At 34.2% G+C, this 57,671-nt stretch carries 44 protein-coding genes, 2 tRNA genes, 1 other RNA gene and 3 pseudogenes (1 of these 50 cut by a window edge); 21 read left to right on the plus strand and 29 right to left on the minus strand.

Annotated features, from left to right (window positions below):
• Positions 1-32: 32 nt before the first annotated feature.
• Positions 33-1,304, minus strand: a complete 1,272-nt coding sequence (gene purD / locus BBB02_RS01325) for a phosphoribosylamine--glycine ligase (protein ID WP_127464286.1) — start codon at positions 1,302-1,304, stop codon at positions 33-35.
• A gap of 33 nt (positions 1,305-1,337) precedes the next feature.
• Positions 1,338-2,618 (minus strand): serine--tRNA ligase, encoded by a 1,281-nt coding sequence (gene serS, locus BBB02_RS01330; RefSeq protein WP_063630664.1) that lies wholly within the window; start codon positions 2,616-2,618, stop codon positions 1,338-1,340.
• A 136-nt stretch (positions 2,619-2,754) separates the two neighbouring features.
• On the opposite strand from serS, the gene BBB02_RS01335 reads away from it, so the two are divergent.
• Together BBB02_RS01335 and dusB are read left to right on the plus strand one after the other, a co-directional pair.
• Positions 2,755-4,116: a hypothetical protein gene (locus BBB02_RS01335; protein WP_179948510.1), complete on the plus strand. Its 1,362-nt coding sequence runs from the start codon at positions 2,755-2,757 to the stop codon at positions 4,114-4,116.
• Positions 4,117-4,123: 7 nt separating this feature from the next.
• Positions 4,124-5,074 carry a tRNA dihydrouridine synthase DusB gene (gene dusB / locus BBB02_RS01340; protein WP_127463713.1) on the plus strand — a complete coding sequence of 317 codons (951 nt, stop codon included), beginning with the start codon at positions 4,124-4,126 and terminating at the stop codon, positions 5,072-5,074.
• 34 nt (positions 5,075-5,108) lie between these two features.
• Here dusB and BBB02_RS01345 read toward each other — a convergent pair whose 3' ends face one another.
• The 12 genes from BBB02_RS01345 to rpsL form a co-directional block, all read right to left on the minus strand.
• Positions 5,109-13,628 carry a DNA-directed RNA polymerase subunit beta/beta' gene (locus BBB02_RS01345; protein ID WP_127463714.1) on the minus strand — a complete coding sequence of 2,840 codons (8,520 nt, stop codon included), beginning with the start codon at positions 13,626-13,628 and terminating at the stop codon, positions 5,109-5,111.
• A gap of 58 nt (positions 13,629-13,686) precedes the next feature.
• Positions 13,687-14,088, minus strand: a complete 402-nt coding sequence (gene rplL, locus BBB02_RS01350) for a 50S ribosomal protein L7/L12 (RefSeq protein WP_127463715.1) — start codon at positions 14,086-14,088, stop codon at positions 13,687-13,689.
• 26 nt (positions 14,089-14,114) lie between these two features.
• Entirely contained in the window at positions 14,115-14,633 is a 519-nt protein-coding gene (gene rplJ / locus BBB02_RS01355) for a 50S ribosomal protein L10 (RefSeq protein WP_127463716.1), read from the minus strand.
• A 12-nt stretch (positions 14,634-14,645) separates the two neighbouring features.
• Positions 14,646-15,299: a 50S ribosomal protein L1 gene (gene rplA / locus BBB02_RS01360; RefSeq protein ID WP_127463717.1), complete on the minus strand. Its 654-nt coding sequence runs from the start codon at positions 15,297-15,299 to the stop codon at positions 14,646-14,648.
• Between the two features lie 4 nt (positions 15,300-15,303).
• A complete protein-coding gene (locus BBB02_RS01365) occupies positions 15,304-15,744 on the minus strand; it encodes a 50S ribosomal protein L11 (RefSeq protein ID WP_127463718.1) in 441 nt (146 codons plus the stop codon).
• Between the two features lie 2 nt (positions 15,745-15,746).
• Positions 15,747-16,583, minus strand: a complete 837-nt coding sequence (nusG, locus tag BBB02_RS01370; protein ID WP_127463719.1) for a transcription termination/antitermination protein NusG — start codon at positions 16,581-16,583, stop codon at positions 15,747-15,749.
• Positions 16,573-16,782, minus strand: coding sequence for a preprotein translocase subunit SecE (gene secE, locus BBB02_RS01375; RefSeq protein ID WP_127463720.1), 210 nt, complete (start codon positions 16,780-16,782; stop codon positions 16,573-16,575). Before secE ends, nusG begins: the two co-directional genes overlap by 11 nt.
• A gap of 10 nt (positions 16,783-16,792) precedes the next feature.
• Positions 16,793-16,865: transfer RNA gene (locus tag BBB02_RS01380), tRNA-Trp, on the minus strand.
• A gap of 11 nt (positions 16,866-16,876) precedes the next feature.
• Entirely contained in the window at positions 16,877-18,049 is a 1,173-nt protein-coding gene (tuf, locus tag BBB02_RS01385) for an elongation factor Tu (RefSeq protein WP_127463721.1), read from the minus strand.
• A gap of 12 nt (positions 18,050-18,061) precedes the next feature.
• Complete coding sequence (gene fusA / locus BBB02_RS01390; RefSeq protein WP_127463722.1) at positions 18,062-20,134, minus strand: elongation factor G; 2,073 nt, start codon at positions 20,132-20,134, stop codon at positions 18,062-18,064.
• Positions 20,135-20,155: 21 nt separating this feature from the next.
• Entirely contained in the window at positions 20,156-20,632 is a 477-nt protein-coding gene (rpsG, locus tag BBB02_RS01395; protein ID WP_127463723.1) for a 30S ribosomal protein S7, read from the minus strand.
• A gap of 5 nt (positions 20,633-20,637) precedes the next feature.
• Positions 20,638-21,012, minus strand: a complete 375-nt coding sequence (rpsL, locus tag BBB02_RS01400) for a 30S ribosomal protein S12 (protein ID WP_010406837.1) — start codon at positions 21,010-21,012, stop codon at positions 20,638-20,640.
• A gap of 438 nt (positions 21,013-21,450) precedes the next feature.
• Here rpsL and prmC point away from each other — a divergent pair, with 438 nt between their 5' ends.
• Both prmC and BBB02_RS06765 read left to right on the plus strand, forming a co-directional pair.
• Entirely contained in the window at positions 21,451-22,302 is an 852-nt protein-coding gene (gene prmC, locus BBB02_RS01405) for a peptide chain release factor N(5)-glutamine methyltransferase (RefSeq protein ID WP_127463724.1), read from the plus strand.
• Positions 22,303-22,383: 81 nt separating this feature from the next.
• Positions 22,384-22,801, plus strand: a pseudogene (locus BBB02_RS06765) (transposase); the annotation flags it as partial.
• Between the two features lie 214 nt (positions 22,802-23,015).
• On the opposite strand, the gene BBB02_RS01420 reads toward BBB02_RS06765, so the two are convergent.
• On the minus strand, positions 23,016-23,615 hold the full coding sequence (locus tag BBB02_RS01420) for a BON domain-containing protein (protein ID WP_127463727.1): 600 nt from the start codon (positions 23,613-23,615) through the stop codon (positions 23,016-23,018).
• A 256-nt stretch (positions 23,616-23,871) separates the two neighbouring features.
• Between BBB02_RS01420 and BBB02_RS01425 the strand changes: the two genes are divergently transcribed.
• The 5 genes from BBB02_RS01425 (at position 23,872) to lon (ending at position 29,839) form a co-directional block, all read left to right on the plus strand.
• A tRNA-Leu gene (locus BBB02_RS01425) sits at positions 23,872-23,953 on the plus strand.
• Positions 23,954-24,108: 155 nt separating this feature from the next.
• Positions 24,109-25,452 (plus strand): trigger factor, encoded by a 1,344-nt coding sequence (tig, locus tag BBB02_RS01430; protein WP_127463728.1) that lies wholly within the window; start codon positions 24,109-24,111, stop codon positions 25,450-25,452.
• Between the two features lie 11 nt (positions 25,453-25,463).
• Positions 25,464-26,090, plus strand: coding sequence for an ATP-dependent Clp endopeptidase proteolytic subunit ClpP (clpP, locus tag BBB02_RS01435; RefSeq protein ID WP_108784694.1), 627 nt, complete (start codon positions 25,464-25,466; stop codon positions 26,088-26,090).
• Positions 26,090-27,367 carry an ATP-dependent Clp protease ATP-binding subunit ClpX gene (clpX, locus tag BBB02_RS01440; protein WP_127463729.1) on the plus strand — a complete coding sequence of 426 codons (1,278 nt, stop codon included), beginning with the start codon at positions 26,090-26,092 and terminating at the stop codon, positions 27,365-27,367. Before clpP ends, clpX begins: the two co-directional genes overlap by 1 nt.
• Before the next feature lie 15 nt (positions 27,368-27,382).
• Positions 27,383-29,839, plus strand: a complete 2,457-nt coding sequence (lon, locus tag BBB02_RS01445) for an endopeptidase La (RefSeq protein ID WP_127463730.1) — start codon at positions 27,383-27,385, stop codon at positions 29,837-29,839.
• Positions 29,840-29,938: 99 nt separating this feature from the next.
• Here the strand turns inward: lon and BBB02_RS01450 are convergent, their stop codons facing one another.
• Positions 29,939-31,495, minus strand: a complete 1,557-nt coding sequence (locus tag BBB02_RS01450; protein WP_127463731.1) for a penicillin-binding transpeptidase domain-containing protein — start codon at positions 31,493-31,495, stop codon at positions 29,939-29,941.
• A 20-nt stretch (positions 31,496-31,515) separates the two neighbouring features.
• Positions 31,516-32,286, minus strand: coding sequence for a polysaccharide deacetylase family protein (locus BBB02_RS01455; RefSeq protein ID WP_127463732.1), 771 nt, complete (start codon positions 32,284-32,286; stop codon positions 31,516-31,518).
• A 120-nt stretch (positions 32,287-32,406) separates the two neighbouring features.
• On the opposite strand from BBB02_RS01455, the gene BBB02_RS01460 reads away from it, so the two are divergent.
• From BBB02_RS01460 to BBB02_RS01490, 6 genes are all read left to right on the plus strand, one after another.
• On the plus strand, positions 32,407-33,909 hold the full coding sequence (locus tag BBB02_RS01460) for a YifB family Mg chelatase-like AAA ATPase (RefSeq protein WP_127463733.1): 1,503 nt from the start codon (positions 32,407-32,409) through the stop codon (positions 33,907-33,909).
• A gap of 76 nt (positions 33,910-33,985) precedes the next feature.
• Complete coding sequence (locus BBB02_RS01465) at positions 33,986-34,459, plus strand: hypothetical protein (protein ID WP_127463734.1); 474 nt, start codon at positions 33,986-33,988, stop codon at positions 34,457-34,459.
• A 284-nt stretch (positions 34,460-34,743) separates the two neighbouring features.
• Complete coding sequence (ftsZ, locus tag BBB02_RS01470; RefSeq protein ID WP_017532128.1) at positions 34,744-35,928, plus strand: cell division protein FtsZ; 1,185 nt, start codon at positions 34,744-34,746, stop codon at positions 35,926-35,928.
• Entirely contained in the window at positions 35,928-36,326 is a 399-nt protein-coding gene (locus tag BBB02_RS01475; RefSeq protein ID WP_127463735.1) for an EVE domain-containing protein, read from the plus strand. Before ftsZ ends, BBB02_RS01475 begins: the two co-directional genes overlap by 1 nt.
• A 339-nt stretch (positions 36,327-36,665) precedes the next feature.
• Positions 36,666-37,124, plus strand: coding sequence for an rRNA maturation RNase YbeY (gene ybeY, locus BBB02_RS01485; protein ID WP_127463737.1), 459 nt, complete (start codon positions 36,666-36,668; stop codon positions 37,122-37,124).
• Between the two features lie 54 nt (positions 37,125-37,178).
• Positions 37,179-37,967, plus strand: coding sequence for a succinate dehydrogenase iron-sulfur subunit (locus tag BBB02_RS01490; protein WP_127463738.1), 789 nt, complete (start codon positions 37,179-37,181; stop codon positions 37,965-37,967).
• A 3-nt stretch (positions 37,968-37,970) separates the two neighbouring features.
• Here BBB02_RS01490 and BBB02_RS01495 read toward each other — a convergent pair whose 3' ends face one another.
• The 4 genes from BBB02_RS01495 to BBB02_RS01510 form a co-directional block, all read right to left on the minus strand.
• Positions 37,971-39,107 carry a hypothetical protein gene (locus BBB02_RS01495; RefSeq protein ID WP_127463739.1) on the minus strand — a complete coding sequence of 379 codons (1,137 nt, stop codon included), beginning with the start codon at positions 39,105-39,107 and terminating at the stop codon, positions 37,971-37,973.
• A 35-nt stretch (positions 39,108-39,142) separates the two neighbouring features.
• Complete coding sequence (locus tag BBB02_RS01500; RefSeq protein ID WP_127463740.1) at positions 39,143-39,934, minus strand: GNAT family N-acetyltransferase; 792 nt, start codon at positions 39,932-39,934, stop codon at positions 39,143-39,145.
• Entirely contained in the window at positions 39,924-40,349 is a 426-nt protein-coding gene (locus BBB02_RS01505; protein WP_245970155.1) for a phosphatidylglycerophosphatase A family protein, read from the minus strand. Before BBB02_RS01505 ends, BBB02_RS01500 begins: the two co-directional genes overlap by 11 nt.
• Before the next feature lie 76 nt (positions 40,350-40,425).
• Positions 40,426-41,409 (minus strand): NAD(P)H-dependent glycerol-3-phosphate dehydrogenase, encoded by a 984-nt coding sequence (locus BBB02_RS01510; RefSeq protein WP_127463742.1) that lies wholly within the window; start codon positions 41,407-41,409, stop codon positions 40,426-40,428.
• 323 nt (positions 41,410-41,732) lie between these two features.
• On the opposite strand from BBB02_RS01510, the gene BBB02_RS01515 reads away from it, so the two are divergent.
• Positions 41,733-42,503, plus strand: a complete 771-nt coding sequence (locus BBB02_RS01515) for a response regulator transcription factor (protein WP_127463743.1) — start codon at positions 41,733-41,735, stop codon at positions 42,501-42,503.
• Positions 42,504-42,584: 81 nt separating this feature from the next.
• Positions 42,585-42,793 (plus strand): annotated as a pseudogene (locus tag BBB02_RS06325) (IS66 family transposase); the annotation flags it as partial.
• Between the two features lie 48 nt (positions 42,794-42,841).
• Here the strand turns inward: BBB02_RS06325 and rnpB are convergent.
• Positions 42,842-43,191: RNase P RNA component class A (rnpB, locus tag BBB02_RS01520), an RNA gene on the minus strand.
• A gap of 157 nt (positions 43,192-43,348) precedes the next feature.
• Positions 43,349-45,481, minus strand: a complete 2,133-nt coding sequence (locus tag BBB02_RS01525; protein ID WP_127463744.1) for a hypothetical protein — start codon at positions 45,479-45,481, stop codon at positions 43,349-43,351.
• Positions 45,482-45,741: 260 nt separating this feature from the next.
• On the opposite strand from BBB02_RS01525, the gene nuoE reads away from it, so the two are divergent.
• The 3 genes from nuoE to BBB02_RS01540 all read left to right on the plus strand — a co-directional run bounded on the left by nuoE (position 45,742) and on the right by BBB02_RS01540 (position 47,881).
• A complete protein-coding gene (gene nuoE / locus BBB02_RS01530; RefSeq protein ID WP_127463745.1) occupies positions 45,742-46,242 on the plus strand; it encodes an NADH-quinone oxidoreductase subunit NuoE in 501 nt (166 codons plus the stop codon).
• Positions 46,243-47,460 (plus strand): tRNA guanosine(34) transglycosylase Tgt, encoded by a 1,218-nt coding sequence (gene tgt / locus BBB02_RS01535; RefSeq protein WP_127463746.1) that lies wholly within the window; start codon positions 46,243-46,245, stop codon positions 47,458-47,460.
• A 103-nt stretch (positions 47,461-47,563) separates the two neighbouring features.
• On the plus strand, positions 47,564-47,881 hold the full coding sequence (locus BBB02_RS01540; RefSeq protein WP_127463747.1) for a WD_0736 family protein: 318 nt from the start codon (positions 47,564-47,566) through the stop codon (positions 47,879-47,881).
• Here BBB02_RS01540 and BBB02_RS01545 read toward each other — a convergent pair.
• Both BBB02_RS01545 and BBB02_RS01550 read right to left on the minus strand, forming a co-directional pair.
• Positions 47,878-49,155, minus strand: coding sequence for a M16 family metallopeptidase (locus tag BBB02_RS01545; RefSeq protein ID WP_127463748.1), 1,278 nt, complete (start codon positions 49,153-49,155; stop codon positions 47,878-47,880). The two genes, BBB02_RS01540 and BBB02_RS01545, sit on opposite strands and share 4 nt — an antisense overlap.
• 1 nt (position 49,156) lies before the next feature.
• Positions 49,157-49,765 carry a superoxide dismutase gene (locus BBB02_RS01550; RefSeq protein ID WP_127463749.1) on the minus strand — a complete coding sequence of 203 codons (609 nt, stop codon included), beginning with the start codon at positions 49,763-49,765 and terminating at the stop codon, positions 49,157-49,159.
• Positions 49,766-49,900: 135 nt separating this feature from the next.
• Between BBB02_RS01550 and BBB02_RS01555 the strand changes: the two are divergent.
• Positions 49,901-50,146: pseudogene (locus tag BBB02_RS01555) on the plus strand (hypothetical protein); the annotation flags it as partial.
• A 68-nt stretch (positions 50,147-50,214) separates the two neighbouring features.
• Here the strand turns inward: BBB02_RS01555 and rsmD are convergent.
• The 4 genes from rsmD to BBB02_RS01575 all read right to left on the minus strand — a co-directional run.
• The gene (gene rsmD / locus BBB02_RS01560; RefSeq protein WP_127463750.1) at positions 50,215-50,763 is read right to left on the minus strand and encodes a 16S rRNA (guanine(966)-N(2))-methyltransferase RsmD; all 549 of its coding nucleotides are present in this window, start codon (positions 50,761-50,763) and stop codon (positions 50,215-50,217) included.
• Positions 50,764-50,867: 104 nt separating this feature from the next.
• Complete coding sequence (locus BBB02_RS01565; RefSeq protein WP_127464287.1) at positions 50,868-51,497, minus strand: WD_0853 family protein; 630 nt, start codon at positions 51,495-51,497, stop codon at positions 50,868-50,870.
• Positions 51,481-54,792, minus strand: coding sequence for a TrbL/VirB6 family protein (locus BBB02_RS01570; protein WP_127463751.1), 3,312 nt, complete (start codon positions 54,790-54,792; stop codon positions 51,481-51,483). The genes BBB02_RS01565 and BBB02_RS01570 overlap by 17 nt, the downstream gene beginning before the upstream one ends.
• 81 nt (positions 54,793-54,873) lie before the next feature.
• On the minus strand, positions 54,874-57,671 hold the 3' portion of the coding sequence (locus BBB02_RS01575; protein WP_127463752.1) for a TrbL/VirB6 family protein. 94 nt of this gene lie beyond the right edge of the window; 2,798 of the gene's 2,892 nt are visible here — the last part of the coding sequence; the start codon falls outside the window, past its right edge; the stop codon is at positions 54,874-54,876.

The raw sequence follows: 57,671 nt of genomic DNA on the forward strand, positions 1-57,671 counted from the left end.
AAAGTGACTTTTTTGTTTCTGCATGAGCTAAATTAACTACCAATATCATACCTGAAGAAACCACCTGACCATTCTAGAAAATTTAACGCTGAGTACACTTTACTTTTAGCTTCTTCCACAGTGTTTCCTTCTCCTACTATATTTAGCACTCTTCCGCCATCTGAAATCCAATTGCCACTTTCATCTCGCTTAGTGCCAGCATGAAATACTAGCACTCCAGGAATGTTTTCAATTTTATCTAATCCTTTAATTACCTCTCCTTTTTGATAATCACCAGGATAGCCTTTACTTGCAACAACTACACAAACTGTAGTTTTGTGATTAAATTCCACCATTTTTGTATTTAACTTACCTTCTGCAACTGACAACATCAACTTTAACAAATCACAATTTGGATCAAGTCTAGGTAACATAGATTGTATTTCCGGATCCCCAAACCTAACATTATACTCAAGAAGCTTTGGACTATCTTTGCAAATCATTAAACCAGCAAAGAGTACTCCTTTATAGGATGTTCCCATGTTAGTCAGTGCTTGAATTGTAGGATATATTATTTTTTGGATAATTTTTTGCTCTATCTCCTTACTTATAATCGAAGGTGATGAGTATGACCCCATGCCTCCAGTATTTTGTCCCTCGTTATTTTCACCAACTCTCTTGTAATCTTTTGCACACCCAAGGGTTACTACCTTCAACCCATCAATAAGAGCAAAAAAACTTACTTCCTCTCCAATTAAAAACTCTTCTATGATTATTTCTTCACCTGACTCACCAAGATTTTTCTCCACTAGCATTGAATCTATTGCTGAAAAAGCCTCATTTTCTGTGTGGCATATTATGACACCTTTCCCTGCTGCAATTCCATTTGCTTTAATTACAAGCGGCAATTTTATTTTATTACTACGGACAAAATTTTTAGCTAACCTTTCATCAATAAAACGCTCATACTTGGCGGTTGGTATACCATATTGTTTACATAGTTCCTTCGTAAAAGACTTTGATGCCTCAAGTTTTGCAGCTGCTTGACTTGGAGCAAAAACGTTTATCCCCTCCGCAGTTAAATCATCAGCAAGCCCATTAATTATCGGCTGCTCTGGACCAATAATTACTAGCTCTATATTTTCTTTCTTGCAAAATTGTGTAACATCCACTGAATCTTGAATATTTATATTCACAAGAACTCCAAAATTCTCCATGGCTGGGCGACCAGGAGTAACATATAACTTAGTCAAGGTAGGAGACTTCTTTAGAGCCCAAAGTAAAGCATGCTCACGCCCACCAGAACCTATAACCAAAACCTTCATCTTCATTTCCTCGCTTTTCTATATATGTCAAAATTATTGTTTGCTTATGACAGTATCATTACTCATGTATCTTTGCAACACGTTTGGTATTGTAACTGACCCATCGGAATTTTGATAATTCTCCATTATGGCAACAATTGTTCTTCCTATGGCTAAAGCTGAGCCGTTTAAAGTGTGAACGTATTTTTTTGTTTTTCTGTCAGTTTCTAAGAAGTATTTAGTGTTCATTCTTCTTGCCTGGAACGTACCGCAATTTGAGCAGCTTGATATTTCTCTATATTTATTTTGCTCAGGTAACCATACCTCTATGTCATAAGTCTTTTGTGCAGCAAAACCCATATCGCCACTGCAAAGTAGCATTACTCTGTATGGTAATTCTAGTTTTTTTAATATCTCTTCAGCAATACTAGTCATACGTTCAAGCTCGTCTTTTGACTGGTCTTCAGTTGTGATGCTTACTAATTCCACTTTACCAAATTGGTGTTGCCTTATCATGCCTCTTGTATCTCGTCCTGCGCTGCCAGCTTCTTTACGAAAACATTCTGAATATGCAGTAAAACGAATAGGCAGTTCTTTTTCTTCTATTATTTTGTCAGCAACTAAATTTGTTAAAAATACTTCACTTGTAGGAATTAATCTTAACTCATCGGTAGTTAAATATGAATCATCGGAAAATTTTGGTAGCTGACCAACGTTATACATCGCCTCGTTTTTCACCAGGGCTGGGTGATACACCTCAGTATAGGCAAATTCATTAACATGTGTTTCCAGCATAAAATTTATTAATGCTCGTCCAAGCTTAGCTAACTGTCCTTTTAATATTGTAAACCTTGATCCAGAAATTTTTGCTGCTTGCTCAAAATCCATCAAGCCTAACCTTTCTCCGAGTTCATAATGAAATTTTGGCATAAAACTAAATTGCCTTTTTTCTCCATATTTTCTGATTTCTACGTTGGAGCTCTCATCTTCACCTATTGGCACGTTTTGTGCAGGGATATTTGGTAAGTTAGATAAGATATTCATTAAGTTATCTTTCTCCGTTTGCTCTTTTAAGCTGATTGCTTTTATCTCATTTGTTATGTTTCTTGACACTTCTACCTCATTTTCAGAGGAGCTCTTGCTCATTTTAAGCTTCTTTATTTCCTCTGTGATTCCATTGCGCTGCCTATTTAAATCTTGCAATGTAGTAGTCAGTAATCTTCTTTCATCATCAACATCTAATATTTCTTCTGTAGTAAATTCTTTCACCCCTCTGCTTTTTATTGCTTTTTCAAATCCTTCAGGGTTTTTGCGTATATCTTCTATATCATGCATATGTTGTACTATTACTAACATCATTACTGTACTTCAAAAGCTTTTAATGCTCAATATTTTTACATATAAATGCTAATATTGATTTTACCTTCATAATTTGCTAGAATTAGTTAACGTAGTATTCATAAAATATAACATGTTGGGCATCCGAGAAAAGTACAATACATTTAAAGAGAGTACTCACTTCACTAAACTTAAGGCTAGTGGAAGATTTGCTGTCTACGCTTTGTGTATATATTTGGCGACTACATTTACCATTGGCTGTTTGGGATTGATAATGGGATCTTTCCTCTTAACCTTACCACTTGCTATGCTCATCTCCAACCCTATAGTTTGGATTTTAATGGGAATAGTGCTTGCAGCGACATACAAAATGGTCGTTGAACCTTTATTTCACTTGGTAAAAGGTTATGTTGATGAAAAAGGGACTGTAAAGGAAGAAAAGAGTCCAAAAGAGCAAAAATTCACAAGAAGTAAACCATTGGATAGTGGACTAGATACTATATCAAGACAAACAAATGATTCGGATAAGAGGGTACGTAGAAATTCCTATTCTCCATCTACAGATAGTAGTATTGTACCAGGAAGTGAACCTGCCTCAAGTAACAATAGTCGTAGAAATTCTAATGCTTCAGGAGATAGTGGGATAGATGTAAATTCAGCAAAAGATAAGCAATATAAAGTTGTTACATACAATACTACAGGTGATGGCAACTGCTTTTTCCATGCTGTATTTGGTGATAATAGCTCTGGTACATATAAAGCTGAAAGAGCACAAGATATGAGAATGGAATGGCACAATTTTTTAAGTCAATTTAACTCTTTGAATGATTCGAGGATGCCTAAGTTATTGAAAGAACAGATGCAGAAAGTTTTTAGTGCATTCTTAGAAAATCCAAATCATTTGATTGGTAGGTCGGATTCAATACAAGATTTGGCTAAGCATACAAATAGACGGGTAGAGAAGGTCAAAAAAAGGACTAAGAAATTAGTAAGAAAGTTATGCTGTCTTACTACATTAGAAGAAAATGAAGTTGTAGGTGATTTAAGAAGTATTAGTATTAGTAACCTCAATATTAGTGAAAGAAAATATGATAGAAATTACAATAGTGGTGCTGTAGCAAATTCTTTTCTCAATGGTAAATCCATTTATAAATCCTATCTAGAGGCAATTGGTAATCAAAATTACTTTATTTTCACAGAGGAAATTCCTATCTTGGCTTCATTGGCAAACGTTGAAATCTATCTTCATCCTCATGTATTGCATAATCAAGGTATATTTAGGCCAAATCCTGAAATGATAAATCAAGGTTATCAGCGAAATGATGATTTATGGAATGACAAAAAACAAGAAACAATACACTTAACACCTGGTCATTATGAGAGAGCTGAGGTAGTAGAGGTAGAACCTTCTCTTATAGAGAAAGCAAATTCATTTATGCAAGGTGTTATAATAGCAGCTTATAACAGTGTCAAAAATGCATTGTTTAACAACTAGAAAGCCTATGTCTCTTCAAATAGGAAATTTGGCTATTGATTCTCCAGTTATTTTAGCGCCAATGTCTGGAGTGACTGACTATCCATTTAGGAGTATTGTAAAGAAACTTGGTGCAAGTTTGCTAGTCTCAGAAATGATTGCAAGCAGAGCTATGATAATGCAAACTCGCCAGAGCATGCAAAAAGCAAAAGTCGATGAACTAACCGCTGTACAACTTGCTGGTTGTGAGCCTGATGTTATGGCGGAAGCTGCAAAGTTAAACGAGGGCATGGGTGCAAAAATCATAGATATAAATTTTGGTTGTCCAGTTAAAAAAGTTGTAAACGGTTACGCAGGGTCAGCACTTATGCGTGATGAAAAAAAGGCTGCTGAGATAATAAAAGCTGTAGTCAAGGCAGTGAGTGTGCCAGTTACAGTAAAAATGCGTACTGGATGGAATGACGAAAATCGTAATGCTCCGCGCTTGGCAAAAATTGCAGAAGATTTGGGAGCAAAGATGATTACTGTACATGGAAGGACAAGGGCACAGCTTTATAATGGTCAAGCAGATTGGAAATTCGTTAGAAATGTTAAAGAGCAGGTAAAAATTCCAGTTATAGTAAATGGAGATATTAAGAGTTTGAATGATGTTCAAAGTGCACTTAAAGAATCTGGGGCAGATGGAGTAATGATAGGTCGTGGTGCTTACGGCAAACCTTGGCTGATTAATCAAGCAATAAACTTTTTGAGTGGAAATAAAGTTTCTGAGCCAACAGCCTCAGAGAGATTAAGCATAATACTCAAGCATTATGACAGTATTCTTGAGTACTATGGAAGCGATACAGGAATAAAGATGGCCCGCAAACATATAGGATGGTACAGTAGCGGGCTTCAAAACTCATCTGAATTTCGTGTAAGAGTAAATAATATAATAGACAGCACAGAGGTGAAAGAAAATATAATTGATTTTTTTAGTTAAAAACAGATTAAACATACTACCTCATTAGCTATATTCAATTTGACTGATCATAGTGCGATACCACCACACTCTCTTCTTTATCAGAATGTAATTGATAACTATTATCACTCAGCAATTTTTCGTCATAAGTCTCAATATCAAAATATTTTTCATATTTATCTATATTTTCACAAAGAGAAAGTGCTTTCACCTTATTCATAATCAGACCCGTACCAGCAGGAATTAACCTTCCTACTATAACATTTTCTTTTAACCCACTCAAAGGATCACTCTTTCCGCAAAATGCTGCTTCCGTAAGTACTTTTGTTGTTTCTTGGAAAGAGGCAGCAGAAATAAAGGAATTAGTTTCAAGGCTTGCTCTAGTAATTCCCTGCAGAATAGGAAGATAATGAGCAGGTCGTTTTCCAGAGTTATTCATAGCATCATTTTCTCTATCAATTTCCAGCCTGTCGATATTTTCTCCAATTAAGTACATAGTATCACCAGGATCGGTAATTTCTACTTTTTGTAGCATTTGCTTTAAGATTACTTCTAAATGCTTGTTATCTATGCGCACACCTTGCAATCTATAAACTTGCTGTATTTCAGAAATCATATAGTGTGCTAACGCTTCTAACCCAAGCACACGTAGAATATCATGAAGATCAGGATCGCCATCCATCAATAAATCACCTTTACGCACAAAATCACCTTCATTGACTATTACATGCTTACTTCTTGATACTAAATACTCAACTGGAGAAGCTTGCTCATCTACAGTTTTAATTACTATACTGCGTTTTCCTCTACGGTCTTTTTCAGAGAACGTTACATAGCCATCTATTTCACTAACGATAGCATGCTCTTTAGGACGACGTGCTTCAAATAATTCTATAACCTTAGGCAAGCCACCAGTAATATCACGAGTTCTAACTGACTCTCTTGGCGTTCTTGTGATAACATCACCTGCATGAACCTTTTGGCCATCCTGTACATTAAGCACTGCACCAACTGGTATAAAGTAACATGCTTCCACACCACTTGAAAGTGTTATTACTTTTTCATTATCATCAAGCAGTGCAATACGAGGACGTAAATCAGCTACACCAGAGTGCAATTTCCAATCTTTTACTACTCTATTTGATATTCCTGTAGATTCATCCATCACTTCAGTGATTGAAATTCCATCTTTTAAATCCTGGTAAGATATTGTACCACTCTTTTCCGTAATAATAGGTAGTGTATACGGATCCCATTCCGCAACTTTATCACCAATTTTTACTAACTCACCCTCATTTACATAAAGTTTAGCACCATAAGGCACACTGTGCTTCAATTTTTCACTACCAAGGCTATCAATTAAAACGACTTCACAGGAACGGCTTATCACAATTTTATTTCCATTTTCATCTATAATTATATTACTATTGTTTAATTTTATTCTAGCATTAATAGAAGCTATAATATTTGAGGATTCAACACCTCTAGTCATTACCCCACCTATATGGAAAGTACGCATCGTTAACTGAGTACCTGGCTCTCCAACAGATTGAGCAGCAATAACACCAACTGCTTCACCTATTGAAACAATTTTACCAGTTGCAAGGTCTCTTCCATAACACAAAGAACACACACCAGGACTTATTTCACAAGTTAAAGGTGATCTAATTTTTATAGCATCAAGACCTGCAATATTGATTTGCTTTACTTTATCTTCATCAATTAATTCCCCTGCTTTTAATAATAACTCTTTGGTTACTGGGTTATATATATCATTTGCAGATGTTCTACCCAGTACAACACTCTCCAGAGATGCAACTATAGTACTACCTTCAACTATAGCTCTTACAATAAGGCCATTTTTCGTTTTACAGTCATGTTTTGTAACTATGCAATTTTGAGATACATCAACCAAGCGACGAGTTAAGTATCCAGAGTTTGCAGTTTTAAGCGCAGTATCAGCTAAACCTTTACGCGCACCGTGAGTAGAATTAAAGTATTCAAATACATTTAATCCTTCGCGAAAATTAGAAATTATAGGTGTTTCTATAATTTCACCAGAAGGTTTGGTCATTAACCCTCGCATTCCTGCTAACTGCTTCATCTGGGAAGTAGAACCTCTTGCACCAGAGCTAACCATCATATATATTGAATTGTACTTACTATTTTCATCATACACAGATATCGCTTTTAACATATCATTCGCTATTATATCTGTGCACTTAGACCACTCATCTATAACTTTATTATACCTCTCACTTTTAGTGATTAGCCCGTCTTGATACTGTGCAGAAAATTTCTTAATTTCACCCCTTGTATAATCAACGTGTGTAGCTTTAGTTTCAGGTATGACCATATCGCAACGACTAAAAGAAGTACCAGAAAATGTAGCATACTCAAAGCCAAGTGTCATCAATTTATCAGAAAATACCACTGTAGCACTTTGACCGCAGCTACGATACACTAAATCAACAATGCTAGTTATTTCCTTAACTGTTAATACCTGATTTATTAAATCGAAGCTTAGATTCTCATGTTTAGGAAAAATCTGCCATAATATTAAACGTCCAGGAGTTGTAAAAATAGTTTTATACTGAATGTTTCCATCGCTATTGATGTATTCCATTTTGTACTTTATATGAGAATGAACATGTAGAGTACCGTTGTTTAAGGAATGCTCAACTTCACAAAAAGCACAGAAAAGTGGTAAATCATCCTCCTTAAGTTGCTGTAAAGTTAGGTAGTATATACCAAGCACTATATCTTTACTAGGAACTATAATCGGTCTTCCATTAGAAGGACTTAAAACGTTATTAATTGACATCATCAACACTCTAGCTTCAAGTTGAGCTTCCAATGAAATTGGCACATGTACCGCCATTTGATCACCATCAAAGTCAGCGTTAAATGCTGTACAAACAAGTGGATGAAGCTGTATTGCTTTACCTTCAATAAGGACTGGCTCAAAAGCCTGAATACCAAGCCTATGTAGCGTAGGCGCTCTATTTAGCAAAACAGGATGCTCTTTTATTACTTCTTCAAGCATATCCCAAACTTCTGGCTTTTCTGCTCTTATTAACTTACTAGCAAATTTAATAGTTGGAGCCATTCCATATATTTTAAGCCTTGAGTAAACAAAAGGTTTGAATAACTCAAGAGCCATTCTTTTCGGTAATCCACACTGATTTAGTTTCAAAGTTGGACCAACAACTATTACAGAACGTCCAGAGTAATCTACCCTTTTTCCTAAAAGATTCTGACGGAAACGACCTTGCTTTCCTTTCAGCATATCGCTAATAGATTTTTTATATCCAGTAGCACCAGCTTTATTTACCAGAGTATTACGACGACTATTATCAAAAAGAGAATCAACTGCCTCTTGTAACATTCTTTTCTCATTACGAATCATAATCTCAGGAGGATTTAAACTTAACAATCTCCTCAATCTATTATTTCTATTAATAATAGTTCTATAATGATGATTTAAATCAGAAACTGCAGGTCGACCACTTTCAAGCGATACCAAGGGACGCAAGTCAGGTGGTAAAATAGGTATAGCTGTAAGTATCATCCACTCAGGTCTGTTTCCAGACTTGATAAAATTTTCAACAATACGCAATCTCTTTATAATTTTCTTTCTTCTCATTTCAGAAGCAACAGACTCTAACTCCTGTCTTAAATTCTTCCTAATTTCATGTAAATCAAGGCGTGTTAGCAATTCTCTTATAGCTTCAACACCTTGCATAGCTATAAAGCTATCGACCCCATAGCTATCTTTAGCTTCATTATAAGCTTTCTCACTAATAATTTCACCTTTTTTAAAAGAGGAAACAAGGGGATCTATTACAACATAATTATCACTATATAAAATACTTTCGATATCTCTAAGAGACATATCTAATAATGCTCCAATTCTTGAAGGAAGTGACTTCAAAAACCATATATGAGCAACAGGAGATGCAAGCTCTATATGACCCATTTTTTCTCTTCTTACTTTAGAAGATGTAACTTCTACTCCACATTTTTCGCATATACGGCCCCTATGTCTTCTTTTTTTGTACTTTCCACATAAACATTCGTCATCATTGACAGGACCAAAAACTTTAGGACAAAATAATCCACCTTTCTCAACTTTGAATGTACGGTAGTTTGCAGTTGAAACATCCGTTATCTCTCCATAAGACATACGTTTAATACTTTCAGGGCTGGCAATGGAAATGCTAACCTCATTAAAAGATTGTGCGATATTAGTATGAGATATATCTTCAATTACTATGTCATTTTGCTTCAAATCCACATTAAAACACAAGGAACGCAACTCTTTTATCATGACATTAAAGGATTCAGGAATTCCACATTCAAAGTTACTGTCACCTTTTATTACCGATTCATAAATCTTAACCCTGCCATTAATATCATCAGACTTCACAGTTAACATTTCCTGCAAAGTGTAAGCAGCACCATAGGCTTGCAATGCCCAACATTCCATTTCACCAAAACGCTGACCACCAAAATGAGACTTTCCTCCAAGAGGTTGTTGAGTAACCAAACTATAAGGACCTACTGAACGCGCATGAATTTTACCATCTACTAAGTGATGCAACTTAAGCATGTACATGTAACCAACTGTAACTTTGCGATCAAACTTCTCACCCGAACAACCATCATATAATACAACTTGCCCAGAGTTATCCAATCCAGCAAGTTCAAATAGCTTTACTATTTGTTCATCTTTTGGACCTTCAAATACAGGTGCAGTAACAGGAATGCCATCACGCAACTTATACGCAAATTCAATGAGGTGATTATCATTAATATCGCGAATGTTATTACAAATAGATAAATTACTGCCACAACTATAAACCTCAATCAGGAAGTAACGTAAACTACTGTGTGCATCTTTACAAGAGTTGAAATAATTCTCTACTAATGTAGTCAATTCATTATTTAATTCATCCTTATTAGGCGTATCTAAAATAGAAGCCGTTATTTCATCATCATTAATATCCTCAAATTTTTTATTATCAAGATATAATGCTGCAAATTTTTCAAAATCATTATCACTGAGAGATCTAATTGCCTCACAAAAAGCACGTTTGATTTTATTGATCTCATCAAGAATATTGCCTACTTTTTCTCCTAATTTTTTACAAGCCCAACCTACATGCGTTTCCAATATTTGACCTACATTCATTCGCGAAGGAACGCCAAGAGGGTTAAGAATAATATCAATAGGAGTACCATCTTCTAAATAAGGCATATCTTCTACTGGAACAACTCGAGAAATCACACCTTTATTTCCATGTCTACCAGCCATTTTATCCCCTGGCTGCAAACTATGTTTTACAGCAATAAAAACTTTTACTGACATCGACACACCTTGAGGCAGATCATAACCTTCATGCAATTTTTCTACTTTTCGCTTAAAGTTTGTTATTGCATGTGATACTTTTTCATCAAAATCTTTTTTTAAGCTCTCAACTTGCTTAGAAATAGATTGGTTTTTCAATCCTATATCCCACCATCCCTCACGTTCAATAAAATTAATACTTTCTCGATCTTGAGAGCCAGAATTAATAAGAATTTTTCTTAATTCATCATAGAAATATTGATTAATAACATTGATTATATGGTCTCGTTCTTTCTCAAAGTCGTTTGCCTCTTTTTGCTTAATAAGAAACGCCCTTTCGTTTTCTTCTTCCCCTCTGCGTGTAAAGACCTGCACATCAATCACTATCCCTTCAATATCTGGAGATGTATATAAAGAGGAATCCACACAATCGAATGACTTTTCACCAAAAATTGTCATTAACAATTTTGTCTCAGGAGGCAATGAAAGAGAATGCTTAGGTGTAACTTTCCCCACCAAAATATAACCTGGACCAACTCTTGTACCAACCTTTACTATACCACTATCATCCAAGTGATAAAGATTTTCTTCATTAACACCGGGTATGGCACGAGTTATTTTTTCCGACCCTAAAGGAGTGTCATGTACAACACATTCAAATTCTTCTATATGAATAGAAGTAAATAGATCTTTTTTAACAACTTCACTAGAAATAATGATTGAGTCTTCAAAATTATAACCTTGCCAAGACATAAAAGCGACTAGCAAGTTTTGGCCAAGTGCCAATTCACCGTTATTAATAGCAGGACCATCAGCTATCACATCACCTTCCTTAACACAATCACCTACATGCACCAGTGGTTTCTGGTTAATACAAGTATTATGGTTAGAACGCTGAAATTTTCTTAGATGATAAATATCTACATCCAAGTAGTTAATTCCTCCTTTGTCAAAAGCACGTATAACTATAGAGTTACTATCTGAGCTGTCAACTATGCCACCACGTTTTGCTAAAACTACAGCACCAGAGCCAGAAGCTACGAAAGACTCCATTCCAGTAGCAACCAAAGGAGCAGTAGGCTTCAATAAAGGTACAGCTTGACGCTGCATATTTGAACCCATTAACGCTCTATTAGCATCATCATTTTCTAGAAATGGAATTAAAGAAGCAGCAACCGATATTACCTGCTTAGGAGATAAATCAATGTAACTTACTTGATTACTATTTACCATTACAAAGGTACCAGCATACCTACAGTATAACATATCATCAACAAAGCAGTTGTTCTCATCAAGCTTTGCGCTGGTATCGGCTATATAATATAAACCTTCATCTATAGCAGACAGATACTCAATTTGATCAGTAACAACCTTATTAACTACTTTCCTATAAGGACTTTCAATGAACCCATATTTATTAATACGAGCGTATATAGCTAAGCTGTTAATTAAGCCTATATTCTGCCCCTCAGGAGTTTCAATAGGGCAAATTCTTCCGTAATGAGTTGGATGAACATCACGCACTTCAAACCCCGCCCTCTCTCTTGTTAAACCACCAGGACCTAACGCTGACAACCTTCTTTTATGTGTTATTTCAGATAATGGATTAGTCTGATCCATAAATTGAGATAATTGGGAAGAGTTGAAAAAATCTCTTAAGACATTGGTTAACACTTTTGGATTTATAAAATCAGATGGAGAGACTTTATCTAAACTAGAAGTAGACATAGAATCAACTACTGCCCGTCCCAATTTTAATAATCCAGTTCTAAATTGATTTTCTATAAACTCTCCAACTGAACGGACTCTTCTATTTGCTAAATGGTCAATATCATCTACAGATCCTTGACCATCACGTAACAATACTATTTTTCTTATAATTTCAATAATGTCTTCATGTGTTAAAGTAGTTAAATTTTCCTCATAATTTAACCCAAGGCAAGAGTTAAGTTTCAATCTACCAATGTTAGACAAATCATAATATTCCGGACTGAAGAAAAGATTACGAAAAAACTCCTCTACTATCTTTAAAACAGGAACTTCACCTGGACGCAAAACCTTATATATTTCATATAGAGCGTTCTCATAAGACATGTTTTCATCTAAGAAAAGTGTGTTTAATATGTAAGGTCCAACAGAAACATTATCTATGTTCAACACTGATATTTTATCTATAGATAATAATTCAAGCTTTTTTATATCCTCTAATTTTATAGATTCACCAGCAGATAAGATTTTTGTAGAACTAGCACTATCTATTAAATCTTCTGCAAGAAATAAACCACATATAGAATCATAAGGAATTAGATACTCTTTCAACCCGTTATCATATAGATTTTTAGCTAATTTTGAAGTAATACGAACATTAGCTTTAAGTAACACATTACCTTCAACATTCTTTAAATCAAAAGGAAGCCTCACTCCCTTGAATTTATCAGGGAAAAAAGGTGCTTTCCAGCCACTTTTATGTTTTATATATTCTATTTTTTCATAAAGTCTATTAAGTATGTCATTATTTGATAAGCCTAAAGCCTTTAATAAAACTGATATTGGCAACTTTCTCTTTCTATCAATACGAAAATACAAATGATCTTTAACATCAAACTCAATATCAAGCCAAGAACCTCTATAAGGAATAACTCTAGCAGAATAGATCAGTTTGCCAGAATTGTAAGTTTTTCCCTTATCACTATCAAAAAACACTCCAGGAGATCTATGCATTTGTGAAACGATAACTTTCTCTACGCCATTGATGATGAAAGTACCTTTATCAGTCATCATAGGCAGTTCACAAAAGCGAACCTCCTGCTCTTCAGCAGATTTTATAACAGTTGCAAGCTTAGAATGATCATCATATTCTTTAATCTCTTGGTATTTTTCAAGAGAAACACCATCCTGCATAATAACAAGACGTATAGAAGCAATAACCTGAGCAGAAAAAGTTATGCCACGTTTTATACATTCAGATTCACTATACTTAAGATCATCTACCCTACAATTCAAAAATTCGATAGTAGCCCTATGCAAAGGATCAGATATTGGAAAAATTGTATGAAAGATAGCTTCAAGTCTTTCATTACTCTCATTATTAGGAGTAAAGGAATTATACGACCCCTTTTGGACTTTAACCAAATCCAACAAAGAATCTTTTAAATCAATCGACCTGGAATAAGAAACTCTAGGAACAAAAGCACTAGAAGCACACATATAAGAAGAATCAACCATTAAAATACCTTCACTAATTAAAAGAGCTATATCAACATAAAATTAATATACTAACATTTTATTCAAGCTCAACTTTAGTTGCTCCTGCTTCAATAAGTTTTTGCTTTATTTTTTCTGCTTCGTCTTTAGAAACATTAGCAGTCAAATCTTTGGGTAAAGACTCAACTAATTCTTTCGCTTCTTTTAAATTCAATGTAGAATTAACTTCTCTAATAGCTTTAATCACTCCTATTTTTTTGCTTGCATCAATCTCTTTGATTACAACTTTATATTCATCTTTTCCTTGAGCAACAGGAGCAGTAGCATTATCACTAATAGACACCCCAGCACCAATAGCTCCACCAAGAAAAGAACCATTAGGCAACCCTATTTTTTCTTCTAGAACCTTTACAAGTTCAGAAGCCTCTAATAGATTTAAAGATAATATTTTATCAACCAAATCACTTGTTACATTATTCATACTTACCACCTTATTTAACAACAAATTTATTTTTTAGAACTACAGTAACCCAAAACTCTCATAAGCCTCATAGAAGATGAATTAATAGACAATGCTAACCTAGCAGGAATATCATAAGATATTAAACGCATAATTTTAACACGCAATTCATCCAAAGAGGGAAGCTTAGCCAATTTGTTAACATCTTCCACTGTTAACAATTCATTTATATGAGCCGCACAAATCACAGACATTTTTTCTTTGTTAGCATTAATAAAATCAACTATTAACTTTGCAGCTTCTACTATAGCGCTAGAGTATATAATAGCAACAGAACCAGAAAATTTATCTGATAAATAAGAAAATTTACCAGTCCTTTCCAAAGCCAAGCAAGCTAGAGTATTTTTAACTACTAACATCCCACCCATTACAGATTTTAGACTATTCCTAAGAATTAATGAATTGCTAACATTCATAGACTTGAAATTTACCAATATTAAGAAATCATTATTTACAAATACATTCATTATGTTTTGTATAAATTCATCCTTATCTTTACGCTTCACAACTTCGCTCCCTTAAATTATATCTTCTACTTTGTTTATTTTATGAGCTTTACCCATAGTTGAATTTAAAAAAACGCTTTTAAAGTAAACTCCTTTCACAGAAGCAGGTTTATTGTCTCTAATTACTTTAAGAAAGGCTTTTAAATTTTCCAGCAAATCATCAATATCAAATTTAATACTTCCTAATTTACCATGAATAACCCCATTTTTATCCGTCCTGAATTTTATTTGACCAGACTTAATGGTTTTAGTAGTTTCCGCAATGTTAGAAGTCACAGTACCAAATTTAGGGTTAGGCATCAGCCCTTTAGCACCCAATACTTTTGCAATAGGAGTGATTTTTGCCATAAAATCAGGAGTAGTGATGCACCAATCAACATTCAACTTTCTACCTTTTTTTATCTCTTCAACTAAATCTTCTCCTCCTGTAATATCAGCACCAGCTTTTTCAGCTTCTAATAAATGTTTATCTTGAGCAAAAACAGCTACTTTAATATTCTTCCCGATACCTTTAGGCAAAACTACTGTACCACGCACCTGCTCTTCAGATTTACGTGAATCTACACCTAAATTGACTGCGATATCAACTGATTCATTAAATTTTGCTGAAGCAAACTCGACAATCTTCTCCAAACACTGCTTAGAATTATCATTATATGTACTCATTTACCTAACCTTCCACAACTTCTATACCCATAGATTTTGCAGTGCCTATAACCATCTTCACTGCTGAATCTTCATTATCCACTTTCATATCAACCATCTTACACTTTGCCACTTTAATGATAGCAGACATAGATAATCTAGCCACTAATTCTTTACCAGAATTACCAGAACCTTTACTTAATTTAGCTTCCTGCTTAAGCAAATAAGCCACAGGCGGACCGCTGACAGTAAAATCATGAGAGCGATCATCCTTTATGGAAATTCTCGCTGTTACTAAATCACCTACTTTATAACTAGCGTTAGCAGCGCTAGTAGCTTTATTAAAAGCTTCACAAAATTTAGGAACAGGTATACCACGCGGGCCAAGTACTGAAGCAATTTTCGGTCCTGGGACTGCTTTCCCAGCTTCCATAAGTAAGTTAATCTTAGCAACTACATTACTCATAATTAATCCTCTATTTTCTCTACTTGAGCCAAATCAAGCTCTATTATTGTTGGCTTACCTAAGATTGATACTTCAACATTAATAATTTTTTTCTCATCATTTACCATATCTACCTTACCAGTAAAATTTTGAAAAAGACCATCATTGATTTTTACTTTTTCACCTTTCTCATAACCATAACTCAACTTTTTCGTTTCTTGAGCATTATAAAGCGCACTACACATTGAGCGAATCTCATTATCCTCAATCACCTTTGGAACATTACCATTTTTCAAAAATCCATAAACCTTAAGAGATTTTGGTATATTATTAATAAAATTTAATACCTCATCGCATAAATTCATATATAAAAAGACATAACCAGGAAAGGACTTCCTTCGTTTAGCATTTTTTTTAGATTTTAAATCCATCTCACTTAATTCTTCACAAGGAATGAAAACCCTATTAAAATAATTATTAATATTCAATCTCATAGAATTTTCTAATATATATTGGCGCACTTTCTCTTCATAATTAGAGGCAACTCTTAAAATGTACCACTTATATCTATTAAATTCCTTACGTTTTAAAATTACCTCATCATCTGAAATCATCTCAAAATGACCAGACTCATCACCACAAAACCCAGTCATTTGATTCAAAATATTTTTGCTTTCATCACACAGATGCATACATATATATACTTCACATAACTCTTTTATATCAGATTTTACATCACATACTGTCTGATAAGGAATAAACACCTCCTTAAAGTAAACAGTATTAATTGCCAACTCGCATATATCCCTCTCATACCCGTAATCGACTTTAATGATATACCATTTATACTTATATTCCATAAATAATTCCAAATAAAGTCTTAATTACGTAAAGAGACATAAAATCTACAAAGCAAAAGAAAATCGAAAAGCATAATATAACAATTATTACAGTAAACAAAGATGACAATACCTGCTGTTTCTTTATCCAAGCAATTCTCCTTATTTCTTGCTTTATATCGCAAAAAAAAACATACAGGTTTTTTAACATTTCTACCATAACATTAATGCAGGAGCGATAGGAATTGAACCTACAACCTCTGGTTTTGGAGACCAGCGCTCTACCAATTGAGCTACACTCCTATAATTCAAATTTACTCTAAAATCTCCGAAACAACGCCAGAACCAACAGTTCTACCACCTTCTCTTATCGCAAAACGCAGTCCTTTATCCATTGCTATTGGTACTTGCAACTCCACTTCTATACTTACATTGTCCCCTGGCATTACCATCTCCTTTCCATCTAGCAATTTTATGCTCCCAGTTACATCCGTTGTCCTTAAATAAAACTGTGGCTGATAATTTCCAAAAAATGGTGTATGCCTTCCTCCTTCTTCTTTCTTCAATATATATACCTCCGCATTAAATTTCTTATGCGGGGTTATTGTACCTGGTTTTGCCAATACTTGCCCTCTCTCCACTTCTTCTCTCTTTGTTCCTCTTAGTAGTATTCCTACATTGAGTCCTGCACTTCCCTTATCTAGCAACTTCTTAAACATCTCAACACCAGTACATATCGTCTTTTGCGTCGCTTTCAGACCTATTATCTCTATCTCATCCCCTGTCTTTACCTCCCCCTTCTCTATTCTTCCTGTTACTACCGTCCCTCGGCCCGATATTGAAAATACATCTTCTATTGGCAACAAAAACGGCAAATCTATAGGCCTTGGAGGTACTGCTACATACTCATCTAACTTCTCCATCAATTTATCTATTGATTTCTTTCCATACTCACTACTATCATCCTCTAATGCTTTTAATGCAGATCCAACTATCACAGGCACTTCATCACCTGGAAATCCATACTTACTCAGCAACTCTCTCACTTCCATTTCCACCAAATCTATCATATCAGCATCAGCAACATCAGCTTTATTTATATATACCACGATATATCCAACACCCACCTGTTTTGCCAGCAATATATGCTCTCTCGTTTGTGGCATCGGCCCATCAACCCCTGACACTACCAATATCGCTGCATCCATCTGTGCTGCACCTACTATCATATTCTTTACATAATCAGCATGTCCAGGGCAATCAACGTGTGCATAGTGTCTCTTTTCTGTTTGATATTCAACATGCGCTGTTGCTATTGTTATCCCTCTCTTTCTTTCTTCTGGCGCTTTATCTATTTGATCATATGCTACAAAACTACCATAATGCTTTGTTGTCGCCGCTGTTAACGTTGTCTTCCCATGATCCACATGTCCTATCGTTCCCACGTTTACATGCGGCTTTCCAAATGCTTCTACTATCGCTGTCATAATTACTAACCTTTAATTATACTTTAACTTTAACTCATCAACCACATATTGTGGCACTTGTTCATAACAAGAAAAATGCATACTATACTGAGCTCTTCCCTGAGATATAGAACGCAAAACATTTATATAACCAAACATATTCGCAAGAGGTACGAAAGCAAGAATTATAGTGCTACTATTATGCGTTTCCATACTTGAAACTTGCCCCCTTCTGCTATTTACATCGCCCATGATATCGCCCATATACTCTTCAGGCGTAATGATTTCAACTTTCATTATAGGTTCTAACATTTTTGGACCAGCTTTACTTGCCATCTCTTTAAAAGCACCTTTAGCAGCAAGTTCAAAAGCTAAAGGACTTGAATCAACTTCATGAAAAGCACCATCAATAAGAGTAGCTTTAAAGTCAATAACTGGAAATCCAGAAATTACACCACCTTTTTTGATCAACTCTAATCCATTTTCCACACCAGGAATATATTCTTTCGGAATAGCACCACCTACAATTTTGCTCTCAAACTGAAATCCAGATCCAGGCTCAAGAGGCTCAAATTTTATTTTAACCTTAGCAAATTGACCAGCACCGCCGGACTGTTTTTTATGAGTATAATCAATTTCAACAGATTTAGTGATAGTTTCACGATATGCAACTTGAGGCGCACCGACGTTAACCTCAACGTTAAATTCGCGCTTCACTCTATCAATAATAATCTCAAGATGCAGCTCACCCATGCCTTTCAATATGGTCTGTCCACTCTCCGCATTTACTGACATTCTTAAAGAAGGATCTTCTGCAACCAATCTATTTAAAGCAACACCCAATTTTTCCTGATCTGAAGTAGTTTTAGGTTCCACAGCAATTTCAATAACAGGCTCAGGAAATTCCATACGCTCTAATAATATAGGAAAATCAGGTGAACATAAAGTGTCACCAGTAATTGTTCTCTTTAATCCAACTAAGGCAACTATATCGCCAACTTTAGCTTCGTTTATATCTTCTCTGTTATTTGCATGCATAAGCAGCATTCTGCCAATTCCTTCAGTCTCATTTTTTCCTGCATTTAACACAGCAGATTTAGATTTTAACTTACCGGAATAAATACGAATAAACGTCAAGCTACCTACAAACTTATCCGTCATCACTTTAAACGCAAGAGCAACGAATTTCTCTTTTTCTGAAGGTTTAATCTCAATTTTCTTTTCTGAATCTTTAGGATCAGTTCCAACAATTACATCAACATCAATAGGAGAAGGCAAAAAGTCAACCACACCATCTAAAAGTGGTTGTACGCCTTTATTTTTAAAAGCTGATCCACATAATACAGGAACAAATTTTCCTTTGATGGCTCCATTTCTCACGCATTTTTTCAGCAAATCTACTGGCAGATCATTAGACTCAAAGTAAGTATTTATCGCCTCATCATCCATCTCAGCTGCAGCATCTAATAAAAGATTTCGATACTCTTGAGCCTTATCAAGCAAATCAGAAGGAATATCTTCATAAGAAAATTTAGCGCCTAATGTTTCTTCTTGCCATATAATAGCTTTCATAGAAATAAGATCGATTATACCTTTAAAATCTTTCTCACTTCCTATTGGCAACTGAATAACTAAAGGTGATGCGCCAAGCTTCGTTTTTATCATATCAACACATCGATAAAAATTTGCCCCGATTCTATCCATTTTATTAACAAAGCAGATACGAGGAACGGTATATTTATCAGCTTGACGCCAAACTGTCTCAGACTGAGGCTCAACTCCAGCAACTCCATCAAATACAGCAACTGCACCATCCAAAACCCTCAAAGATCTCTCAACTTCAATAGTGAAATCAACATGACCAGGAGTATCTATTATATTAATTCTATGATCATTCCAAAAACATGTTGTTGCAGCAGAGGTAATTGTAATGCCACGCTCCTTCTCTTGCTCCATCCAATCCATAGAAGCTGCACCATCGTGTACTTCACCAATCCTATTTTGTTTACCAGTATAAAATAAAATACGCTCTGTTGTGGTGGTCTTACCAGCATCTATATGAGCCATTATTCCTATATTTCTATACCTAGATATTAAAACTTCCATACCACAATCAACCAGCTAATATTAAAAACGAAGATGAGAAAATGCCTTATTAGCTTCAGCCATTTTATACTTCTCTTCACACATCTTAAATGCACCACCACATTTATTATAAGCATCTAATATTTCAGACTGCAAACAATGAACGGTAGTTCTGCCACTCTTTTTTCGAGCAGCAGAAGTTGCTCTAGCAATCCACCTTAATGCCAAAGAAATTGCTCTATCTTGACGAATTTCAACAGGGACTTGATAAGTTGCACCACCAATACGCCGAGAGCGTACTTCTATAGAAGGGGTAACATTTTCTACTGCTGTTTCAAAAATTGATAAGGCATCTTTGCCTATTTTCTTTTCAGCTAAGGATAAAGCACTATAAGCAATCTTTTCTGCAACAGATTTTTTACCACATTTCATAATTATATTAATAAAACGCATAAGCAAGACACTACCATAACGAGAGTCAGGGCTTGTTCTTTTTTTTGCTTTATTACGACGTGCCATAAATTTTAACCAGATTTCTTTACACCATATTTTGAACGAGCTTTCTTTCGATTTTGCACACCACGTAGATCAAGAGCACCTCTTATTATGTGATAACGTACACCCGGCAAATCCTTAACTCGCCCACCACGTATTAAAACAACGGAATGCTCTTGTAAATTATGACCTTCGCCAGGTATATAAGCCGTCACTTCGCCGTATCCACTAATCTTTACTCTAGCTACCTTACGTAGTGCTGAATTAGGCTTTCTAGGAGTTGTAGTATATACCTTAGTGCAAACACCCCTTCTTTGAGGATTACATTTTCCCAAAGCTGGCACCTTCTTCTTGCGAGTTAACCCTGATCTACCTTTACATATTAATTGATTTATCGTAGGCATATACTGTGAACTTAAAACTCTAAAAATAACTAAGTCTTAGTTATAAAATAATAAACCTCAATAGTCAATATAAAAATAAACATTACTACTCTAATATCTCAGCCTAATTGCTTTGAAAGCTACTGATAATTATATGCTAAAGCGCATATTAGTTTTAATATTAAGAAATTATCACTTGCTGTAGTCGAATTAATATAGATATGGAACAAGTAATATACTGTGATGGCTATCAAAGAATATGCAGAAAATAATTCTTATAACTTATAATAGAGCCAAGAGTTTCAACATTAATGCAAAAATACTAACCGAATTACCAGTAAAGCCAGATGATTTTTACAATCCTACTCTTGACACTTAGATTTAATGCAGCTACCCTAAGTTCAAAATTCTATACTCAATTTTGCTGTTCTTGCATACAAGGAACACGTTTTTAGAATAATGAAAACAATCAGCACTTTAATTAAAGAAGGGTCAAAGCTACTATCATCACATAGAATTGAATCACCACATTTGGATTGTGAAATCATCATGCAATACGTACTTGGAGTAGAAAGATCATTCACAATCATGAATCACACCAATCAGGTACCAAGAAACAAAGAGCTTCTATTCTGGAATTTAACAAAAAAAAGAGCAGAAAGATATCCAATATCGCAAATAATAGGTAATCGTGAATTCTGGAGTAAAAATTTTATAGTTAACCAACATGTTCTAGATCCAAGACCAGATAGTGAGACAGTAATTTCAACAGTGTTAAAATATTACCAAAATAAGAAGCAAAAAATAAAAATTGCAGATTTTGGCACAGGCACAGGCTGTTTGTTGATCTCCGTACTTAGTGAGTATGAATATGCTATTGGAGTTGGTTTTGAAAAAAGCCTGGAAGCATACAAAATTACCTGCCAGAACACAAAAAAACATAATCTTCTCAACAGAGCTAAAATATTTCCAAATTCGTGGACAGAATGCAGAGATTTATTTGATCTCATAATAAGCAATCCTCCATATATTAAAAGAAGTAAGTTAAAAGATCTGCAAGCTGAAGTACAAAAAGAGCCAAGAATTGCTCTTGATGGTGGTATCGATGGATTAAGCTGTTACCTGAGTATTTTTCCAATATTGAAAAAGTGCCTTAAAAAAGATGGGTTTGCAATACTTGAAATAGGCGAAGATCAAAGCAATATTGACAAAATAATACCCTTATATGGATTGGCTTTTCAGGAATACGCATACGACTTGGCTGGAATGAAAAGATGCATTGTTGTAAAGCAAGATAAAGAACATGACTAGTAAAACGCTAGCTTTCTAAGAACCTGTTCATAATCTTAAGAAAGGCATAAAGTAAGAAATAGAGTGTATAAATTAGGATATATGAGGAGTGTATACCCAAGTGACATAAGTCGAGAGAAGTTTGAGATTATTTCACCAGATCTGGAGTCTTGTAGAAAAAATAAAACCAAAAAAACTTGATTTGTATGATATATTTTGCGGAGTGTTGTACGCCCTAAAAAGTGTTTATCAGTGGAGGATGCTACCAAAAGAGTTTCCCAAAACGGCGCAATTGTTATGATTACTTTAAAAATGGAGTGAAAAAGTAAAAGGAAATAAAAAAAGTATTTTGGAGTGCATGTTAAAAAAAATAGTTAGTGTGGTCCGACAAAACAATGTTTGGAAAGAAAAAACCAGCTTTTGCATAATTGACGCTCAGAGTGTAAAGAACGCAGACACTGATGAAGAAAAAGGCTATGACGCTGGTAAAAAAATCTCAGGAATAAAACGCCATATCGCACAAGAAGTGTTAAATAAATGCTATTTATTCTTAAGCTTATTTAAATAGCATTTACTTTTTTTAGTATGTAGAGATTTTCTAGAAATTATTCTATTGAATTCTATGATATTATTTTTTGTAGCATTGTTATACGTACCATAAGAGTGAAATGACGAAATTTGTAAAGGAGTTTTATGACTTAGCTACATGGTACTAACACTCAAGTAAATTTTCATCAATGGCGCAATTTGCTATGTCTATATCTCACATAACTTACAACTTGCTTTACTCCTTTTACTTTTCTTGCAATTGCTATTACAGCTTTTAATTCTGCCTTATTTTGAGCTATGCCCATCAAATAAACGACTCTATCAACTGTATTAACACTATAATTAATTGATTTAATATTTCTTTTTCCCAAAAGCCTTGTGCTTATCTCTGCTGTTATCATACCATCTACAGTAACATCTAGCATAGAAGCCATTTTAATTGGTGTGACTCTTATTTCATTTATCACTTCTTTAATCTCTTTTTGCTGCCAAGCTATTTTCTCTGCTGTGAGTTGCTTTTCATGATTATCAACATTTCCAATGAGTAATACTCTTCCTTCACTCACTTTAACTTTTATAGATGAGAACAGTCCGTGTTTTAAGAGTCCCTTATTGATTCTTATTACTATAGTTGTATCATCAATAATGTTTCCCAAGGATTTATCTTGCATTATTATTGATGTAGCCGCTGCAGTTGCTGTTACCACTATACCACTTACAAGAGCCGTACAGCCACTCTGTGTAATCAGAAAAATTGCGAGTAAGAAGCTTGCTATTAATCTCATTATTAATTTCCAGAGTTTAGAGCCTTAATTAAAGAATATTAATAAGCTTTTTTTATTGTGTAAATACTATAAATTGAATAAGCCTTGAATATTTCTAAGACAGTACTTATCTTAATAGTGTTAGTTAAAGTAATTCAGGCTTAGATTCATAGTGGAGTTAACCAGTATTATAAGTTCAGTCTGTGGTACTAAGATCTAATCTTTAAATTGTATAAGATGACAGAAGTGGTTATCTATAAGTTAATGAAGGGCTCTTGCGGATATGGCGAAATTGGTAGACGTGCCAGGTTTAGGTCCTGGTGAGCTTGCTCGTGGGGGTTCAAGTCCCTCTATCCGCACTTAAAGTCATGTAACTCAGGTTTTAAGAGAAAATTTACAATCACTAAGTACACTTTTGTTTGTACAAGAACCTGTTCTTAAGGATTGTATTTAACTTAAATTCTGGTAAAGTGGCTTTATTAAAACATAAATAAAATATTGATAACAGGTTGTAATGTCTAGTAATATACGTCAAAATGCAGTCGAAACAGATACATTAAGTAATATATATACCTATAAGGAACTTAGTGTAGATAAACTAAAGTATGAGTATGAAATCACAGTTAGTAGTGATTATATAGAACAAAAGATAAACTCTAGATTACAAGAAATAGCGAAGGATGCAAAATTGCCTGGATTTAGATCCGGAAAGATGCCTTACGATCTTGTTGTTACAAATTATAAAAACGAAGCTTTGGAATATGTGATAAACGATACGATTGACTATTGCTCAAGTGATTTAATGAAAAAAATCGAAGTTAAGTCTCATATCCATCCTAAGGTTGATATTATGTCATTACCAAACCTGGATAAAAAGGATGAAAAAGGTGACTTTCTGTACAAATTATCTTTTGAATCGATGCCAAAAGTACCAGTAATAGATCTTGATAAAATAAATTTGAAGAAAGTTAAGGCAAAAATCAAAGAGGGAGACATAAAAGAATTTACTGATTCTATAAAAACAAAATTTCCTAATTTTATCTCTGTTGATGATGCTTCTTATCAAGCAAAAAACGAAGATAAACTGATAATTGACTTTGAAGGGCAAATTAGAAATAAGCTCTTTCAAGGTGGAAGTGGCAAAAATTTTACTGTTAATTTAGGATCTGGAACATTTATAAATGGTTTTGAAGATCAATTAATTGGCATGAAAAAAGGGGAAACAAAAAGCTTTAAGTTGAGATTTCCTGAAGATTACCAAGTAATTTCCCTTGCGGGGCAGGAGGCTGCTTTTTCTGTTCGAATTAATGATATTCAGATTGCTGAAGACTTGCAAAGTGATGATGAAATAGCCAGGAGAATTGGTTTTGAAGATCATTCTTCGCTAATAAATCATATAAAAGAAGTAATTGATAATCAGTGTAAAGAAATGGGAGATCTCTTAATTAAGAAAGAGCTATTTGATTGTTTGGATGCTAGTTATAGTTTTGATTTGCCTATACAAGTAGTAAAACAGGAACAGCAGAGAGTTGAAAGAGAGTTGAATGCTAAAGGTGATTCTTGTAAAGAAGCTGAAAGACGTGTAAAGCTTGCAATGCTATTTATGGAGTTCAGTAAAGAACATGAAATATCATTAACTCAAAATGATATTATGAACGTTATTGTAAATCAATATGTCAGTAAAGATGTATCATTTGACAGAGTATTTAAACATTTTAAATCAGATGGACAATTTCAGGAATTAGTTAGAGGGCAAGCGCTTGAGTATAAAGTGACAGATTATATGATAGAAAAAGTTAGTAAAGAAGAACAGATTGTTTCTGTGAAAGAATTAAAGGAATTATTTGATAATATTTGATAGGAAAAGGTATGACTCTTATACCAATTGTAGTTGAACAAACTAGTCGCGGTGAGCGGGCTTATGACATATATTCAAGGCTAGTAAAAGAAAGAATAATTTTCGTAACTGGTCCTATTGAAGACAACATGGCCAGCGTAATAGTAGCACAGCTTTTATTTTTAGAATCGGAAAATCCCGATAAAGACATTTGTATGTATATTAACTCACCAGGTGGTGTTGTAACTGCTGGTTTGTCGATCTACGATACAATGCAGTATATAAATCCAGACGTTTCAACTTTGTGTATAGGTCAAGCTGCATCTATGGGTTCTTTGTTGCTTACAGCTGGTGCGGAGGGTAAACGTTACTCGCTACCTCATTCAAGAATTATGATACATCAGCCATCTGGTGGTTATCAAGGTCAAGCAACTGACATAGAGATACATGCTAATGAAATTTTGCGAGTTAAGAAAAAACTAAATCAAATTTATGAAAAACATACTGGAAATTCACTAAAGAAAATTGAAGGAATGATGGAAAGAGATAAATTCATGGATCCTGAAGAAGCAATGAAAATTGGCTTAATTGACAGAGTAATAGCTGAGCGTAAAGATATGAAGATTGAAAATATTAAAGTTAAACAAAAGGTAGTTTAATGGATAACAATAATGATTTACACTACTGTTCTTTTTGTAACAAGGCACAAAACGAAGTAGATAAGTTGATTACTAACTCTTCAGATGGTTTAAAGGTGTTCATTTGTAATGAATGCATAGAGTTATCCCATAAAGCAATAAGTCAAAAGAAAGAGAGAGCTTTTAATTCAGATCATATATCTGATATGAAGCTATTACTAAAGAAACCTGAAGATATAAAAAATTTTCTTAGTAAGCATGTTGTAGGTCAGGAACATGCGCAACACGTTTTATCTGTGGCTATGTATAACCATTGTCAATCCATGGTGCAACTTCATTCTATAAGTGATATTGAAATTGAGAAGTCAAATATAATGCTTATTGGCCCTACTGGTTCTGGTAAGACTTTGCTAGCAAAAACACTTGCTAAAGTTTCAGATGTGCCATTTGCTATGGCCGATGCGACAACTTTGACTGAGGCAGGTTATGTAGGTGATGATGTAGAAAGCGTGTTGTCACGTCTATTACAAGCTGCAAATTATGATGTTGCAAAGGCACAGCATGGTATAGTGTTTATCGATGAAATAGACAAGATCACAAGAAAGTCTGAAAGCGCTTCAATAACCCGTGATGTTTCAGGTGAAGGGGTCCAACAAGCTCTACTAAAAATCATGGAAGGTACGGTTGCTTATGTTCCTCCACAAGGAGGGCGAAAACACCCGCAACAAGAGTTTATACAAGTAGACACTAGTAACATACTATTTATTTGTGGAGGAGCTTTTGAAGGCCTAAATAAAATTATTGAGGCAAGAAAAAAGGGAACATCAGTTGGCTTTGGAGCAGATATAAGTCAGTCTAAAGCACAAAAGAAAAAAAATGCTTTATGCGATGCTCAACCTGAGGACTTAATCAAATTCGGTTTGATACCCGAATTTGTAGGACGGGTTCCAATAACTGCTGTTTTAGATGAGCTGGATCACGAGGATTTAATACATGTGTTGACAGAGCCAAGAAATGCGCTAGTAAAACAATATAAAGCATTGCTTGCATTTAGTAAAGTAAACCTTGAGTTTTCAGATGAAGCAATATCAGCTATTGCTAAAAAAGCTATAAGCTATAAAACAGGTGCAAGAATATTACGTGCTATCTTAGAGTCACTTTTACTTGATGTTATGTATATATCCGGCAACGGAGGTTTTGAAGGTAGCACTATAACGGTTACTAAGAAAATGGTAGAATTAGGCAAAGCGACGATTAATCATAATAATAAGGGTAGTGTTATAACGGTTAATGATTAATTTGAGGCATATATTATGAGTATTGGACGTGCTGTAAACTTTAATTCTACTGTATTACCAGTATTACCTCTAAGAGATGTAGTAATTTTTCCAAATATAATGTTGCCTTTATTCGTAGGTAGAGAAAAATCTGTTCATGCACTAGAGTATGCAATAAGTAGCAGTAGTCACCAAAACGAGATTTTTCTCATAGCACAAAAAGATGGTTCTATTGATAATCCAGAACCAGAGAATCTTTATGAAGTAGGCGTGTTAGCAAACATTATACAACCATTAATAAAACTGCCTGACAATGCAGTAAAAGTCATGATTCATGGGGTAAGAAGGGGAAGAGTTATAGAATATATTAGCTCTCACACTTTGTTACAGGCCAGAGTAGCGTTAGATGGTCATTATGAGTATGGAGAAAATGAAGATAATATTGATTTAGAAGCTTTAAGGCGTTCTGTTATAGATGCATTCGACAATTGGTGTAAACTAAGCAAGAAAAGTCGACCCGAGATTATTATTGACCCCATTGATCAAGTTAAAGAGGTTAATCAAATTGTAGATATGATAGCTTCGCACTTAAATATAAAGGTATCAGATAAGCAAAACATACTTGAAGTTTATAACCCAAAAGAGCGTTTAAAAAAAGTTTTTGCTCTTATTGAGAGAGAAATAAGTATTTTGAGTGCACAAAACCGCTTGTATAAGACAATTAAATCACAGGTTGAAAGTACTCAAAAATTTTACTACCTTAATGAGCAATTAAAAGCTATACAGAAAGAATTAGGTGAGTTTGAAAATGGAGATGAAGGGAATATACTCAATGAATTTGAAAAAAAGATAAATGAAACAAAGCTTTCTGAGGAAGCAAAAAAGAAAGCCATAACTGACTTAAAGAAATATAAGAAAATGAATCCCATTTCTCCTGAAGCAACAGTTATATCTAGTTACTTGCATTGGTTGCTTGATTTGCCATGGGGAAAGTACAAAGATGCAAAAATTAACTTAAATGCGGCTAAAAAAATCTTAGATGAAAATCATTATGGCATAGAGAAAGTAAAAGATAGAATAATAGAATTTTTAGCAGTATTAAAGAGAGTAAAAGAGATAAAGGGTCCTATACTTTGCTTAGTTGGACCACCTGGTGTTGGTAAAACTTCTTTAGCTAAGTCTATGGCAAAAGCAGTAGGAAGAGATTTTGTTCGCATATCTCTTGGTGGTATACGTGATGAGTCTGAAATACGAGGACACAGAAAAACTTATATTGGCTCAATGCCTGGTAAAATCATTCAACACATGAAAAAAGCTAATTCATGCAACCCGCTTTTTCTGCTTGATGAAATAGATAAGATGGGTTCTGATTCGCGTGGTGATCCTGCATCTGCATTACTTGAGGTTTTGGATACTGAGCACAATAAACACTTTACGGATCATTACTTGGAAGTTGAATTTGATCTTTCAAGTGTAATGTTTGTAGCCACGGCAAACAGCTTAAATTTACCGCATCCTTTGCGTGATAGGATGGAAATTATACAATTATCTGGATATAGCGAAGATGAGAAGATCAGTATTGCTACGCATCACCTTATTCCAAAATTAAAAAAAGAGCATGGTTTGCATCAGAAGGAGTGGAAAATAACTAATGAAGCATTATACGAGTTGATACGTTTATATACACGTGAAAGCGGCGTGCGAAGCATGAAAAGGGAACTTGCAAAACTCATGAGAAAGGCAGTTAAAGCAATATTAACTGATAAAAATAAGAAAATATCCGTAGAGGTTGGTAATTTACAAGATTATCTAGGGGTACGTAAGTATACCTTTGGCATTGCAGAAAATGAGAGTTTGGTAGGGGTAGTAACTGGTCTCGCCTATACTGAAACAGGTGGTGATATTTTAATGATAGAGTCAGTCCTAGTTCCGGGCAAGGGGGAAATAAAATACACAGGAAAGCTTGGAGAAGTTATGCAAGAGTCTATAAAAGCTGCGTATAGTTATGTGCGATCAAATTGTTTATTTTTCGGTATAAAACCCGAAAAATTCCAAAATAATGATATACATTTGCATGTACCTGAAGGTGCTGTGCCAAAAGATGGTCCCTCTGCTGGCAGTGCAGTATGTACATCTATTGTTTCTCTTATGACAAATATACCAGTTAACAAAAGTGTTGCTATGACAGGTGAAGTAACATTGCGTGGTAGAGTGTTGGCTATTGGGGGTTTGAGAGAAAAATTGCTTGCTGCGCTAAGAGGATCAATCAAAATTGTGATTATACCAAGTGAAAATGAGAAAGATATGCAGGAGATTCCTGCAAATATAAAAGAAGAAATCAATGTAACTTTTGCTGAGAATATTGATGAAGTTATAAAAGTTGCTTTGATGCACCCTATTACTTCAATTGATAATAATAACGAAATTAGTGTGTCTAGATCCATAGAAAATAAGGATAATACCTTCCCTTCATCAGAAACATTAAAGCACTAAATTGAAAAGGTTTATGCAATTTTCGTTTCTTTTTTTTAACCTCAAAGCTCTGATTTGAATATATAAATTACAAGTAACATATATGGCAATTTCATAAGTTCATTTTTCAAGCATATATTGCAATATCTCACTAGCAATTGCAACATCTTGGCGTGGAGTTTTACCATGTTCTATAAACACTGAGATTGCATAGCGCGGATCATGGTAGGGGCCATAAGCGATAAACAATTTATGACTTTCACCTTTAGAGTTTATCTCTGGTGTACCGGTTTTGCCAGCAATTTGTATACTGCCTAGTCCTTTTCTATAGTTAGAATTCACCACGTCAAACATAGCTTTTCGAACCACACTAAGATGCTCATGATTCACATCAATATCAAGAAAGTCTTGCCCTGATTTACTCATCTCAATGTGGGGAATTACCTCCTTTCCTGTTGCAACCCTCGCTGCAAGAACCGCAAGCTGTAATGGCGTTGTAAGTAAATATCCTTGTCCTATAACTAAGTTAATGGTATCACCTAAATACCACTCTGAATATAGCTTGCGTGCACGCCAATTCATGTCAGGCAACAATCCCGGAGCTTCTTCCTTAAACATTCCAATTAATGGTCCACTTCCTATACCAAATTTGCTAGCCATTTCTAGTAGAGAATCTACATTTATTTTTTTTCCTATATTATAAAAGTAAGTGTTGCATGAGAAGGCCATTGCCTCGTTTAAAGATACATATCCATGGACTTTGCTTTTTAGGCAACGAAATTTTCGTTCACCTATTTTCATATAGCCCCTACACGAGAACTTTTCTTCTGGTGTTATTATTCCATCTTTTAAACCCGCAAGCGCATCTATTATTTTAAATATTGAACCAGGTGGAATTTGATATGATAATGCACGGTTTACAAGCGGTAATGAAGGATTGTTTAAATTTTTCCAAGTTTCATTTGATAATCTGCTAGTGAAAAGATTATTATCGTAAGAAGGTGAATTATATAATGCTAAAATTTCTCCGTTATTTACATCAATTACCACTGTGGAACCTTGGTGATCTTTAAATATCTCTGCAATTTTCTTCTGTAAATCAACATCAATTGTCAGTTGTATATCTTGTCCATCTTGCTGCGGTATGCTAGATAACTCTCTCATGATACGCTTCTTAGAATTTATTTCCTGCTCAGATTTTCCGGTCTTGCCTTTTAATACATGATCATATGTATATTCAATTCCACTAACCCCTGCTTCATTTATGTCTTGCTGTTTTTTTGTATATCCGATTATATGAGAACATATCGAACCAAACGGGTAATAACGTTTATAAAGAGCAGTCATTTTTGTATCTGATGATTTTGTTATATCAGGTTTAATTTCTGATAACATCTGCAAATCAACTTCCCTAGTCAAGGTTTTTTGCCCATCAAATAAAACAATATACGAAATTTTGTTTACTGCGAGTTCAACGCTATTCCTATCCAAAATCCTGCCTCGTTTAGGCACAATAGTAACAACTTTTATCCTATTATTATTGGATAGCACTTCATATTTTTGTCTATCTCGTACTTGTAAAGTATACAACCTATAACTAAAAATAGCAGAAATAGTAAGCTGAATACCACCTAATATGAATGCCCTGCGGTTGAAGACCTTGTTTTTTGTCCACATAGAATTCCTTTAGAACGCACTCATTCTCCTTTTATCGACACATTTCTAGCTTTCACTACATCACAAACCCTTTCTTCCCACTCACTTAAGGTAACAAGTTTGTAACCCGATTTTTTTAGTATTTCAATAATCTGAGATAAAGCTTCAACTGTATTTGATTTGTTATCGTGATCATGGAACAATATAATCGCTCCATTGTGTACATTGCTTAAAACTCTTTCAACCAGAATTTCTGATTTATCGCCTTGCCAGTCCAGAGAATCAACTGTCCATAGTATGGAACACATATTTAATCGATTAGTATTTTCGATCAAATTATCATTGTGACATCCATATGGTGGACGAAACCATTTTACATTCTGTTCTGTTGCATTTTTAATTGCCACATTTGTCCTTTCCAATTCTTGCAATTGCTCCTCACTTGAAAGTGATGTCAACTTCCTATGCGACCAAGAATGATTACCTAATTCATGACCTGCTTTATGGATTTTGTTTACTATTTCAGATGTTTTTTTATTTATACGCTCACCAAGCACAAAAAATGTCGCTTTTGTTTTATTGCTCTCCAGAATATTAATAATATCTCCTGCTCTATTATAAGACGGTCCATCATCAAACGTAAGTGCAACGAACTTATCTTTGTTATTTAATAATTTCTTTATATTACTTAAATTTCTATATGATAGATCCAAATCACAACTGAGCCCACGATATGGTAAGTTAAAGTTACAATCACTACAGAAAACTGCGCTTGAATATAGCAAAAGAAAAGCGATTATTCTTATAAACATATATAATCAGCAAAGTGATAGAGTACTACACTTTTTTGCTAAATTAAACCACTTTTAACAGCTACTGTTTACTTCATTACTTTGTCAATATACTATATTAATAACTTTATATAATATAGTATGATTGCAAATATAAATACCGTTGCACTTCAGGGAACCAGCACAGTAAATGTTAATGCACAAATTCACATGGCAAATGGTATTCCAGCTTTTAATATTGTTGGACTGCCGGATAAAACTGTTGCAGAATCCAGAGAGCGCATCAGAGCAGCGTTAAATTCAATCAATCTTCTGTTACCTCCAAAAAGAATCACAGTTAATCTTTCCCCTGCGGATTTGCTTAAAGAAGGTAGTCATTATGACTTAGCTATTGCCGTTGGATTACTTGTTGTAATGAATGTGATACCAGTTGAAAAAGTTCAGTCTTATATAATTATGGGCGAGCTTGCACTAGACAGCAGAGTCATACCAATCTCAGGAGTACTTCCAACAGCAATCAATGCAAAACAGGCAAATAAAGGAATAATTTGCCCAAGGGGAAATGGAGTAGAAGCTTCATGGGTAAAGAATGTTTCTATTCTAGCTATAGAGAAATTAACCGATATTATCAGACATTTTAAGGGTGAGCAGTTAATTCAGCCGGTAACTTTTAACTATAGCGCTGCACCCAAAGAAAAAAATTCAGTTCCAGATATAAAGGATATTAAAGGTCAAGTTGTTGCAAAAAGAGCAGCTGAAATTGCAGCAGCAGGTGGACACAATATGCTTCTTGTTGGACCTCCTGGTACTGGAAAATCAATGCTTGCTAAGCGATTTATAGGGCTATTACCTGATTTGACTGAGCAGGAGATGATTGATGTTAATATTATCTCTAGCATAACAAAAGCCGGTAACGAAACATTTAAAGTAACTCGTCCCTTTCGTGAACCTCATCACTCATGCTCGATGTCAGCGATGATAGGAGGAGGAAAAAATGCAAAGCCTGGAGAAATCACCATGGCTCACAATGGCGTGTTATTTCTTGATGAGCTACCTGAATTTCCAAGGCTTGTGCTTGATTCTTTGCGCCAACCACTTGAAGATAGAAAAGTAACTATTGCACGTGCAAATGCGCACATTACCTATCCAGCTAACTTTCAACTTATAGCTGCAATGAATCCTTGCAGGTGCGGTTATTTAGGTGATGCAAGTAGATCATGTAGCAAAGCTCCAAAGTGTGGCACAGATTATAGAAATAAAATATCAGGGCCTTTGCTTGATAGAATAGATATATGCATTGAAATGCCAAACGTCAGTATACTCTCTCCTGAAATTTCTTCAGAGGGAGAAAACACTAAAAATATTAGAAAAAGAGTAATAGCAGCGAGAAAAATTCAAGCTGAGCGTTATAGTAGATTGAATATTCGTTGTAATGCAGAAGTAAGTGGTGAAGCATTAACTGAGCCAGATGAGGAAGGGTTAGAATTACTAAAATATGTGCTAAAAGAAAACTATATTTCCAATCGGGGTTATGTGCGCATATTAAGAGTTGCAAGAACGATTGCAGATCTTGCAAAAAGTGAAAGAGTCAAGAGAGCACACATCGCTGAAGCGCTAAATTACAGAATAAGAATGTATAAATAAATTCATTTACTTGACGGGCAGCTTTTTTTATCATATATCATCTTTAGTGAAATTTTAATATTTTTGGAGTAGAGTTATGGCTAAAATTGAAACAATAAAAAATAAATATAAAAATGAAGGACTTTGGTCAGCAGTTAAAGAAGTTCCTGTGCAAGGTTGGGGTCTTGTAAAAGAAAATCCGTATAAAACAGCTGCTACTTTTGCAGCAATTGCACTAGTAACTTCACTTACAGCTGCTTATTTCTTAAGTCCAGCTTATGCAACTTTTGTTGGTACAGTTGGAACAAAAGCTGCAACACTTGTTAGTCCTGCGATTACTGCAATGTCTGCATTTGCAGTTGCTCATCCACTCATTGCTAGTTTGGTAGTTCTTGCTGCAGTAACAGCTTTAATAGCTGCACCTGTGTATGCATATAAAAACAGTAATAAGGCAGCTCAAGTTGAGAAAGTAGCAGAAGTGCTGAATAACAGTAATATTACAGAACCAGATACTAAACTAAATGATATTAAGCAAGTACTTGGCTTAGGAAATGCACAAGTTGTTAATTAATTTTTAACAAAAATCAAGAAAAGGGATAGGCTTCTATCCCTTTTTTACAATTTTTTTTTGCATCTTAAGTAGTGTTATTTGAAAGTCTATAATCATTACATCTACTGGTTAATAATGTTAAGAATAAGTAAATCTTGTTTACTATTTGCTACTGATTAATAATGTTAAGAATAAGTAAATCTTGTTTACTATTTGCATATATCAAAATGAAAAATGTTTGCATATTGTTAAAAAGATAGTAACTTGTTATCAAGTGAATTCACTAATATTTGAGTAAAATTTAAATGTCAATCGACCTTAGTTTACCAGAACTACCTATATTACACCCAAGGATTACCGTTGTGGGAGTGGGTGGTGCTGGTGGAAATGCTGTGAACAACATGATTCAATCCAATTTACAAGGAGTAAATTTTGTTGTAGCAAATACCGATGCTCAAGCGTTAGAGAAGTCATTATGTGATAAAAAAATTCAACTTGGTATCAACTTAACTAAGGGTCTTGGTGCTGGTGCTTTGCCTGATGTTGGTAAAGGTGCAGCAGAAGAATCAATTGATGAAATTATGGAGCATATAAAAGATAGCCATATGCTCTTTATCACAGCAGGGATGGGTGGTGGTACTGGAACAGGTGCTGCACCGGTAATTGCAAAAGCAGCCAGAGAAGCAAGAGCGGTAGTTAAAGATAAAGGAGCAAAAGAAAAAAAGATACTGACTGTTGGAGTTGTAACTAAGCCGTTCGGTTTTGAAGGTGTGCGACGTATGCGCATTGCAGAGCTTGGACTTGAAGAATTGCAAAAATACGTAGATACACTTATTGTCATTCCCAATCAAAATTTATTTAGAATTGCTAACGAGAAAACTACATTTGCTGACGCATTTCAACTCGCCGATAATGTTCTGCATATTGGCATAAGAGGAGTAACTGATTTGATGATCATGCCAGGACTGATTAATCTTGATTTTGCTGATATAGAAACAGTAATGAGTGAGATGGGTAAAGCAATGATTGGTACTGGAGAGGCAGAAGGAGAAGATAGGGCAATTAGCGCTGCAGAGGCTGCGATATCTAATCCATTACTTGATAATGTATCAATGAAAGGTGCACAAGGAATATTGATTAATATTACTGGTGGTGGAGATATGACTCTATTTGAAGTTGATGCTGCAGCCAATAGAGTGCGTGAAGAAGTGGATGAAAATGCAAATATAATATTTGGTGCTACTTTTGATCAGGCGATGGAGGGAAGAGTTAGAGTTTCTGTTCTTGCAACTGGCATTGATAGCTGTAACGACAATTCATCTGTTAATCAAAACAAGATCCCAGCAGAGGAAAAAAATTTTAAATGGCCTTATAATCAAATTCCAATATCAGAAACAAAAGAATATGCTTCAACTGAGCAAACAAATGAAAGAGTTAAGTGGGGCAGCAACGTTTATGATATACCAGCTTATCTAAGAAGAAAAAAATAATGCAATTTTGGCTACTAAAGTCAGAGCCAAGCGAATACTCGTGGCAAAAAATGGGAAAGGAGCAGGTGACACAGTGGAATGGTGTATACAATTATCAAGCTCAAAATTACATGAGAGCTATGAAATTAGGCGATCTTGCATTTTTTTATCATACAGGTAAAGAGAGAGTTATACTTGGAATAGTTGAAGTATTAAAGGAGTATTATCATGTTTATAATTCCAAATTTGGACTAGTGAATGTAAAACTTTTGAAACCTTTAAGTAACCAAGTGACGTTAAACAGTATAAAACAAAACCCACTTTTGAAAAATATGATTATATTAAAACAATCACGTTTATCAGTTTCTCCAGTTTTAGAGACTGAGTGGAATGAAATAATAAGGATGAGTGATGTGTAATACCTGTTGCCAAACAATATTACCTCAGCACACAACATACAGCTGTATGAGTATTTGTTTCGAAGTAGCCGATTTTTCATCAAACACAAAGCAGTGCTTGACACTGGAATCCAGCTGTAATGCAACCACATTAAAAATGTTGTGTTTTAATATAGCTTTTATATTCACTCACCTAATGTCTAATCAGAATTCCTGGATCCCAGTGTCGGAGCACTGGGATGACATACTTCTAGTGTACAATATTCGTATAGTTGTGTGTATGATACGATGGTCTATAATTCTTCTTTTTGGGGTTCCAATGTCAAGTGATGGGATAATGTCCTTTCTGGTGCTTTATTCATGTTAGAAGTAAATATTCTTGATAAGAGGTGGCATAGTATTACGAAGGACCCACAGAGTTTTGTATTAAATATTATTAACGCTTCTCTAAAAGAATTAAAAATAGATCATTATAAACCAAATATATCAATAGTTCTCGCTGATGATAACTTGCTACATCAACTTAATCTTAAGTTTAGAGAAATAGATAAGCCAACTAATGTACTATCATTTCCATGCGAACAGTTATCTAGTGAATGTGATCTAGGAGACATAGCAATTGCAGTAGATACAATAGAAAGAGAGTCTCATGAGTACTGTATATCTATCCTCACTCACACTGCACACATGTTAGTTCATGGATTGCTGCATTTACTTGGCTATGATCATCAAAAAGAAGATGAAGAAATTATAATGAAAAGTTTAGAGAGCAAGATTTTAGCTTTGCTTGAATTTGAAAAGGAAAAGTATGGTAGATAATATCAAAATATGTTATCTACAAAAAAGGGGTTTTAGCTGTAAAAGGTAAGCAATATGGTTCAGTTTTCTTTACCAAAAAATTCTAAAGTTAATAAAAAGGGCAAGGTTTATCCTACTCCTACTGGAGCAAAAAATATTAGAAGATTTCAAATTTATCGTTGGTCTGCTGATGATGATAAAAATCCAAGAATAGACACATTTTTTATCGATATGGATAATTGTGGTCCTATGGTACTTGATGCATTAATAAAAATAAAGGATGAAATAGATTCAACCTTAACTTTTAGACGCTCTTGCAGAGAAGGAATATGCGGATCTTGTGCAATGAATATTGATGGTACCAACACTCTTGCATGCACTAAATCTATACATGATATAAAAGGTGAAGTAAAAATATATCCACTACCTCATATGTATATAGTAAAGGATCTAGTTCCAGATCTAAGCCAATTTTATGAGCAATACAAATCAATTAAACCTTGGTTACAAACAGATAAATCTGCCTTACAAAATAAAGAATACTTTCAATCTCCTGAAGATAGAAAAAAATTGGATGGTCTGTCTGATTGTATACTATGTGCTTGCTGTTCAACTGGTTGCCCAAGCTATTGGTGGAATAGTGATAAATTTTTAGGGCCAGCAATATTACTGCAAGCTTATAGATGGATTGCTGACAGTCGTGATAATAAGAAAGAAGAAAGACTTGCTTCTTTAAACGACCCATTTAAGTTGTATCGTTGTCATACAATAATGAATTGTACAAAAACCTGCCCGAAAGGGCTTAATCCAGCAAGAGCGATAGCAAAAGTAAAACAGCTTATGGTAGAGAGAGAAGGAATTTGAGTGTTATTTCTGGCACTCTTCGTAAGAAAATAGTAGACACTCTGAAGCGTAGGGTATTGTTAATACTCTAAACGTTCTTCCATCCATGAAATGTATTGTTTCACCATATGATTCCAGTAATCTTTTAAACAACTCATGTCTTTGATTATTAATAGTTTGAAAATCCTTTTTTCCTAAGAGCTTTTTAGATTCAAATAGGTGAAGCATAATCTCGTGATAAGTTGGATAAGACTCCAAAAATTTTGGATCAAACTGAAAAGTTTTTATAAAAGCATTATTATAAAATTTTAGCTTTTGATTCTTACCATATATCGCTACAGCAATCGATAGCTTCTCAAGCAAACTTTCTTGTGCAGCTAAACAATTGCTTAGCTCAGTATGTAATTTTTTTTCATCACTAATATCTTTTCCATACATTACTATGCTATTAGAATTTTGCATTGGAACTTCAACAAAATTAAAAACCTTAGGTTCGTTCTTGTAAGTTATTACACACTTTCCTGGTTTTACGTTATAGGAGCCACTCGCAACAGTAAATTTTTTAGAGCTGCCTATATATTTATCATAAAATAAGTTATAAAACCTTACTTTTTTATTCTTATTGTGCTTCAGTATTGGAAATGGTAAAGAGTCAAAAATTTTTTTATAGTTCTCCAATTCTCGCATAAGCTTACTATTTTCTAACTCAAGTTCATTAGCTTTTATCTTATAATCGGAGATATTCCTTATCCATAACAACACACCAATCACATTATTAGAATAATCTATTATGCTTTTACCATAACATGTGCAATAAACCTCACTGTCTTTTGACTTTAAATCTAGAGTAAAAGATTTATTTATTTCCTTTGCCTCAGCAAAACTTTTAATTAAGCTTTCTGATTGCTCAAAAAAATTTACAAACTCATTAAATGAATAAAAAACAGTATTAAGCAAAATTAGTAAATTGGGAGAAAATTTTTCTATACGTTTTTTTGCGTCCCAAATATAAAATCCATCATTCACAGTATCTATTAAATTATTTATGATAACATTTTGATGTTGTAAGTCCTTAATTTTATTACTAATTTTTAATTTAGAATATGAGAAAAAGAAGAATACTAGAATTAGTAGTAAAACTATTTCATACAAAAAAAACATAGTATTCTAAAACAAATAGAAAAATTTGTAACCTCTCAGCAAAGAGATTGTACTGAAGAGGTATATAAGTGAAGATTGCCCAATACCCTAAAGCCTAATCTCTTATAAAGGTTTACAGAAGGTTTCATGCAATGTGCTACTATGTATTTGCATTCAAATTGCCTAGCTATCTTTATTCTTTCTAGAACCATTTGAGTTCCTATTCCACGACCCCTGTAAATTGGTAAAACTCCATCGCTATAAAAACCAGCTATGCTGTCTTGAATATACAGACCGCATGTTCCAACAATTTCGTTATTTAGCATTACAAGAAAAAATCTTAACCTTGAGCTCTTATCATCATAATTCGATAATTGGCGAAAAAATGTGCTAACAATACTAATTCTGTGATAAAAAATTTTAGAAGTGTGTAAATCTAATTGCTCTAAGAGCTCACTACTATTTACAACATTGAACTTCAAATTTGGAACAGCATCATCAGGCAAAAAATAATCTTTTATATTGAGTAAAACTTTTTTTGGTGTGCTAACGTGTTTTATTTCGCATTTTTCTAAAACACCCCCTATTTTTATACGTGAACTTATTATCCATGTTGCTTCTATATTTCGTGCTTTGAGATAATCTAGAGTTCTGCATATGGAAAGCTCAGTACATTGATCTTCACAAAACACAAAATTAAATAATGATTCTCTGGTACCATTTACTGTAAATATAACATTATCAAATTCATCATGTATTTCCCACTTGGACAAATTCGTTGCATAAAGTATATAATCCTTTAGGTTCTGAATAATTAAGCTTGAATAACAAATTTTTTTATTCTGCATAAACCAACAATAAACAATAAAAGGCTCCTATAAAAACAAAGGCTAAAGTTGCAGCTACAACATCATCTAGCATAATACCTAAAGGACCTTTTGTATTTTTATCAATCAAATTTATAGGCCACACTTTTATTATATCAAAAAACCTAAAGGAGAAAAAGCACACCAACAATACAGAGCTATTCATTTCTTGTTCTAATAATATTGAAACTAGAAGTACTGTCAGCAATTGACCAACTACTTCATCAATTACTACCTCTTTTGGATCATGCGGAGCTTTGTAATGTTGTATATAATTGCCTGTAGACCATAATCCAACTAAGAATAAAAAAAAAATAATTGCTGTACCTAAAATTCTGTCATTGAGTAATATAGGAACAATTGGGTAAGCAGCCAAGCTGCCTATAGTACCTGGCATGTTTTTTACCGTGCCAGATAGCCACCATGTTGATATTAATTTATATAAAAATTTCACAATATACCGAAATATAAAACTAATTTACAAGAACAGAAATAGTATCTTCTATAGAAGTATTTTCATATAGCAATCTATAGATCGCTTCACATATGGGCATTTTTATTTTTAGCTTTTCTGCTAAATCAAATGCAGACTTAGCAGTGTTAAAACCTTCAATTACCGACTTACCTTCTGATAAAATCTGCTGAACATCAAATCCATTGTTACTATTACCTATTTTAAACCCAAAAGATAGGTTTCTTGAATTCAAGGATGTGCATGTCATTACTAAATCACCTAAACATGAAGGACCGAGCAAAGTATCCATGTTGATATTGTTGTTACCAACTTTTGCTAAGTACAAAGTTTTAATTTCATTCATACTTTTTGTAATCAACGCTGCATGAGTATTAAACCCGAGTTTTCTACCAAAAATAATTCCACATGCTATAGCAAAAACATTTTTTAATGCTGCACAAATCTGTACTCCTATAATGTCGTTACTAAACTCCAACTTAACATTTTCTTGTTGCAGCTCCGATACTAGCTTTGAACCTAATGTGTTATTTTGGCACGCAAGAACCATTGAATAGGGCGATTTTTTTGCAACTTCTATAGCAAAACTAGGGCCTGAAAAAATAGCAATAGGATTGTTAGGTAAAACTTCATTTACTATTTCGCTAGGTAATTTTAATGTAGATTCTTCTATTCCCTTACAAGCTAAAATTATTGCTACATCTTTTTTCAGATTACAATTATACAATTGCTGACATACCTCCCTTAGAGACTGAGTGGGAACAGCTAGAATTATTACTGAAGCATTAACTGCATCTTCAATAGCTAATTTTACTGACACATTATCAGAAATTGGATAATCAGGTAGCTTGTCACTTTCTCTTTTCTCTTTAATTGATTCAAATATGGCCTTATTGCGAGTCCACAAAATTACATTTTTCTTACTACTTAATGAAATCGCAATTGCTGTACCCCATGCGCCAGCACCTAAAACTGATATTACCACTCAATATTCCTGAAATTATTACTTATAATTTAAAACTATAGAATAAGTAAATTAAAAATATAACATAAAAGTATAAAATAGTTTAAATATCTATTAACCTAAGTATTCTTTTAATAAAAATAGCTTCTATTCAATATTTACTAAAAATAGTATTATTATAGTATATCTATTGTATTTTAGATCTGTTTGTATAATTTTGGAACAACACATTAACTATTAATTAATAAGTGTAATTTCTATTATTCATTAATAAAAATTTGATTTGTTACTTTCCTTGGTTATATATATTACTAAAATTATAAATTATTTATGGGGTGTAAAATATGCGTATATTATTAATTGAAGATGATCAAGTAAGTGCAAAGACTGTAGTTAATGCCTTAACTTCTGATGGACATTTTTGCGACGTTGTTACTTCTGCACAAGATTATAACAATAATATGGTTTCTTCAAACGGAGATTACTATGACCTAGTTATTTTAGATATACACTTGCCTGGTGATATTGACGGATATGATATATTGCTAAGATTAAGAAGTGCAAAAATCAAAGTTCCTGTTTTAATACTTTCGTGTATCTCCGCTGCCAACCATAAAGCTAAAGGACTTGGGTATGGTGCCGACGATTACTTAACCAAGCCATTTCACAAGAGCGAATTATTAGCTCGAATTAAGGCCATAGTCCGACGTACTAAAGGTCATCCCGAATCAGTGATAAAGATTGGTAATATGAATATCAACTTTGATCACAGGATTGTTGAGGTAAAAGGCAAAACAGTTCACCTTACTAACAAAGAGTATTCCATGATAGAATTGCTGGCATTACGTAAAGGAGCAGTGTTGACAAAAGAAATGTTTTTAAACCATCTTTACAATGGCTTGGACGAACCTTCAGACAACAAAATAGTTGATGTTTTTATGTGTAAATTACGTAAAAAACTTGAAAGTGCAAATGATGGAATAAGCCACATAGAAACCGTTTGGGGTAGAGGATATGTTCTAAAAGAGTATGTTGACGATGAAGAATACTCTAGTGCTAATATAAGCGAAAGCAGTAGTGACTATCAAGCAGAACAAGTGAAGGACAACGCATGAAATGCTTTATTCACCCATTTATTGAAGCAACAAAATAGGTAGATGAAATAAGATAAAAACCAATCGTAAAAGTGAGGTAACGTGGTTAGTCTTTTAGAACTTTATAAAGACTTGCAGCAAAAAATAGAAAAGTTGGAAGCTAAGCTAAAAAGTTATAGGTAAGAAAATAAGGTTCTAGAGATAGAGGGTGATGAGTTAAAGGAAAAGCTTTGTTAAGTTCAAAAGGAAATACAAAAAGAGATAAGCCAAGAAGTAAAAGGAATATAGGTGGTCAAATTGAGCGTATAGGATATGTGAAATGTTTGATACATTTACATAGTACGGCTGACATTCATGCATTGCCTAGGTGAAATATAAGCCGAGTTCTGTTTATGTAGCTATTTATCTGGAGTAAATGTTACCATTTACTTCATGCGATTTACCCGAGTAGATATGAGAAAAACATAAAATCTACTTCTATTTAATCTTGCTCCTAGTGTTGGTTACTTGACTACCAATGTTGCCATTGTTATGGTGCGCTCTTACCACACCTTTTCACCCTTGCCTAATAATATTTTAGGCGGTAATTTTCTGTAGCCCTATAACTGGAGTTACCTCCGGCGGGCGTTACCCGTCACTACCTTTTCTTGGAGCTCGGACTTTCCTCTGCTGTGTTTATCACACAACAGCAGCTACTTATTTCACCTAGAAATTATACTTTAACATTAAAATCACAAAAGCAAAAGAAAATTTCCTAACAGTCTACATACTAAAAACATTCAGACAAATAGCTAAAGGTGATATTCCGGTACATCATCGCTATCCCAAGATAAGCTTTTTTCACTTTTAGACTCTAGCTCAGTCAGTCAAGATCCTGGTCCACCGCTTGAAGACGATGAGCTACTTCTTGACCGACTACTACTCTCCACCGATATACTGTTTAGCACTGTTTCAGATTGATCCATAGTTCGCATAGATATATGTCTCATTCTGTTATTAGCGATAAAAATTTCTTCATCGCTATTGCCACTTGAAGATGATCGCCTTCTATCATTGAAATTAGTTAGTTCTAACACAGGGGCAGAATTACGACCCTTAACATATTTGTATGCTATGAATCCTATAATTCCAGCAATACTTATTATCGCTCCAACCAAAGACCCACCTATCATTCCTGCCCTATTAGACTCTATAGCAAGCTGAGTAGGCTGTGATGAAGGAGTAGTTTGAGGAAGTAAAGTTGTAGTGAGCAGAGTAGTTGTTGCTTTTGTTCTAGTACTTGGCATAATGGACAATGTTTGTACAGTTTTCTCTGAGTTTGTTGTTGGCGCATTAGTTGGCATTGTAGTAATCATAGTTGCTCGTGAGGTCGCAATAGTTTCAGCTACTGTTGTTGGTTCTGATGACGTACTCATCTTAGTTGTTAATTTTGCTAAAGGCTTACTCATCGTAGTACTGCTTGCTGTAAAAGTTGATCCAACAGTCGCTGCTGTAGATTTTACAGTACTTGTCTCAGTTTCTGAAGTTACTATCGGTGCACTAGTTGACGTTGTAGTAACTGTGGTCGCTTGTGGAGTAGTAGTTGTTTTTGCTACTGTTGTTGGCCCCACTGTTACTGTACTTGCTTGAGTTGTTGACTCTGTTAAAGGTTTACTTATTGTAGAAGTAGGTGCAACGGCTTCTGTTGTCAGTTTAGTAGTCTTCAAAGCGTCAGTTATTTTTATATCGGTAATTGCAGCAGTTGACCTCTCTTTAGAAGTCACAACTGTTTTCGTAGTAGTTATAGGAGATACAGTACTGCTGGAAATAATATTAGGCGTCAATCGACCGTTAATGATATTAACAAAATCACTGAGAGCTTTAATACTACTTGCCGGTATTATTGTTGCTTCAGAAGATTTTCCAGAGCTCTCTCTATTAAAAGTTATGATACTTTCTCCACTTACCGCAGTGACGATAAAACCTCCTTGGCCATTGTCTTTAACATACAATTGTTCTATAGGATCTTCACATTCACAAACAGTAAAATTTGATTTGAGTCCTTTCTTAGCAAGGCTTGCTAAATGCAATTCTTGCGTATTAGAAGATTGTTTTTTCGCAAGAAAAGCAACCTGATCATCGCCTTCAGTTTGTTTCACATACTGTAAAAAGCTTATTTCATATTCTCTGGAAAGAGATAGTGCTTTATTATCTACCTGACATCTCTTGCTAAGCAAACATTCATCTTTCTTTCCACTTTTCAGATCCTCAACCACTTTAGACATATCGAACTTAAAAATATTTGTTCTTACTTCTTGATTTTCAGGAACGTTTGGTCTCACTTGCGAATAAAGCATCGTATTTTCATCTAGTACTAATTGCCCTGGATTATCAAACTTGAATAATTTTCTTTCTATAATGTGCTTTGCTCCAGGTAAAGGTCTGAACTTTCCATCTCCTTTCGATTCTAAATACCAAGAAACTAAAGCTTGATCCTTTAAGTTATGAGCAATTACAACAACATTACCATTACCAACTTTTACTGCTTTTGGTTGAAAGTAACTATTGCCTTCATTTGCATCATTATCTTTGTTAATGTTCTTGTATAATTTTACTTTTCCTACGTATTCAACTAAGGGAATATTAGTTGAATGCTTGATTTCGTAGGTGTTGAATGTTAAGCCTTTGATGCACTTTTCTTTTTTGTTAATTTCTTCTGTAGGAAAGATAACTCCAACTTTATCTACTTCAGCTGAATTTTCTATTAGTGCGGGAGATAATTGGCTCTTAAATTCATTTGCTACGTTGACACCTGTATCACACTCGTATGTTTTTGATTGATATAATGGGCTAATAAGTAACTTTACTCTACTGCTTCCATTGCCGTTATCTTGATAGCTGAGTCCATAAGTAACTCCATTTCCTTCAATCAACCCTACGTTTTTTGGATTAAAACCTATCGCTTCTTTAACTTTCAGTATAGTTGTATTAACTCCAAGCAATCTACTTAATATAGACATAATTATATTTAAAATCTTAACAAAATGCTATTATGATGGGTACTTTGAAAGGCCTTTAGGAATTTTCCAGGGAGAAAGATTACAAAGTGGTGAAAAAGTTTCTCATGTAGATCAATTACAACGTAGAAAAAATAATGAGGTATGTCAAATTAGATCACCCTAAGCTTGATTTACAGCAGGTCTTAGATTATGCAAGAAGTCTAATTGCAATTGTTAGCTCTTCAAGTATAATTTGTTGAGATTTACAAGAGACTTATTAGATGAAAGAGAAAGAAGAGCAGTTTAGTTTTACATCAGACAACCTCAGAAAAGCGAAAAAGTCTATAGAGATGTATCCTAAAGGTAGAGAAGGTAGTGCCGTCATGCCTTTACTGTATCTGATTCAAGAGCAATGCGGATGGGTTTCTGAATCTGCTATGCGTTATGTTGCTGATATGCTGCATATTCCACATATTCGTGTATATGAAGTGGCAAATTTTTACACCATGTATAATTTAAAACCAGTAGGTAAATATCTCATACAAATTTGTAGAACAACTCCTTGCTGGTTATGCAATAGCGAAGAAGTGTTAAATAACTTTAAAAAGAAACTAGGAATCAATATCGGTGAAACTACTAAAGATAATCTATTTACTTTAAAGGAAGTTGAATGTCTTGGTGCATGCGTTAATGCCCCTGTGGTGCAGATCAATAATGACTTTTATGAAAATCTCACTCCTGAAAAAGTAGAAAACATTATAGCAGAACTTTCAAGAAAATAGATGAAAGAGAAATTTGCATTTCAGATAGCTAAACAATCAGGTTCTGCAAGAGTTGGTACAATTAAAACTCCAAATGGAAGTATAGAAACACCAGCATTTATATTTTGTGCAACCAAAGCTGCTATTAAAGCCGCAGATATCGAAAGAATCAGAGAAGCAGGTACTCAGATAATACTTTCTAACACCTATCATCTAATGCTCCAACCAGGGGAAGATACCGTAGCAAAACTTGGTGGATTGCACAAGATGATGGGATGGAGTGGACCAATGCTCACTGATTCTGGTGGATACCAGATATTTAGTTTAGGGCACGGGTCAGTTTCGGAAGAAATAAAGGGAGTAAGACAGAAACAAAAAACTCTGATCAAAATTAATGAAGATGGGGCAATTTTTCGTTCTTACATAAATGGTAAAATTTATTGCTTAACTCCTGAAAAATCTATACAAATTCAACAAAAATTAGGTGCAGATTTAATCCTAGTTTTGGATGAATGCACTCCATTTCATGTCAGCAAGGAGTACACAAGGAAATCGATGCTCATGAGCCATAGATGGGCTGAACGTTCTTTAAATGAGTTTGAAAAAAATAATGATGGCAAACAGGCGCTGTATGGAATTAGCCAAGGTGGAGTGTATCAAGATTTACGTAGAGAAAGTTGTGATTTTATCAACAATTTGCCGTTTTTTGGTCAAGCAATAGGTGGATCGCTTGGTCAGAGTAAAGAGCAGATGTATGATGTAGTTTCCTTTACTATGGAACATTTTAAAAAAGATAGGCCTACTCATTTGCTTGGTATTGGTGGAATTGTAGACATCTTTCATGGAGTAGAGCTTGGAGTTGATACATTTGATTGTGTGCATCCAACTCGCCTCGCAAGACATGGTGGCGCGCTTGTTAAAGTAAAAAATAGAGATTCTATTTCTTCAAAGTGCAAAGAGCATATTAATTTGCGAAATCAACGATTCGAACTAGATGATAACCCAATTGAAAATGACTGTTTGTGCTTTACTTGCAGAAAACATTCAAGAGCCTATATACACCATTTACTAAAAGCTAAAGAGTTGCTGGCTGCTTACACACTCGTTACCATTCACAACGTTTTCTTCATGAATAAGTTGATGGAATCAATAAGACAAGCAATATTGAATGATAGGCTAGATCAAGAAAAAAATAATTGGATTAGTGAAATACCGCTGCATTGTGAATTATATACCTAGTTCATATTTTGCACATGTGCGTTGCATTTTTTAATCTTCTTTAAAAACTTGACAGTACCGTATATATACGGATATACTAGAAGTATAATTTTGTGAGGCATTTATGGTTAAAAGTAAAGAAAAACATCAAATAGCGTTTTGTGTTTCAGCCTTTACACTCTTAGCTGGTTTATCACTGATCGCAATTGGAATTGCAGTGGGTACTGTACCTGCTATAGCTTCTTGTTTAGTGACAGGAGGAATTTTAACTGCCTTGTCTATTGTGCAATCAGTAGAAAGCTATTTATTTTTACAAAACAGCGAAAAAACTTTCAATAAAATGATTAGTGGTATATGCGATGAACCAGAAAGCAAACTTTTTATAGAAAGGATTTTGCAACCATTCATTAAACTTTTTAGTGAGAATAAGCAACATAATTAAAGTACACTAAGCATAGAAACCACTTTATCGTAACTTGGCAATGAATTAATTTCTCCAATCGCAGCTAAAGTAATTCTTTCATGCTGAGATAGCAATTCTTCTGCTGCTTTTTTTATATCATAAATAGTAACAGCACTAATTTTTTCTATGAGTTCATTTTTACTGATGTATTTATTATAGTTACCATAGTAGTGTCCTAATGTTTCAGCACGTGAGCTAACACTTTCGCGTGACATTAAAATTTGGGATTTTACTCGTTCTTTTACTCTATTTACTTCTTCTTCCTTTAGATCGTCTGTGGACAATTTCTTTAGCTCTGTCGTTATGGATTTTAAAAGCTTATCTAGATTACTACTATCTGTACCAGCAAAAATCGAAAGCATTCCTGTATCAGCATAACTAGAGTTGAATGAGTAAATAGAGTAAGCAAGACCCTGCTTTTCTCTTACTTCCTGAAATAGGCGTGATGACATTCCGCTTCCCAGTATGGCATCAAGAACTTTGAATGTGTGATATCTATTATCATCACGAGAAACACTAGGTAGACCAATTAATAAATGTACTTGATCTAATTTACGATGTTCTAAATACTCACCACCGGTATAACTTGCATTCTCGCTTTTTTTCAGCTCTTTTGAATGAATCTTTGAGAGAAAGTCTTTGATTAATTGAACAACTTCCTCATGTTCAACATTTCCTGCAGCAGCAAATATCATATTTCCGCCAAAGTAATGCTCATTTATGTAGTAGTTATCTAGATTAGCTCGAGTAAAAGATTTGACAGTATCTTGCGTACCCAAGATTGACCTACCAAATGGTTGATCTTTATAAGCTGCTTCAAAATACTTATCAAAAATGATATCGCTCGGTGAATCATTAGTTTGAAAAATCTCTTGTATTACAACACCCTTTTCGCGTTCCAATTCATCTTCTGGAAATATAGAATTCATCAATATATCTATTAATATATCAATTCCAGTTTTTATATCTTTTCTAAGAACCTTTGCGTAGTAACTGGTGCTTTCTCTACCGGTGCAGGCATTGAAAGCTCCACCTATGTCGTCAAAAGCTTTTGCAATTTCAAAAGCAGTTCTTGTCTTTGTTCCTTTGAAAGCCATGTGCTCTAGGAAATGGGATATTCCATTTTGGTTTGCGCTTTCTGCTCTACTGCCAACACCAACTCGTATATTTAAAGCTACAGAATCAACTTCATGCACTCGCTCAGTTATTATGCGCAGACCATTATCTAGTTTTGTTACTTGTGGTATATTCATCTTATATATTCTTCTTTAAATTCTCTTCTACAAAATCCCAATTGATCAAATGATCAAGAAAAACTTTTATGTAGTCAATTCTGCGATTTTGGCAATCCAAATAGTATGCATGCTCCCATACATCCATAGTAAGTAGTGGCATTTGGCCATAAATTAGCGGTAAATCCGCATTTGGAGTTTTAGTGATTTTGAGTTTTCCTTTTTCAAGCACTAACCACACCCATCCACTACCAAATTGGCTTACTCCATAATTTGAAAATTCTTCACAAAATTTGTCAAAGCCACCAATATCATCTTGAATTTTTTTTGCTAGAAGACCATCATCTTGAGGCTTACCACCACCATTCTTTTTCATTGAATTCCAATAAAAAGTGTGATTCCAAACTTGTGCTGCATTGTTAAAAATAGGAACTGTATTATTATTTCCATGAACTTTCGTTACTAATTCCTCAATTTCCATATGTTGATAATCTGTGTTTTCAACCAGTTCGTTGAGTTTATTTAAATATCCCTTATGGTGCTTATCATAATGAAAATCTAATGTCTTTACAGATATATAAGGCTCTAAAGCTGCTTTATCATATGGCAACTCAGGTAAAATAAAACTCATGCTGACCTCTTTATTTTTGATGGTATGGTAATATGTGCTTTTGCGCAACAGATAATTTAGTTAGGTAGTGATTGCATTTATTCTAAAACAAGCGATATTAGTAAGATAATTATGTTTTTATTTTAGAGGGGTAATATGTCAAGTTTATTCAAGAATTTTAGTAGATATTCTAAGTTCGGAGATATTCCTAGAAAAAGCATTGGATATTGTGGTAACGAAGTTCCACAAAATAGTTTCTATAAGTCCGTTTACCTTATCAACAGTGTTGTTGGGCCAGTGAAAAATGTAGCTCTTGGTAGTTACCAAAATCCTTCTATGATTCAGACTACTACTTTTGCGTTAGCTAGTGTAATTCTGCAACCTTTATATCTAGCATTGGCGATTGATTTTTTCTTTCAGTCCTCGGAAAAATTTTACTTAGCTTAGCTATAGATGTTTACAAAAGAAATTCAAGTGAGTGAAGAAAGAAAAATTATTTTTGCAATACCGTAGGTACGCTCCACAATTATATTGAAGTTTTTATTACACTCAAAACCTTCATTTTTCCTCATTTCTAGAATTATTAACGCATTATCATTTAACCAGCCTGAGTGAGCTAACTCGTCTAAAGTTGAGTTAACCAGATTGATATTATAAGGTGGGTCCATAAAAACTATATCGCACTTTGAAATAGGTCTTGGTAATCCGTTAGCATTGCAACAAATTAACGTGATATCGTTCGTAATTCCAAGATCTTCTGCTGTTTTTTTAGGCAGTTGCAAATTGTAATAATCTGAATCTACCATGAATGCATGCTTAGCACCTCGAGAAAGTGCTTCAAATGAAAAAGAGCCACTTCCGCAGAATAAATCAAGTACATTTAGGTTATAAATAGGTCTTCTTGAAGAAAGTATACTAAATATTGCTTCTCGGACACTACTCATAGTGGGCCGTGCAGCTAAATTCTTGCCTGTAGTTATTTTTCTTCCACGATATTTACCCGCAATAACACGTAACATATAAAACAAGTTCGAAGTTAACTAATTATTTATAATACACATTTAATGTCAACATAGCTTCAGCAGTCTAATAGAAAGAAGGTTGCCTGTGGAAAAACGCAAGATCAATCGCTTTTCTTTGATTTATTTTCTATACTGATTGCACGACCAATCTCGTCTTGTAAATCATCATGGTTGTTTTTTTCATCATGACCCATCCCTTCAATTCTACTTTCTAACTCTAACTTAATTAAAGTATTGATTTTCTCTATACTATCGAGGAAATTGTGACACTCTTCATCACTATATTCCTCACCAGATGCTTTTTTTTCTATAAACAGACTTTTAAATCCTACTAAATCAGAACTCTGATCGGCATTCAACACAATATTTCTCTCTATAAAACTAAGATCTGATAGTAACAAACTAACCTCTAATAGATCTTCACTTTCAATGTTTGCAAGATTATCAAGATCGTCTAAAATAGAGAACATCTTAAGCTCCTTTTGTGCAATTTCTTTGTCTTCTTTGTCAAATTCTGACGATAGCCCTTTATCATCTATAAGTCTCTCATTCAGAGCTTTATTTAGCTTTGAAAGATTAACATCACCTTGCTTAGTGCTATCTAATAACAGATCTACTCTTGCTCTGCGTGCATTCAAAATATCATCATAATCGTTTAGCTGAATATTACCACCTTCATCCTGCTGCAAACCATAATATTTTAGTCCTTTAAAGTTAGGATTCTTCATTATTATCTCTGTTATCATTCCTTTCATTATCTTGAAGCTCTCTATCTTCTCCGGCACGTATAGCTTCTGTAGTGTTTTTTAGGTCTTCTGGTTCCGTACCTAATTTTCGATTTGATTGATTAGGCTTATTTTCTTTTGATGATTCACCCTCGTCTTCTGGTTTTCCTGTACGTCCAATAGTGTAATCATGAAGCCTTTCCAAGAACTCACGTCTGTGCGTTTTTGCTCTATAAAGCAAATTATGCTGATAACCATCCTTTTCCCCAGTAGCAGGATGAATTCCTATAGAGTCAAGACCATGTTCCCAAGTAAACTTCATAGCATCTTCTATCGTATAGCCCAAATGTGATCCTACATATCCTTTATAATATTCTAAATATTCACCGATTCTTCTGTGTGCAATTTTTCCTTCATCAACTCCAAACGCCCTGTAGATTTTTTCCTCAAGTTTATCAACGTCATTTTTAGGTGATATTGCAAATTTTGTTGCTTCAGTTGTAAATTTTGTTGCTTCAATAGTAGCACCTACAAGCTTACGCGGTACATCAATAGCATATTTCAGCACTCCTCCAACTCTTGGTATTTTACCTAGCTGATTAGCCGCCTCTTCAGCTAATCTATTTGATAAATGAGTAACCCAACTGCCTACAGACTCTAGTCTTCCACCAATAGCATCTTGCACTACTGATTTACCAGAATATAAGATTTGACTTACAAAAGACGCATCTGGGTCACCATGTGCAGTAGCGCTTGGAGAATGCTCAGAATACATACTAGATATATTGTAAACACTGTATCCACCACCAGCGATACTTGAGCCCATCTGTTGTACAAACTCCTTTAAAGAAAACATCAAAAACGAAAGCAAGAACAATACAAAGATCTCTCCTGCGTTGATTAAATAACCTCTCTGTATGTCTTGCACCCTTTGGTAATCACTATTTTCTTGATAATTTTTGCAATCCTCACAATCTTTACATTTCTTACAGTATTCACTGTTGGGATCCTTATATAAATCATGAAGTTTCAGTATTCTACAACCTTGTTTTTTTATCGCACTCCGCACTAAAGATCTTATTTCATTAATTATTTCCCTATAACTATTGCATTTATTTATATCTTGACAGTAGCGTTTTATTATTTCACTAACATCACCTATCCTTTTCTCTATATTGTTGATCAGTAATATAATGTCAGCCCTCTCTGATGCATGTAATAAACTATTCGTTAGACGCACTAGATCTTTTTCACTACAATTAGCATCAACTACTATATCACTTTCTGCTATATAATGGTCTGCTGGATTTTTCTCAGTACCAGGCACTGGGTTAAAGAAAGGATAATCTATATAACGAAAACCTTTTTTAATGTAATCGGGTGGAAGAGGGATATATCCAGCACCACCGGTGAATTTTACTGCACCACCTTCTCTGCTTATCTTTTCTATACCCTCTATGTTCTTGTCTACGTTCAGTGGAGAAGCCTCCCCGATAGTATAAGGTACAAAAATTTGCCCTGGAGTCCAGCTAAAGTATTCTTTATCAACTATACAAAAACCACCAAATACCCATTTTGGAGCACATAACTTTATTTCAAGCCATTTATTATAGCACACAGTAAAGCCTAACTGTTTATAAAAGGTATTCATTATCATCGCAGCAAGTAATGACAGCAGGGTAAATATCATAATTGATTTCAAACAGAAACTAATACAGAATTTTATCCAACCCTCAAATAGACTTTTCAGTGGTGAAAATAAAATAGAGATTAGGAATAGCGGCATTATAGCTATAAGAAAAGCTATACCCATAAAACCAGAAAGGAATATTATGTAAGCATACATACACAGCAGGAAATATAAGACAATCCCTATAAAAATTGCCGGTATCATAAGGAGACTTGCCCACATTTGATAATGTAAAAATGCTGCAAACTTTTTCCAAACAGAGTAAGCAAAAAACTTATTAAACATATCCTCCATGAAGCTAAACAATTTAGCTTCATTTCCTTGAGCAACGTTTGAATTACCTCCGGTGTTCATGTTGGGAGTAAAATTAGTAATTATGCTTATCAATTGTTCAAGACCTTTAACAAATAAAACAAGAAAATGATCATAGAAAAATCTAAAACTTCCAGGAGATATAAGCACTATTACTAGAGTGATTTTCATCATTCTGATGAGCATATCATGCTTAGTTTCTCTTATCATTCCAAAAAGATAAAGAAGCGATGAAATCACTATAAATAGAACAAGCAAGGAAAGAACAAAATTGTGAAAGCTCGTACTTTTTTCAGCTATATTTTGAAACATCGCTTGTGCAGCTGCAGGATCATTGCTATCAAAATGCTTTTTACAATTTTCGTTAATCAATAATACACATTTTAGATAGTTATAAACGTAATCAAAAAATCCAAAGTTACTTGGTTTCTGCACTCCGCTCAAAAATTCAAAAGAGTAGCCACCTGCATTATCTAGATAATATCTATCTAATATCTTTACATATATTTTCCATCCTTTTTCTAACCTCACCGTATTACAATTCCTGTCCTGTAATGTGGTATTATCTCTGTCTAAAGTAAAAAGCCCACTTCCATCCTCCGCTACGGAATTGTAACCTAGATGTACAGTAGGAGACTCAGGGTTACGCATGGATTTTAAATTTTCGTTAGGACTAGAATCGCTAGGCCTTTTAAATAAAAGATAAGCACCATGGCCGTTAGTAAACCAACATGGAGCACCGCGTTTTTCTCTGTTATCATCTTCACTAATACACTTGCACTTTACAGTGCAACTTGCTTTAGGCTTACTTGAAATTTTTTGTATTCTAGGTTTATAATCATTACAAACTAAGTGAAAGTCAGGTAGACTATTATCACCTGACTCGCCTTCAAACTTAGTCGCATATTTTAGCTGTTCCAAGCTTTGCAAATTATAACTACCTTTAGATTCTTTCTTATTATTATTACTCCAAGATGTCCATGCACCATTTACTCGTACTACTAAACTATCTCCATTGGTTTCAAATCCAGTATCTTTCCACTTCACTACTTGATTAGGGTGAAAACCATAATTGATTTCTCCGGTTTCAGGATCAATAGGTTCTCCACTTTCACCTTCTGGAAAAAACGCATCATGACCGATTGGAAAATGAGCACCAATTGCAATGGGCTCAGGACCAAAATAATCAGCAGATATACATCTTGGAAAAGGCATATCATTCTTACTACAACCTGTAACCAGAACACAGATTACCAAAATTAATAACCTAAACCAACATTTGCCTAAGCGTGATTGCATACCTAAACTTTTTCCAATACAGAATAAATTTCTAAAACCTTACTTCAAATATCTTTTTAATTAGTTACTCCATATATTTCATCAATCTTCCTTGGCTTGTCCTTTTGTTTTATCAGAATCCTTTTGCTTATCTGGCTGGCTTAGTGTTTCAGATTTGCTCATTTCTTTGCCAGTACTCGCTTTCCCATCTGCTTGCTTTGGTGTATCAGGCAATTTAGCTTCAATTTTGCTACGATCTTTACTCATTCCCTGCTTGATGTTATGTATCATATTTTGGGTTCTATCATCAAGGCCAACAGTTGACAGCATAGCTTGTGATGCTCTCCTAGAAATATGACTAACACTTTGGGCAACTCCAAAACCAGAGCTGAACAACGCCTGCGCCATAGTTTCTGATATAGAAACAAAAGCTTCCATTGCACTAGCAATGATGAGATATATAAATGCCTGGATTAGATCTATAGGTAATGCTGAAAAGTGCCCACCAGCCCTTTCTCCAGTACTGAGCGCAACATCAACACTAGTACCAGGACTATACCCAAGAGGTAATATTGATTTCATAAGACACAAATCATACGATAAAAAATTTACACTAATTAAGCATTGATAGCATGCAGAAAAATTTGTGAGGTTGTATAGAACTGAATACATTAACTGATTTAAAAGAGACAAGGATGAAAATAAAATGACTGGTTGCAATGAAACATGAGCCAGCGTTTTTATCCAATTATCAAATAATGTTTTAGTTTGTTGAAATAGAATAAATACGATAAATAAAGGTGCCAATGACAATAAAAATGCAACTAAAACAGTAGATATTACATACTTAAACGTAGCACTAATAATGCATCTTAAAAACACAAAAGTAGCATAAAGTATTGCCAAAAATGCAATAAAGCCAAAAGGTCCTGATAGCATTAAAGATAAAAATTTCAGCCATGTTTCTCCTGTAAATAATACTCCCGCTGTTAAATCTAAGAATGCAAATTTTTTACCTCCTTCTCCTATATAGCCAGAAAAACTATCAACTAAATAAGTGCTACCATCTATAAAAAGTCTGGATAAAGTTGTGCCAAAAAGTTCCCAGCTTCTATCGCTAAAGGCAAAAGCTATAAATGCTATCTTCATCATCCTTACAATAAAGTCAAATTTACTTAGCTGTATTGTTCCTAGCATATAGCCAACAATAGTAAATATAACGTATAGAATAAGCAAAGCTCTTACTCCTTGCAGAAGACCTCTTGCATATCCTTTGTATGAATCTTTAACGCTGTCCCCAATTACTTCTTCTTTTATAAATTTAAATACCTCGTTTACATTCGATGAAATAAAATCATTAATTTTTCTTTTGACAAATAAAGTTACTGTGTACTTATTATTTTCATAATATTTGGCTTCTTTGTCCGTAATATCATCTTTCTTTACGTTTTCTACATTAATACCAAAGTATATCTTTTTAGACTCTTTATCCTTTAAATGACTTCCATCTATTGCATAGTAGACTACATTATCCTCTTTTATTTTATCCAACCTCTCTACTTCTTTAAAATCATTAGTCTTTATAGCAAATGGATCTAATGGCGGATTATCACCCAAGTGCATATACAGTTTTTTACCACTATCGAAGTTACATGATCTAGTCACTTCAACATAATACCCTCCCCTATTAGCTCCATAATTACCATAATCTGCAATAGCAAGCATCAGACTATTTTTATCAGGTACTACGTTATTATTCACTGTATAGTAATGATTTAATCTCAGAGAATAATCTTCAAATTTATAATTAATCTGTGAACATACATTATCTCCTTCCGCACCTTTCTCATTTGGAAAACATTGAATACCTTTAGCTGTATTCTGATTATCAAGATCGCCAACTTTTGCAACAAGAGCCTCAGCCCAAGAAATATCTCCTCTGTTCTCTTTGAAGTTTAATTTAGAATTTGATATTAAATTAATGTCAATCTGCTTAGAATCCCTCTTATTTTCTTCAATCTTTTTTAGTTCATCCTCAATACCTTTAAGGTGAGAATACATGTCACATGTATTTCTTTCATCATACTTCTCATACCTTATAGAAGAGACGCAATCCTCCCCTATACCTTTTGCGTTGTAACATATATTCTGATAGTAACAATTAAGTTCATAAGAACTGTACTTGTTCAGCTCATTAAAATCACACCTTTTCCCATTACATAATTCATTCAGTCCTATTTTAGTTCGTCGTAGATCTAACAACGCACCATTCATCCATGGACTTTTATCATTAAAATGTACTTTATTATCGTATGGAGTGTAGCCGTTACCAACTAACACTTTCATTTTTTCTTTTCTAAGCAACGGAAATTCTACTTTAGTCCTTTTACCAATTTCTCCACAAAAGAATGTTCCTCCACCAAACATGTCTTTTATTGTAACTTTATCTTTCTCATCCCCTCTTTCAGTTCTATAACAATTGTCATCAAAACTGATTCCTTTTCCTTGTGGATTGTCATAATCAATCGTTATCTCTCTGGGAATTAAGCTAAAGCTTAACTTATCACCAGGATTTGCTTTAATTCCAGTATCTACATAACGTCTATTGCTATAGAATTCATTATTTCCAAAGCCTATGTCCCCACATATTTCTCGTTCATCAAGACTAGCATTATCAGTTAACTTATTACTGTAATTTGGTATTAAATCATTAGCACAAAATACAGCGGGCACAAGTACTCTCTTTGGATTTTTCCCTTCTTTAAGAGGACAAAGATTTACTGACCCACCAAGAGTAAATTTGATTTTCTCATCCTTGCTAATTACTTGACCAGAATCAACCCAATGAATTTTAATTCCTTCGCCAGCTTCACGAACTGGAACATCTATACTGACACTAG

Origin of the sequence: Wolbachia endosymbiont of Bemisia tabaci (assembly GCF_003999585.1) — a bacterium.
GTDB lineage: Bacteria > Pseudomonadota > Alphaproteobacteria > Rickettsiales > Anaplasmataceae > Wolbachia.

What these genes read in the sequence shown, in the direction of transcription:
- fusA (WP_127463722.1), bottom strand. Translation starts at nt 20,134, where the DNA reads ATGGAAGTTTTAATATCTAGGTATAGAAATATAGGAATAATGGCTCAT.
- BBB02_RS01460 (WP_127463733.1), top strand. Translation starts at nt 32,407, where the DNA reads ATGATTGCAAATATAAATACCGTTGCACTTCAGGGAACCAGCACAGTA.
- BBB02_RS01550 (WP_127463749.1), bottom strand. Translation starts at nt 49,765, where the DNA reads ATGAGTTTTATTTTACCTGAGTTGCCATATGATAAAGCAGCTTTAGAG.
- lon (WP_127463730.1), top strand. Translation starts at nt 27,383, where the DNA reads ATGAGTATTGGACGTGCTGTAAACTTTAATTCTACTGTATTACCAGTA.
- purD (WP_127464286.1), bottom strand. Translation starts at nt 1,304, where the DNA reads ATGAAGGTTTTGGTTATAGGTTCTGGTGGGCGTGAGCATGCTTTACTT.
- BBB02_RS01525 (WP_127463744.1), bottom strand. Translation starts at nt 45,481, where the DNA reads ATGTCTATATTAAGTAGATTGCTTGGAGTTAATACAACTATACTGAAA.
- BBB02_RS01495 (WP_127463739.1), bottom strand. Translation starts at nt 39,107, where the DNA reads ATGTTTTTTTTGTATGAAATAGTTTTACTACTAATTCTAGTATTCTTC.
- clpP (WP_108784694.1), top strand. Translation starts at nt 25,464, where the DNA reads ATGACTCTTATACCAATTGTAGTTGAACAAACTAGTCGCGGTGAGCGG.
- BBB02_RS01545 (WP_127463748.1), bottom strand. Translation starts at nt 49,155, where the DNA reads ATGAATATACCACAAGTAACAAAACTAGATAATGGTCTGCGCATAATA.
- nuoE (WP_127463745.1), top strand. Translation starts at nt 45,742, where the DNA reads ATGAAAGAGAAAGAAGAGCAGTTTAGTTTTACATCAGACAACCTCAGA.
- BBB02_RS01335 (WP_179948510.1), top strand. Translation starts at nt 2,755, where the DNA reads ATGTTGGGCATCCGAGAAAAGTACAATACATTTAAAGAGAGTACTCAC.
- BBB02_RS01465 (WP_127463734.1), top strand. Translation starts at nt 33,986, where the DNA reads ATGGCTAAAATTGAAACAATAAAAAATAAATATAAAAATGAAGGACTT.
- tig (WP_127463728.1), top strand. Translation starts at nt 24,109, where the DNA reads ATGTCTAGTAATATACGTCAAAATGCAGTCGAAACAGATACATTAAGT.
- dusB (WP_127463713.1), top strand. Translation starts at nt 4,124, where the DNA reads ATGTCTCTTCAAATAGGAAATTTGGCTATTGATTCTCCAGTTATTTTA.
- BBB02_RS01540 (WP_127463747.1), top strand. Translation starts at nt 47,564, where the DNA reads ATGGTTAAAAGTAAAGAAAAACATCAAATAGCGTTTTGTGTTTCAGCC.
- BBB02_RS01450 (WP_127463731.1), bottom strand. Translation starts at nt 31,495, where the DNA reads ATGTGGACAAAAAACAAGGTCTTCAACCGCAGGGCATTCATATTAGGT.
- rpsL (WP_010406837.1), bottom strand. Translation starts at nt 21,012, where the DNA reads ATGCCTACGATAAATCAATTAATATGTAAAGGTAGATCAGGGTTAACT.
- clpX (WP_127463729.1), top strand. Translation starts at nt 26,090, where the DNA reads ATGGATAACAATAATGATTTACACTACTGTTCTTTTTGTAACAAGGCA.
- rpsG (WP_127463723.1), bottom strand. Translation starts at nt 20,632, where the DNA reads ATGGCACGTCGTAATAAAGCAAAAAAAAGAACAAGCCCTGACTCTCGT.
- serS (WP_063630664.1), bottom strand. Translation starts at nt 2,618, where the DNA reads ATGCATGATATAGAAGATATACGCAAAAACCCTGAAGGATTTGAAAAA.
- rplA (WP_127463717.1), bottom strand. Translation starts at nt 15,299, where the DNA reads ATGAGTACATATAATGATAATTCTAAGCAGTGTTTGGAGAAGATTGTC.
- BBB02_RS01505 (WP_245970155.1), bottom strand. Translation starts at nt 40,349, where the DNA reads ATGCCAGGTACTATAGGCAGCTTGGCTGCTTACCCAATTGTTCCTATA.
- BBB02_RS01490 (WP_127463738.1), top strand. Translation starts at nt 37,179, where the DNA reads ATGGTTCAGTTTTCTTTACCAAAAAATTCTAAAGTTAATAAAAAGGGC.
- BBB02_RS01500 (WP_127463740.1), bottom strand. Translation starts at nt 39,934, where the DNA reads ATGCAGAATAAAAAAATTTGTTATTCAAGCTTAATTATTCAGAACCTA.
- BBB02_RS01570 (WP_127463751.1), bottom strand. Translation starts at nt 54,792, where the DNA reads ATGCAATCACGCTTAGGCAAATGTTGGTTTAGGTTATTAATTTTGGTA.
- secE (WP_127463720.1), bottom strand. Translation starts at nt 16,782, where the DNA reads ATGGTAGAAATGTTAAAAAACCTGTATGTTTTTTTTTGCGATATAAAG.
- nusG (WP_127463719.1), bottom strand. Translation starts at nt 16,583, where the DNA reads ATGGAATATAAGTATAAATGGTATATCATTAAAGTCGATTACGGGTAT.
- ybeY (WP_127463737.1), top strand. Translation starts at nt 36,666, where the DNA reads ATGTTAGAAGTAAATATTCTTGATAAGAGGTGGCATAGTATTACGAAG.
- BBB02_RS01475 (WP_127463735.1), top strand. Translation starts at nt 35,928, where the DNA reads ATGCAATTTTGGCTACTAAAGTCAGAGCCAAGCGAATACTCGTGGCAA.
- BBB02_RS01345 (WP_127463714.1), bottom strand. Translation starts at nt 13,628, where the DNA reads ATGGTTGATTCTTCTTATATGTGTGCTTCTAGTGCTTTTGTTCCTAGA.
- prmC (WP_127463724.1), top strand. Translation starts at nt 21,451, where the DNA reads ATGAAAACAATCAGCACTTTAATTAAAGAAGGGTCAAAGCTACTATCA.
- BBB02_RS01515 (WP_127463743.1), top strand. Translation starts at nt 41,733, where the DNA reads ATGCGTATATTATTAATTGAAGATGATCAAGTAAGTGCAAAGACTGTA.
- BBB02_RS01365 (WP_127463718.1), bottom strand. Translation starts at nt 15,744, where the DNA reads ATGAGTAATGTAGTTGCTAAGATTAACTTACTTATGGAAGCTGGGAAA.
- BBB02_RS01420 (WP_127463727.1), bottom strand. Translation starts at nt 23,615, where the DNA reads ATGAGATTAATAGCAAGCTTCTTACTCGCAATTTTTCTGATTACACAG.
- ftsZ (WP_017532128.1), top strand. Translation starts at nt 34,744, where the DNA reads ATGTCAATCGACCTTAGTTTACCAGAACTACCTATATTACACCCAAGG.
- rsmD (WP_127463750.1), bottom strand. Translation starts at nt 50,763, where the DNA reads ATGTTACGTGTTATTGCGGGTAAATATCGTGGAAGAAAAATAACTACA.
- BBB02_RS01455 (WP_127463732.1), bottom strand. Translation starts at nt 32,286, where the DNA reads ATGTTTATAAGAATAATCGCTTTTCTTTTGCTATATTCAAGCGCAGTT.
- tuf (WP_127463721.1), bottom strand. Translation starts at nt 18,049, where the DNA reads ATGACAGCGATAGTAGAAGCATTTGGAAAGCCGCATGTAAACGTGGGA.
- rplL (WP_127463715.1), bottom strand. Translation starts at nt 14,088, where the DNA reads ATGAATAATGTAACAAGTGATTTGGTTGATAAAATATTATCTTTAAAT.
- tgt (WP_127463746.1), top strand. Translation starts at nt 46,243, where the DNA reads ATGAAAGAGAAATTTGCATTTCAGATAGCTAAACAATCAGGTTCTGCA.